Annotated in this window: 43 protein-coding genes (2 of these 43 running past the window's edge); 13 read left to right on the top strand and 30 right to left on the bottom strand. The window is 39.9% G+C overall.

Annotated features, from left to right (window positions below; translation table 11 throughout):
• The 13 genes from CGC57_RS10290 to abc-f form a co-directional block, all read right to left on the bottom strand.
• Window positions 1-139: the 5' portion of an OmpA family protein gene (locus CGC57_RS10290; protein WP_095899043.1), read on the bottom strand. It extends 1,064 nt beyond the left edge of the window; the window shows 139 of its 1,203 coding nt (coding positions 1-139); its start codon is at window positions 137-139; the stop codon falls past the left edge of the window.
• A gap of 234 nt (window positions 140-373) precedes the next feature.
• Window positions 374-3,535: an efflux RND transporter permease subunit gene (locus CGC57_RS10285; RefSeq protein WP_095899042.1), complete on the bottom strand. Its 3,162-nt coding sequence runs from the start codon at window positions 3,533-3,535 to the stop codon at window positions 374-376.
• Between the two features lie 37 nt (window positions 3,536-3,572).
• Window positions 3,573-4,970, bottom strand: coding sequence for an efflux transporter outer membrane subunit (locus CGC57_RS10280; RefSeq protein ID WP_095899041.1), 1,398 nt, complete (start codon window positions 4,968-4,970; stop codon window positions 3,573-3,575).
• A 100-nt stretch (window positions 4,971-5,070) separates the two neighbouring features.
• Window positions 5,071-5,988: a hypothetical protein gene (locus CGC57_RS10275; protein WP_095899040.1), complete on the bottom strand. Its 918-nt coding sequence runs from the start codon at window positions 5,986-5,988 to the stop codon at window positions 5,071-5,073.
• A 119-nt stretch (window positions 5,989-6,107) separates the two neighbouring features.
• Entirely contained in the window at window positions 6,108-7,214 is a 1,107-nt protein-coding gene (locus CGC57_RS10270; RefSeq protein ID WP_095899039.1) for an efflux RND transporter periplasmic adaptor subunit, read from the bottom strand.
• Between the two features lie 396 nt (window positions 7,215-7,610).
• Entirely contained in the window at window positions 7,611-8,486 is an 876-nt protein-coding gene (locus tag CGC57_RS10265; protein WP_095899038.1) for a geranylgeranylglycerol-phosphate geranylgeranyltransferase, read from the bottom strand.
• Between the two features lie 27 nt (window positions 8,487-8,513).
• Window positions 8,514-9,824, bottom strand: a complete 1,311-nt coding sequence (locus CGC57_RS10260; RefSeq protein WP_095899037.1) for a lytic transglycosylase domain-containing protein — start codon at window positions 9,822-9,824, stop codon at window positions 8,514-8,516.
• Between the two features lie 109 nt (window positions 9,825-9,933).
• Window positions 9,934-12,255 (bottom strand): penicillin-binding protein 1A, encoded by a 2,322-nt coding sequence (locus CGC57_RS10255; protein ID WP_095899036.1) that lies wholly within the window; start codon window positions 12,253-12,255, stop codon window positions 9,934-9,936.
• A gap of 97 nt (window positions 12,256-12,352) precedes the next feature.
• On the bottom strand, window positions 12,353-12,832 hold the full coding sequence (locus tag CGC57_RS10250; protein WP_095899035.1) for a gliding motility lipoprotein GldH: 480 nt from the start codon (window positions 12,830-12,832) through the stop codon (window positions 12,353-12,355).
• Window positions 12,819-14,228: a PSP1 domain-containing protein gene (locus tag CGC57_RS10245; RefSeq protein ID WP_198537257.1), complete on the bottom strand. Its 1,410-nt coding sequence runs from the start codon at window positions 14,226-14,228 to the stop codon at window positions 12,819-12,821. Before CGC57_RS10245 ends, CGC57_RS10250 begins: the two co-directional genes overlap by 14 nt.
• Before the next feature lie 224 nt (window positions 14,229-14,452).
• Window positions 14,453-16,114, bottom strand: a complete 1,662-nt coding sequence (locus tag CGC57_RS10240) for an MBOAT family O-acyltransferase (protein ID WP_095899034.1) — start codon at window positions 16,112-16,114, stop codon at window positions 14,453-14,455.
• 8 nt (window positions 16,115-16,122) lie between these two features.
• Window positions 16,123-17,583: an SGNH/GDSL hydrolase family protein gene (locus CGC57_RS10235; protein WP_095899033.1), complete on the bottom strand. Its 1,461-nt coding sequence runs from the start codon at window positions 17,581-17,583 to the stop codon at window positions 16,123-16,125.
• Between the two features lie 3 nt (window positions 17,584-17,586).
• Window positions 17,587-19,476, bottom strand: coding sequence for a ribosomal protection-like ABC-F family protein (gene abc-f / locus CGC57_RS10230; RefSeq protein ID WP_095899032.1), 1,890 nt, complete (start codon window positions 19,474-19,476; stop codon window positions 17,587-17,589).
• A 156-nt stretch (window positions 19,477-19,632) separates the two neighbouring features.
• Here abc-f and CGC57_RS10225 point away from each other — a divergent pair, with 156 nt between their 5' ends.
• On the top strand, window positions 19,633-20,499 hold the full coding sequence (locus CGC57_RS10225) for a lysophospholipid acyltransferase family protein (protein WP_095899031.1): 867 nt from the start codon (window positions 19,633-19,635) through the stop codon (window positions 20,497-20,499).
• Window positions 20,500-20,569: 70 nt separating this feature from the next.
• On the opposite strand, the gene CGC57_RS10220 is transcribed toward CGC57_RS10225, so the two are convergent.
• On the bottom strand, window positions 20,570-23,002 hold the full coding sequence (locus CGC57_RS10220; RefSeq protein ID WP_095899030.1) for a tetratricopeptide repeat protein: 2,433 nt from the start codon (window positions 23,000-23,002) through the stop codon (window positions 20,570-20,572).
• 80 nt (window positions 23,003-23,082) lie between these two features.
• Window positions 23,083-23,868, bottom strand: coding sequence for a DUF3108 domain-containing protein (locus CGC57_RS10215; RefSeq protein WP_095899503.1), 786 nt, complete (start codon window positions 23,866-23,868; stop codon window positions 23,083-23,085).
• A 241-nt stretch (window positions 23,869-24,109) separates the two neighbouring features.
• Between CGC57_RS10215 and CGC57_RS10210 the strand changes: the two genes are divergently transcribed.
• The 8 genes from CGC57_RS10210 to nhaD all read left to right on the top strand — a co-directional run bounded on the left by CGC57_RS10210 (window position 24,110) and on the right by nhaD (window position 37,749).
• Window positions 24,110-26,371, top strand: coding sequence for a GH92 family glycosyl hydrolase (locus CGC57_RS10210; protein WP_095899029.1), 2,262 nt, complete (start codon window positions 24,110-24,112; stop codon window positions 26,369-26,371).
• A 127-nt stretch (window positions 26,372-26,498) separates the two neighbouring features.
• Window positions 26,499-27,746, top strand: coding sequence for an efflux RND transporter periplasmic adaptor subunit (locus tag CGC57_RS10205; protein WP_095899028.1), 1,248 nt, complete (start codon window positions 26,499-26,501; stop codon window positions 27,744-27,746).
• 11 nt (window positions 27,747-27,757) lie between these two features.
• On the top strand, window positions 27,758-29,413 hold the full coding sequence (locus CGC57_RS10200) for a DUF4836 family protein (protein WP_095899027.1): 1,656 nt from the start codon (window positions 27,758-27,760) through the stop codon (window positions 29,411-29,413).
• Entirely contained in the window at window positions 29,403-30,047 is a 645-nt protein-coding gene (locus tag CGC57_RS10195) for an ABC transporter ATP-binding protein (RefSeq protein ID WP_232033991.1), read from the top strand. Before CGC57_RS10200 ends, CGC57_RS10195 begins: the two co-directional genes overlap by 11 nt.
• 54 nt (window positions 30,048-30,101) lie before the next feature.
• Window positions 30,102-31,286: a transporter gene (locus CGC57_RS10190; RefSeq protein ID WP_095899026.1), complete on the top strand. Its 1,185-nt coding sequence runs from the start codon at window positions 30,102-30,104 to the stop codon at window positions 31,284-31,286.
• A gap of 680 nt (window positions 31,287-31,966) precedes the next feature.
• Entirely contained in the window at window positions 31,967-33,364 is a 1,398-nt protein-coding gene (locus CGC57_RS10185; RefSeq protein ID WP_095899025.1) for a sigma-54-dependent transcriptional regulator, read from the top strand.
• Between the two features lie 66 nt (window positions 33,365-33,430).
• On the top strand, window positions 33,431-36,343 hold the full coding sequence (locus CGC57_RS10180) for a serine hydrolase domain-containing protein (RefSeq protein WP_095899024.1): 2,913 nt from the start codon (window positions 33,431-33,433) through the stop codon (window positions 36,341-36,343).
• A gap of 80 nt (window positions 36,344-36,423) precedes the next feature.
• The gene (gene nhaD / locus CGC57_RS10175) at window positions 36,424-37,749 is read left to right on the top strand and encodes a sodium:proton antiporter NhaD (RefSeq protein ID WP_095899023.1); all 1,326 of its coding nucleotides are present in this window, start codon (window positions 36,424-36,426) and stop codon (window positions 37,747-37,749) included.
• Window positions 37,750-37,804: 55 nt separating this feature from the next.
• Here nhaD and CGC57_RS10170 read toward each other — a convergent pair whose 3' ends face one another.
• The 8 genes from CGC57_RS10170 to CGC57_RS10135 form a co-directional block, all read right to left on the bottom strand.
• Window positions 37,805-38,737 carry a peptidylprolyl isomerase gene (locus CGC57_RS10170; protein ID WP_095899022.1) on the bottom strand — a complete coding sequence of 311 codons (933 nt, stop codon included), beginning with the start codon at window positions 38,735-38,737 and terminating at the stop codon, window positions 37,805-37,807.
• A gap of 78 nt (window positions 38,738-38,815) precedes the next feature.
• Window positions 38,816-40,009: an aspartate aminotransferase family protein gene (locus CGC57_RS10165; RefSeq protein WP_095899021.1), complete on the bottom strand. Its 1,194-nt coding sequence runs from the start codon at window positions 40,007-40,009 to the stop codon at window positions 38,816-38,818.
• Window positions 40,009-40,782, bottom strand: coding sequence for a GIN domain-containing protein (locus CGC57_RS10160; RefSeq protein WP_095899020.1), 774 nt, complete (start codon window positions 40,780-40,782; stop codon window positions 40,009-40,011). The genes CGC57_RS10165 and CGC57_RS10160 overlap by 1 nt, the downstream gene beginning before the upstream one ends.
• A 51-nt stretch (window positions 40,783-40,833) precedes the next feature.
• Window positions 40,834-43,269, bottom strand: a complete 2,436-nt coding sequence (locus CGC57_RS10155; protein WP_095899019.1) for an FtsK/SpoIIIE family DNA translocase — start codon at window positions 43,267-43,269, stop codon at window positions 40,834-40,836.
• Window positions 43,270-43,590: 321 nt separating this feature from the next.
• Entirely contained in the window at window positions 43,591-44,091 is a 501-nt protein-coding gene (gene tpx, locus CGC57_RS10150; protein ID WP_002680011.1) for a thiol peroxidase, read from the bottom strand.
• 85 nt (window positions 44,092-44,176) lie between these two features.
• Window positions 44,177-45,871: a single-stranded-DNA-specific exonuclease RecJ gene (gene recJ / locus CGC57_RS10145; RefSeq protein ID WP_095899018.1), complete on the bottom strand. Its 1,695-nt coding sequence runs from the start codon at window positions 45,869-45,871 to the stop codon at window positions 44,177-44,179.
• Window positions 45,872-46,065: 194 nt separating this feature from the next.
• A complete protein-coding gene (locus tag CGC57_RS10140) occupies window positions 46,066-47,004 on the bottom strand; it encodes a hypothetical protein (protein WP_095899017.1) in 939 nt (312 codons plus the stop codon).
• Window positions 47,005-47,165: 161 nt separating this feature from the next.
• Window positions 47,166-48,029 (bottom strand): sigma-70 family RNA polymerase sigma factor, encoded by an 864-nt coding sequence (locus CGC57_RS10135; RefSeq protein WP_002680009.1) that lies wholly within the window; start codon window positions 48,027-48,029, stop codon window positions 47,166-47,168.
• 102 nt (window positions 48,030-48,131) lie between these two features.
• Between CGC57_RS10135 and CGC57_RS10130 the strand changes: the two genes are divergently transcribed.
• Window positions 48,132-49,127, top strand: a complete 996-nt coding sequence (locus CGC57_RS10130; protein WP_095899016.1) for a glycosyltransferase family 2 protein — start codon at window positions 48,132-48,134, stop codon at window positions 49,125-49,127.
• 143 nt (window positions 49,128-49,270) lie between these two features.
• Here CGC57_RS10130 and CGC57_RS10125 read toward each other — a convergent pair whose 3' ends face one another.
• The 7 genes from CGC57_RS10125 to pncB form a co-directional block, all read right to left on the bottom strand.
• Entirely contained in the window at window positions 49,271-49,666 is a 396-nt protein-coding gene (locus CGC57_RS10125; protein WP_002680001.1) for a PepSY-like domain-containing protein, read from the bottom strand.
• Window positions 49,666-50,109, bottom strand: coding sequence for a PepSY-like domain-containing protein (locus tag CGC57_RS10120; RefSeq protein ID WP_095899015.1), 444 nt, complete (start codon window positions 50,107-50,109; stop codon window positions 49,666-49,668). The genes CGC57_RS10125 and CGC57_RS10120 overlap by 1 nt, the downstream gene beginning before the upstream one ends.
• A gap of 67 nt (window positions 50,110-50,176) precedes the next feature.
• Window positions 50,177-50,569, bottom strand: a complete 393-nt coding sequence (locus CGC57_RS10115; protein WP_095899014.1) for a four helix bundle protein — start codon at window positions 50,567-50,569, stop codon at window positions 50,177-50,179.
• 45 nt (window positions 50,570-50,614) lie between these two features.
• On the bottom strand, window positions 50,615-51,286 hold the full coding sequence (locus CGC57_RS10110; RefSeq protein WP_095899013.1) for an ABC transporter ATP-binding protein: 672 nt from the start codon (window positions 51,284-51,286) through the stop codon (window positions 50,615-50,617).
• Window positions 51,287-51,832, bottom strand: coding sequence for a DUF8465 domain-containing protein (locus CGC57_RS10105; protein ID WP_095899012.1), 546 nt, complete (start codon window positions 51,830-51,832; stop codon window positions 51,287-51,289). It lies immediately after the preceding gene.
• Between the two features lie 126 nt (window positions 51,833-51,958).
• Entirely contained in the window at window positions 51,959-52,159 is a 201-nt protein-coding gene (locus CGC57_RS10100; RefSeq protein ID WP_002679869.1) for a hypothetical protein, read from the bottom strand.
• A gap of 67 nt (window positions 52,160-52,226) precedes the next feature.
• Window positions 52,227-53,399, bottom strand: coding sequence for a nicotinate phosphoribosyltransferase (pncB, locus tag CGC57_RS10095; protein WP_095899011.1), 1,173 nt, complete (start codon window positions 53,397-53,399; stop codon window positions 52,227-52,229).
• A 225-nt stretch (window positions 53,400-53,624) separates the two neighbouring features.
• Here pncB and CGC57_RS10090 point away from each other — a divergent pair, with 225 nt between their 5' ends.
• The 3 genes in view from CGC57_RS10090 to CGC57_RS10080 are tightly spaced (at most 20 nt apart) and all read left to right on the top strand, a layout consistent with a single transcriptional unit that may run on beyond the window.
• Entirely contained in the window at window positions 53,625-56,111 is a 2,487-nt protein-coding gene (locus CGC57_RS10090; protein ID WP_095899010.1) for an SLBB domain-containing protein, read from the top strand.
• Between the two features lie 4 nt (window positions 56,112-56,115).
• The gene (locus CGC57_RS10085; protein WP_262482405.1) at window positions 56,116-57,258 is read left to right on the top strand and encodes a Wzz/FepE/Etk N-terminal domain-containing protein; all 1,143 of its coding nucleotides are present in this window, start codon (window positions 56,116-56,118) and stop codon (window positions 57,256-57,258) included.
• A gap of 20 nt (window positions 57,259-57,278) precedes the next feature.
• A protein-coding gene (locus tag CGC57_RS10080; RefSeq protein WP_095899009.1) for an HAD family hydrolase crosses the window boundary here: on the top strand, window positions 57,279-57,671 show its 5' portion. 234 nt of this gene lie beyond the right edge of the window; 393 of the gene's 627 nt are visible here — the first part of the coding sequence; the start codon lies at window positions 57,279-57,281; its stop codon lies beyond the right edge, outside the window.

Below are 57,671 nucleotides of genomic sequence, written 5' to 3'. Positions count from 1 at the left end.
GAGTAGTATCAGAGAAACCACCAAATTTTACACCTACTTGCCAGTTGTCAAAAAATTTGCTCTTACTTAGCATTTCTTGTGCGTTAGCACTTACGAAAGTTGCAACGATAGCTGCAACACTTAAAAGAGTTCTTTTCATAAAAATAAAATTAAAAAAAACTTATTCATGATTAATATGGGGGCAAATGTATAGCTATTTTTTTAAACTACCTCATTTTTGAGCAACAAAAATGCATTGCCTTTTCATTTTTAACTTTTCTTTCACAATTCAATAAGAAAAAACTTGTGTTTTTGTTAATTTTTCAATCTCATAATAGATGTGACGCTATTCCTCTCAAAAGAAGAAAAATCTATAAAAACGAATATACATATATTAATATTCGTCGGTGGGAGTTACAAATATTTCATCTAATTTATGGCGATAACCACTTAAACGTTCTTGCAAATCTTGGAAAATCACAAAGAGTACGGGTATGACTATCAATCCAAAGAAAGTACCTATCAGCTGTCCTACCGCAGCCCCTGTAGCTACTGAGCGGTTACCTTCGGCGCCTACTCCTGAGGCAAATACCAATGGCATCAAACCAACGATAAAGGCAAAGGAGGTCATCAAGATAGGACGCAAACGCGCCATAGCGGCATTGATAGCTGCTTTAGAGAGGCTTTCACCCATACGGCGGCGCTGTACAGCAAATTCTACAATCAGAATTGCGTTCTTCGCCAAAAGTCCCATTAGCATAATAAGAGAGATTTGGAAATAGATATTGTTTTCCAATCCGAAAAGCCACTGTCCTAAATAAGCCCCAAAGATACCAAAAGGCAATGAGAAGAGCACTGATAATGGCAATAAGTAACTTTCATACTGTGCTGAAAGGATAAAATAGGTAAATACCAAGCTGAGCAAGAAAATGAGTATGGTTTGTGAGCCTGCGGTTTGTTCTTCACGTGTTAAACCTGTATAATCAATACTATAGTTAGCGTTGAGGGTTTGGGCTGCTACCTCTTGTACTGCTTTTAGGGCATCACCCGTACTATAGGCAGGGTTGTTCTGAGCCGAAATAGATACCGAAGTAAATAAATTATAACGGCTGAGCGATTGAGGTCCAAAGGTACGTGTGAGCGTTACGAACTCGGTGATAGGCGCCATTGAGCCACTAGCTGTTTTTACGAACAAGTTGTTGAGACTATTGAGGTCTTTACGCGCTTCGGGCAACGATTGTACCATTACGCGGTATTGCTTTCCGTAAAGGGTAAAGTCGGTAGCGTAGAAACCTCCTATATAGTTCTGCAAGGTAGAGAGAATCGTGCTCACTGTAATACCTGATTGCATAGCGCGCTCTACATTGATATCCATTTGGTATTGTGGATAATTCACATTGAACGAAGTTTGCGCGAACTGTATTTCGGGGCGTTGCATCAAAGCACCTAAAAATTGTTGTGCATTTTTGTTCACCTCACTGATATCACTTCCGGATTTATCCAAGAGTACAAACGATACCCCACCACCTATACCAAAACCAGGTACTGACGACGGTTGGAAGAAAATCACATTGGCATCTTTAACATTAGCTACTGCACGAAAGGCATTGTTGATAATAGACTGAATATCTTGACCAGGGAGTTTAGAGCGCTGTTCAAAAGGTTTCAGTTTGAAGAAGCCCATACCATTGTTACTACCTTCGCCCGAAATCATACCACGTCCTGTTACAAAGGTAACATTTTCCACCCCTGGGATATTGGAAAGACTTTCATTTACCTCACGCATAATATTGGCGACACGTTCCATAGAGGCACCAGGAATCATAGATACATCCATCATCACAAACCCTTGATCTTCATTGGGCACAAAGCCCGATTTCATACTTTTATTGGCAAAATAAATACCACCTCCTGCCAAGAGTAAAAGCACTAAGGTTACCCATTTGTGGCGAAGGAAGAAAGTAAAAGTTTGTCCGTATTTATAAGTTGCGGCATTGAAAGCTACATTAAACTTGTGAAAGAACTTGCCAAACCACGATTTTTCTTCGTACTGCTTATCACCGTGAGGTTTGAGGAAGAGCGAGCAAAGTACCGGACTGAGGGTGAGCGCATTGATTGCTGAAATCACGATAGCTACAATAAGGGTTACCCCAAATTGTTTGTAGAACACCCCCGTAGTACCGCCCATAAAGGTTACTGGCACAAACACTGCTGCCATTACCAAAGTGATAGAGATAATCGCCCCTGTAATCTCGTTCATAGCCGAAATGGTAGCAGGTTTAGCTTTCTCGTGAGTTTGCTCCATCTTGGCGTGTACCGCCTCGACGACCACTATGGCATCGTCTACCACTATACCAATAGCCAATACCAAGGCGAAGAGGGTGAGCATATTGATAGAATAACCAAAGAGGTTCAAGAAGAAGAAAGTACCCACGATAGACACTGGCACCGCAATAGCAGGAATGAGTGTAGAACGAAAGTCTTGCAAGAAGATATACACTACCAAGAACACCAACAAGAAAGCCTCCAAGAGGGTAGACACCACTTTAGAAATGGCAGCATCTAAGAATGTATTGGCGTTGTAGTTGATACTATAAGTAATCCCCTCGGGCAAAGAAGGTTTTAGTTCTTCTAAGAGTTTTTCTATATTTTGGATAATTTCGTGAGCATTAGAGCCTGGGGTTTGGGAAATACCCATAGCCACCGCAGGACGACCTTTGCTTTCAGAAAATCCTGTATAGCCGAGGGCATCGAGTTCTACCGTAGCCACATCTTTGAGGCGAAGTACACGTCCGCCATCTAAGGCTTTGAGTACTATATTCTCATATTCAGACACTTGAGTGTATTTTCCTTTGTACTTAATCACATATTCATAGCTGCTACCGCTATTTTGTCCCAAAGTACCTGCAGCCGCTTCTTTACTTTGAGCTGAAATTGCAGCAGTTACCTCTGTAGGGTTGAGACCGTATGCTTGGAGTTTTTGCGGATTGATCCAAACGCGCATAGAATAGGTTTTACCTCCAAAAGCACTGGCATCCCCTACCCCACTGATACGTTTGATTGCAGGAATCACATTGATGCTCAAATAGTTTTGCAAGAACACATCGTCTAACTCTTTATTCTCAGAAAAGAAGCTGAGGAACATCAGGTTACCAGAGCTCTGTTTGCGTACCGTTACCCCCGATTGGGTTACCTCCGATGGCAAAATAGAGTTCGCACGCGACACCGCATTTTGCACGTTTACCGCCGCGATATCACCATTGGTACCTTGTTTGAAATAGACTGTAATATTTGCGGAACCACTATTAGAAGCCGATGAGGTAATATAATCCATATTTTCCACCCCATTGATTTGTTCTTCCAGCGGAATCACCACTGCTTTAAGCACTGTTTCGGCATTGGCACCTGCATAGTTAGCCGATACCTGTACCGTTACAGGGGCAATGTCGGGGTATTGGGAAATAGGTAAGGATACAATCCCTAAAATCCCTAAAATTACTATCAAAATAGAAATTACCGTTGATAGTACCGGTCTGTTTATAAAACTTTTTATCATAAGTTTAAGTTATAGATTCTTCTTTTTAATTTGCTAATTATTTCCAACCACCTCCGAGGGCTTTATACAAGGTAATGCCATACTGCATACGAGTGAATTGTGCGTTGGCTACACTAAGTTCGGCATTGAGGCGGTTTACTTCGGCAGTGATCACCTCTAAATAATTCACCATACCGCTATCAAAGAGTTGTTTAGAGAAATCTGTTGCTTTTTGATAGGCTTCCATCTCTTTAGTTTTGAGTTGGATAAACTCGTCTTGAGAGTTGAATTGGTGCATTGCATCAGAGACTTCCTTGCCTGCGGAAAGAATTGCCTTTTTGAAGTTGAGTAAAGCGGTTTCTTGAGCCGCTTTTTGCACTTCGTACTGAGTGCGTATTTGTCGGCGATTGAGGATAGGTTGCGCCAATCCCGCTATAAAATTAGCAAACATCGATTTGGCTGAAAACCAAGTATCGAGCTCGGTACTGCTAATACCGCCACGAGCGCTGAGGGTGAGGGTAGGATAGAAAGCAACACGGGCTACATTGGTGAGTTCAAAAGCGTTGCGCAAGTTCAGTTCGGCACGTGCCACATCAGGACGATTTTCGAGCAAACTCACAGCATATCCCTGACGGAATTCAGTAGGGAATTGTTGTTCAGCAAGGGTGTTTCGCTCTATGTGATGAGGTTCTTCGCCGAGGAGTACACATATCGTATTCTCTAATGCCCATACGCTATTGTTGATTGTAATAAGTTGTGCTTGTGCGTTATAGACAAGTGCTTCGATTTGCTTGGTCGCTACTTCGGTAGTAGAACCTGCATTTTTGAGTAGTTTGGTAGTTTCCAAACTTTTGGTGCGGAACTCAATGGTTTGTTCGAGTACTTTTTTCTGTTCGTCAAGCATCAACAATTGGTAATAAGCTGTTGCTAAAGTAGCTACCACTTCGGACTGCACTGCTTTCTGAGCTTCGACCGTTGCCAAATAAGAGGCATAAGAGGCACGTTTTTGGGCGGAGAGTTTGCCCCAAATATCGGCTTCCCACGAAGCACTACCTGTGATATCAAATAGATTGTTGTAAGTACGTTCTCCCAGACCTCCCGCTGCATTGATAGAGTTGGTGCTGCGGGTGTAGTTTGCCCCTACTGAGAGGGTAGGGATAAAAGCAGCCTTACTTTGCTTGAGATAGGCTTGTGCTGAAACTACACTTTGCATTGCTATACGCACATCGAGGTTATTGGCAAGCGCCTTGCTGATGTGTTGTTGGAGAGTGGCATCGGTGAAGATGTTGCGCCAAGATACATTGGCACTGCTAAGGCTATCCGTAGGGATATTATCCGTACGGAAAAGTTTTTCATTTACGACATTGGGACGCTCGTAAGTTTTACGACCTGCACAAGCGGTAAGGGTAAGGGCTATAGTTACTATAGCAACTGATTTATAAATGATTTTGTACATATTAGTTGTTAGGGGTTAGGGGTTCAGACGGGGCAGACAAGGCAGACGGGTCTGATGAAAGTGTAAAAGAGAATAAAAATATAGTAATTCGGGTCATCGCTTATTGTTTTTTCTGAGCTTTACGGGCTTGTCGTTTATCGTATTTCTTCTTAGCTTTTTCAGTAACTGCTACCAATACCCCATTGATAGCTCCAGAACCATAAATAGCTGTAGCTGCTGCTGGTGTAAGGTAATGAATCTCTTTTGAAATCTTTTGCCTGCTTGTTTTCTCTCGGAACTCCTTCTTGTCCATAGGCATACCATCCAATACAAAGAGAGGTGTAGCACAATAGTCCTCTGAAATTTGCGCTATTGCTCTCAGAGGAATCCGCTTTATCATCTCTTTCCTATGTGCTTCCTCTGCTTCTTTATAAGTACCTTCAAATGACCCCTCAAAATTAATTTCTTGTTCTTTCTCTTCATCGGTAATCAGTTTGCAAGAAGTACAACAATGCACCATCAGCATATCCCAACGGTGGGCTTTGATTGTGTAATTGCCTAAACTATCGGTATAAGTCTCAGTATTCCTATCTTTATTATATACCCTAATATTAGCTAAAGGTTTGCCTTCTTTATCAGTAACTTTTCCTGAAACCACTATAAGGCGATAGGTTTGATAGAATTCCCAAATCTCTGCATAAAGTTGCTCTTCCTTGTTGAGTTGACTATTAGGCGGATTACTAGCAAGTGCTTTTGCTTTCCGAAAAGTGTCCTTAGTGATGATATATACCGCTCCGTATTTTGCGCTACTACCAAAAAGATTTTTAGCTTCTTCTCTAAAAAGCACCAAGATTTCGGCTATATCTTTGGGTCGAAGTTTTTTAAAATTTAGACTCCATTTAGTAATTTTCTTCCCATCGATAATATAAAGAGGGGGCTCGTTAGGAATTCTCCCTATATCCTTTATGCCTCCGCCTTGGGATTCCTTAACTTGTGCTGTGAGAGGCAGAGAAAAGAGTAATAATAACAAATATTTCATAATAACGAGGGCAAGTTACGAATGACGAATGACGAATGACGAGGGGGTAACTTTGCCAAAGTGTGAAACTTAGGCAAAGTGTAGTGAAGCAAAAGCGGCTTTTCACTCTTCACTTTTGTTTAAAAAATGGGTTGTATTTTCTTTACAAGCTCTTCCATTGAGATAGGTTGGGGTTTGATCACGGTACCGGTATGTACTTTGTTGAGACCTTGTGCGAGGATGGTGTCACCTTTTTTGAGTCCGCTTTCTACAACTGCATAATTATCAGCGCGGTTTTTAAGTGTGATGACGGTTTGTCGCAAGGAGTCTTTTTCGGCTACGCGATATACAAATACTTTTCCTTGTTGTTCAAAAGTAGCGACCTCGGGAATTACAAGTGAATTACTAAAATGTTGGGGTATTTTAATGGTTCCGCTATTGCCATTAGTGAGCAATTTGTTAGGATTAGGGAAAGTAGCGCGGAACTGTATGCTACCTGTAGAGGGGTCAATTTGTCCGGTTACCGCTTGAATTTTACCTTTTTCGGCATATTCTTTTCCGTTAGCTAATACCAAAGAAGCCTCAGGCAGGTTTTTGAGTTTTTCGGCAGTAGTTTTGCCTTCGGTATTAGCTAAAAAGTCGAGGTATTCTTTTTCGTTCATTGAAAAATAAGCATATACCTCTTTCACATCAGAAACAGTAGTGAGTACTGTGTTATTGGCGGTTACTAAAGCACCTTCTCGGAAGTTGATTGCTCCTACTACTCCATTTACAGGTGCTTTCACTACGGCAAAACCGATATTGCTGGTCACCTCGTTGTAGGCAGCTTGAGCGCGTTGCAAGTTGGCTTTGGCTGTTGCTAATTGCACGGGACTCACGATGTTTTTTTCTACCAAGGGCACTAATTTATCTACTTCTACCTTAGCGACCTCTACCGCTGCTTTTGCTGAGGCTGCCGACTGGTTAAGGGTTTGTGTTTCTAACTGAAACAAGGGTTGCCCTTGAGTTACTACCTGACCTTCGTCTACTAATACCTTAGTGATATAACCTGATATTTTGGCTTGTACAGCACTATTCACCACGCCTTCAATATTCACTGGATAAGAGAGTTGAGAAACCGTATTTTGTTCACCTACTACAATCACTGGATAAGCCTCAGGTCCTTTTGATTTTTGTTGGTGTTGATTTCCATTATTACAAGCTACCAATGCGATAGCGGTTGTTGCTGTTAAAAAGATTTTATTCATTATACTTTAATTATTAGTTGTTAGTGTTAGTTTTGGGACAAGTCGGAGAAAGTAGATGAGGTTGGAATTAGAGGGTAAGAATAAGGGTTATTGGCAAAAGTAGTTCAAAAATAGTTATAGGCAAGTGTGGAATGGCGTTAATCTTTTGTTAAAGTTTGGAAAATGAGACCTATATGCTGCTTTAAAACTATGGTGCAAAGGTAAGGTGAAGTAGAGATTTAGGCAAATAATATCGACAGAAAGGCTGATTTTATCGACAAAAAACGCAAAATACGAGGTGTGAACCCCCGAACCCCCGAAGGGGACAATCCTGAGTGATAGCCCCCGAACCCCCGAAGGGGGACAATCCAAAAAAAGACTATTATTATAGCTTTCAATGAAACAATATGCTATTTTTTAACTATTGATTTGCTTTACTAATATTACACTAAAGACTCCCATTATGAGAATCACTCTAAGCATATTGTGTAAAGCTCTGTATTGAGGTTGGGTTTGGCTTTTCCAAAGAAAAACTACAAAAAACAATAAATAGAGCATTGTAAAGTAGAGGAAGTATGTGAGTTTGAATATGGGGAAGCTATGGAGTAGCCAATAGATAGGCAGAAAGCAGAGCAATACAGTGAGGATAATGAGTTTTTTAGCAAAACGTTCGCCATAGACCACGGGGATTGTGGCGTAGTTGTGAGTGAGATCACCTTTGATATTTTGCAAGTCTTTGATGAACTCTTTGGTGAGCATCAACAGAAAAATGAGTAAAGCGTGTGCGAAAATAACTGTTTCAAAATTGCGATAATACACAAATACTGCGAAGAAAGGTATAATGGCTAAACTTGCCGAAGTGAGATTCCCCCAGAGTAGTAACTTCTTGATACGATGTGAATAAAGCCACATAGTGAAAATGTAACCCGAAAAGAAAACTACTGCTCTAAACGACACGTAGCTAGCTACAATCACTGAGAGAAAATTGAGTAAAAAATAAAGTGTGAGCTTGGTATTCTGACTTACCAAATGATTGATCATCGTTTGGGTAGGTTTATTAATCAGGTCTTTATCTTTGTCGTAAAAACCATTGATAATATACCCTCCTGCGATAGCTAAAGCCCCTGCAATGACTAACATTAGCAAGTGAGTATCGGAGAGGACTTCTCGCCAAGATTGTTTAGAAAGTACGAAGATAGACGCTAAGTACTGAGCTACGCACACCATTGCGATATTGTAGCCTCGCACTGCCGAAAAAAGCCCCAATAATTTTAATAAAGCTCTTCTCTTCATTTTGTCTAATTTTTATTGTAAGTTCTATTACTTGTAAATAGAAAGTCGTTGACCTACGCGTACTTTATTGCTTTTCATTCGGTTCCAACGTTTGAGATTATTGATACTCACGCCGTGGCGACTTGCGATTTTACCCAAGTTATCGCCTTTTTTCACCGTGTAAATCGTTTTTTTAGTAGATTTACCTCCTGCATATTGTTCTCCTTTAGCTACTTCTGGAAGTATTTGTTCGCGTTGGGCTTTTTGTTCGTTTAGATAGTTGTAGATAGCTTGTTCATTGGCTACAAATTTACCTATCTCTGAAATAGGCAAGCGCACCGCATAGTTACGTCCTTCTACATAAGGCACTACATCTAACTGATATGAAGGATTAAAAAACTGAATATCTTGTACATCCATACCTGTAATTTCGGCTATATCCTTAAACGGAATTGCTTGTTTTACACGAATGGTATCAGTTTGGAAAAGGTGATTGGCGCGCTTTTGAGGTTTGAAGCCGTGTTCTTTAGCATATTCAAAAATATAGAGTGTTGCCAAGAAGGCAGGGACATATCCCGCTGTTTCACGAGGAAGATAGGGGCGCAAATTCCAATAGTTAGTCTTGCCATTAGAACGGCGTATAGCTTTGGTTACATTACCAGGTCCTGAGTTGTAGGCAGCGAGAGTTAAATCCCAGTCACCAAATATTTTGTAGAGTTCATTTAAGTATTTGGCTGCTGCTTTAGTAGAACGAACGGGGTCGCTGCGTTCATCAACATAGTTATTCACCTCTAAACCATAGCTTTTACCGGTAGCATACATAAATTGCCACAAACCTGTAGCCCCTGCACGCGAACGCGCTTTAGGGTTCAAAGCAGATTCAATAATGGCAAGGTACTTCATTTCAAGAGGGATTTTTTGGTTACTCATTTCCTGCTCGAACATTGGGAAATAGTAATCACTGAGGCTCATCAGGCGTTCCAAGGAAGAACGGCGGTTTTTCAAAAACGATTTGATCACCTGTTCTAATACGGGATTATACTCCACATTAAAAGGTGTTTTCTCGTTGAGCTTGCGCAAGCGTTCTTTGAGTACTTCGGTGGGCAACTCGCTGTAATCTACATCGGTAGGGGTAGCGGCTACATCTTCACTCATCTGAAAGAACAAATCAGAATTTGATAATTCTTTCAGCCATTTTTCATCGTATTTTTTTATATTAGGATTATCGTTGAGTTTGCGCAACCCTTCACGTTTAGGGTTTTTATTTATAGTGTCTTTTTGAGAGTATTGCGCCTGCATAGGCATACTACCTAAAAGCAAACAAGCGAGGGTAGTAAGAGTATATTTTCCAAGTTTCATATTCTTAAATAATGTAAGAGCGTTTTTTAGTTTATTATCGTAAGGGCGACAAAACTACTAAAAATATTACAAAGACGCAAATATTCGCTCAAAAAAGTATTTCGTTTCTCTAAAAATCGATTTCGGGTTCTTCTGTACCCCCTTCTTTTTCTTTATTACAATCTATAGGGATTTCTTTGTTTTGAGGGGCGGGAAATGCTCCTTTAGAAACGTTCAAATCTTTATCGGCATAACATTTTTTCATATAGTAACCGAATATAGGGAGTGCCATAGTAGCCCCTTGACCGTAGGCAGTTGTGCGGAAGTGTATCGCGCGGTCTTCCCCTCCTACCCAAACACCAGTAACAAGGTTAGGTACCATACCTATAAACCAACCATCACTGTTGTTTTGGGTTGTTCCTGTTTTACCTGCAATAGGGTTCGTAAACTGATAAGGATAACCAGTCATCACATTCTTATAAATCGCATTGTAAGTTTCAGCTCCTTTGGTACGCAAGCGCGCCCCTGAACCATAACGTGTAACACCCTCCATCAAGTTTACCACTGCACGTGCTACTTCAGCACTTACTACATCGTGAGTTTCGGGAGTGTTCTCGAATAGTACTGTACCATTCTTATCTTCTATACGAGTTACCAACACTGGTTTTACATATACACCCTCATTAGCAAAGGTGCCATAAGCGCCTACCATTTGGAAGACTGTAGCATCGGCAGTACCTAAGGCTATAGAAGGCATTTCGGGTATATTAGAAGTGATACCGAGTTTTCGCACCAAATTGATAACAGGTATAGGTCCCACTTTGTCCATTAGATTTACGGTAATAGAGTTCACCGAGTTTGCCAAAGCGTATTTGAGGGTCATCATCTTACCGGTGAAATTACCCGTAGAGTTACGCGGACACCACGCTTGTACATTGCCATATTTATTAGCTTCCACACAAGTTAGGATATCAGGAAGTTCCAAACAAGGCGAATAGTGCAACTGGTCGATAGCAGTAGCATATACAAAAGGTTTGAAAGCAGAACCTGTTTGGCGAGCGCCTTGTACCACTTGATCGTATTGGAAGTGCTTGTAGTTGATACCTCCTACCCATGCTTTGATATGTCCTGTTTGAGGTTCCATAGACATCATACCCGTACGCAAATAAGCTTTGTAGTACAATATAGAGTCGCGTGGGGTCATAATAGTATCTTTTTCACCTTTCCAACTGAACACACGCATCTCTACTTTCTTATCAAAGGATTCGCGGATTTCTTTTTCGGAATATCCTAAATATTTAAGATGTATCCAGCGATTAGAATTTTTCATCGCGCGCTCCATCAGGTTTTTATACTCTTCTTTAGAGACTTTTACAAAAGGATAAGTAGCATTTTTCTTAGGGTTATTCTCGGCATCGAAGGCTTTTTGCAGCTGTTTCATATGAGCTTTCACAGCAGCCTCGGCATAAGCCTGCATCTTAGAATCAATAGTGGTATAGACTTTCAATCCATCGAGGTAAAGATTGTGTTTAGTACCATCGGGTTTAGGGTTTTGGTCAATCCACGTTTTCATATAAGAACGCAGATACTCACGGAAGTAGGTTGCCATCCCATCATTATGACTTTCGGGGGTAAACTTAATCTTCAATGGCAATTTTTGCAAAGAATCTTTTTGTTCTTGAGTGATATAGTTGTTCTTAGCCATTTGGGCGAGTACCACGTTGCGGCGATTGGTTACCCCTTCTTTATTTTTTACGGGATTGTAGAGGGCAGAGTTTTTGAACATTCCCACTAACATTGCCCCTTCTTCTATTTTGAGGTTTTTAGGTTCTTTATCGAAGTAAATTTTAGCCGCTGAGCGTATGCCATCGGCATTGTTATTGAAGTCGTAGATATTGAAATACATTGCCAATATCTCTTCTTTAGTATATTGTTTTTCAAGGCGAGTAGCGATCACCCATTCTTTTATCTTTTGAGTATAACGGGCTACCCCTCTAGTCTTTTCTTTGTGAAAAAGCTGTTTAGCCAACTGTTGTGAGATGGTAGATGCCCCACCTTTTTTGCCTAAATACGCCATTGCGCGCAGCGTACCACGCACATCTATCCCTGAATGCTTATAGAAACGTTCGTCTTCGGTAGCGATGAGCGCATCGACTAAGTGCTTAGGTAAGTCTTTGAATTTGATAGGAGTACGATTTTCATCTAAATAGAATTTCCCTAAAGATTTACCATCGGCGGTAACGATTTCGGTAGCTAAATTAGTTTCAGGATTTTCCAAGTGTTGGAAGTCGGGCATTTCGCCCAACAAACCAAAAGATGCTGATACAAAGAGCAATAACACCCCTACTACACCTGCTATAAAAATATACCAAAACCATCTCACCACTGCACTGAGTCCTTTTTTAGACTTGCGGGTGCTACTAGTATTGTTTGTGCTGTTTTCTTTTTTCATAGTTTATTATTTTTTTACCTAAATCAAGTGTTAGCTAAAAGTCTCCCAAGAGTTTACACGAATTTGAGACTAGATAAAACTCTTCTATATTAGGCAATCATTTATTAGTTTCTTCGCGTAGCCCTACTTCGATGATTCCTTTGAGTACTGGCACTCCCTCATTATCACCAATCTTGCGCATTGCTTGTTCTATTTTGATGTTGTACTTACCTTTAGCAGGGAAAGCAAACTGCTCTTTGTACCACAATTTGCTCTCTTTCACTGCCGAATACCCATCACCCAACCATTTGCCTTCGGGGGTTGCCATTTCATATTGCAAAGTATCGACAATTACCTTATCGCTATTAGGCACTTCCATTTTGGCAATCAGGTAGATATTACTAAACTCGTAATGCTCATCGTTGCGCAACATTATAAATAGGTTTTTCTTAGCCAAAGTATCATTTTCCTCTATCAGAAAAGTTACTGGCTCATTTTTAGTCCAACCATTGGGCAAGGATACATATTCGCTGTAGGTTACCCCACTTTGGCAAGACACAAGAAGTACCCATAGTAGTAATAGACTAAGCGTTCTCATTTTTAGGTTTATCGGCATTAGGAGCTTTAGGTTTGTTGTTCTTATTATTAAACTTTTTCTTAGCAGCATTAGGATTGTTATTGCCATTGTTGTTAGCATTATTGCTGTTGTTATTGGCATTGTTGCTGTTATTCTTAGGCTTAGGTTGTTGTTTCTTTTTGTTAGGCTGCCCTGATTGTGCTTGATTAGGCTGATTTTGTTGCCCTTGTGCTTGCGCCTGTTGGGTTTTGTTATCCCTCTGAGGTTTATTGGGGTTACTGTTTTTCTTGTTGTTACGCTTGCTTTTTTTGCGTTTAGGTGTATCGAAACGGGTAATGCTATCTTCCTCTACTGGAGCGAGTTCCATACCATCATAAGCCGAACTATTCTTGCGAGAGGACAAATCGGTAACTATAGCGTACTCTTCTAATTCCTCAATAGGTTCCCCCTCTTTGTTAATCTCTATGATTTCCTTTACGCTATCTACTGACAGTTTGTGCCAAGTGATAGGGTTCTCGTCATAAGTGAACCACATTAAACGCTTGAAAATATCTATTTTTTGGCACGATGCCATACCGCGCTGTGTGTGGAGTTTCACATCGGTACGAGGAAAATCTTGTAAGGCATCGAGATAAGTATCGAGTTCGAAGTTTAAACAGCATTTGAGTTTGCCACACTGCCCTGCGAGTTTTTGAGGGTTGAGGGACAATTGCTGGTAACGCGCTGCAGATGTAGAAACGCTTCTGAAATCGGTGAGCCAAGTAGAGCAGCAAAGTTCACGACCACAAGAGCCTATCCCACCTAAACGAGCAGCCTCTTGACGGAAACCTATTTGTCGCATTTCTATACGCACCGAAAAGGCTTTTGCCATATCCTTGATGAGCTGACGGAAATCTACACGCCCCTCGGCAGTATAGTAGAACGTTGCTTTAGAGCCGTCGCCTTGAAATTCTACATCGGAGATTTTCATCTCTAAGCCCAAGGCAATAGCTAATTCACGCGATTGTTTTTGCACTTCTATCTCTTTAGCTCGTGACTGTTGCCACACATCGATATCGTGCTGATTGGCTTTGCGATACACACGTGGTATCTCGCCCTCCCAATCCACTTTGCGCTTTTTCATTTGCGAACGCACTAATTCACCAGTGAGGGTTACTACCCCTACATCGTGCCCTGAAGGAGCTTCGGTAGCTACTACATCGCCCATTTGGAGGGGCAATTTATCTACATTGCGAAAATACTCCTTACGACTGTTCTTGAAGCGCACTTCTACGCAATCAAAATACTCTTGTCCGCCAAGGAGTTGGGTATTTGCCAGCCAATCAAAAACAGATAGTTTGGCAGTGCCAAAGCTACGGGCTCCGCAGTTTGTATTACAACTATTATTTGTATTGTGTGTGCAAGTATTGCAACTCATTTTTCTATGATTATTACGTTAATAGAGTGGGCGTAACAGCCCTTTCAATCGGCAAAAATACGAATAATTTGGAAATTTGCAAATTTGAGAATTAGCAAATTAGATAAAAATAGAGAGAATATTATAGGGAGAAACTCAGGAAATCTTGAAAGATTTCTGAGGGTCTCGGAGGGAGTAGACAGACGAAAAAAGCTGATTATTGATTCCTAAATCCTAATTCTCGATTAAAACTGAAAATAGATAAATGGCTGTATATCGGTAGAATAGGCTTGATAACATATCAACACTACCACTAAAGCGATGGCTGTTTTTACCACGTAATGACTCTCGGAAAAGACGTGCTCGGTATAGTTTTTCCAACTTTGTGGTAACCAATGGGTGATATAGCCTATGAGAATAATCCCTAAACTGATATTGTTGTACTTCATCACTTGCATAGCCGAACCCCAGTCCATATTATGAGCGACTTGGTCAAACCATTGATTCACGCTCTCCATATCATTACTGCGGAAAAACACTCGGGTGAAAGTAATAAAAGCAAAGGTAAAGGCTATTTTCCAAACACGTGCTACCCACAAGTTGCTGTTCTCATACGGACTAACCTTACGCCAATACTTATAAGCTACCACCCCCAAACCATTGAGTCCGCCCCAGATGACAAACTTCCACGACGCACCGTGCCACAAGCCCCCAATGAGCATTGTGAGCATAATGTTGATATTGGTAGTGAGGTAACGTTCAAAAGGTTTATAAAAGAAAGCAACTGCAGAACCCGCTACTAATAGTAGCCCTGTGATAAGGGTGAATGCTAGATTGTTGATAGCTACTACCAAAATCACTACAAAAAGCAAAGAGAAGACGAAAGTACCTATGGTACTATTGCGGTTACCTCCTAATGGAATGTACAAATAGTCTTTTAGCCAAGTGGAAAGGGAGATATGCCAACGTTTCCAGAAATCGCCGCAGTTCAGTGCTTTATAAGGCGAATTGAAGTTTACGGGCAATTGAAAACCCATTAGCAGTGCCACCCCTATGGCTATATCAGTATAACCAGAGAAATCGCCATAGATTTGCAACGAATAGCCTATGAGAGCCAGTACATTAGCAAAGCCCGTGTGCATAGAAGGGGCATCGAATACTTTGTCTAAGAAGTGCAAAGCGATGAAATCGGCAAAAATCATCTTTTTGATAAGCCCTTTGAGAATGAAAAATATTGCCTTGTTAAACTCTTCTTTAGAAACAACTGTTTTTTTAAGAATTTGAGGCACAAACTCTTCGGCACGCACGATAGGTCCTGCTACAAGTTGAGGGAAGAAACTCACATAGAAACCAAAATCGAGTATAGATTTGAGCGGTGTTACTTTGTTGCGATAGACATCTACTGTATAACTAATCGTTTGGAAAGTATAGAAAGAAATCCCTACGGGCAGAATTATTTTATCGACAGTGAAATACCCCTGATTGCTAAAACCATTTGCCCAATAAGCCAAATAGTTAAAAGTTTGATGATGGGTATGGAATAGCGCGTTGTAAGTATCGGTAAAGAAATAAGCGTATTTGAAATATGCTAACACAAACAAATTCAAGCAAACGCTCACGGTTACAGCTATTTTGCGATGGCGTTCTTCAGTTTGGCGATAGATGTAATGCCCCAGATAAAAATCGGTAACAGTACTGAACACCAATAGCAATACAAAGAGACCGCTTGCCTTGTAATAGAAATAAAAACTAGCGAGTAGCAAAAACAGATTGCGCAGGTGTCGGCGTTTGTAAATTAGAGCAAAAATGGCATATACCAAGACGAAGAATATCCAGAAGTCTATCCGCACAAAGGTAAGCGGATGTTCAGGATTAAAAGTAAAGAAATTGTTGAAAAAGTCTGTCATAAAATCTGTTATTCTACCGCCGCGAGGTCGTTATGTAGACATTGATAAAACACTTCTGAAATAAGTTTAGTTCCTTTAGGGCTAAAATGGACATAATCGGCAGCAGCCATACCTTCTTTAACCCACGTAATCATAGAGTTTTCACCTCCCATAGCTTCATACATACTGAAATACGCTATATCGTTTTTCATACACTCTTCTTTCATCAAATCGTTGAGTTTAGGGACGTAAGGATAAGTGATACGTTTGCCATTGCGCGAGGTGGTCATATCGCCATTACCTATGAGCATAAACATCGCATTAGGATTGGCGCGTTTTACCCATTTCATATTGAAAATGAGCCCTTCAACATAGTCTTTCAGCTGCTGGTCAGTTTTCATATAAGGAATTGTATTGCCCCCGAACTCAAAAATAAAGAGATCGGGTTTACGAACAGCAGACATTTGGCGGTAATTCTCATAGTTCATACGGGTGAAAATACGCCCTGCTTCACCGCGCATTGCCACGTTATCGGCACGCACTCCTGAAGCAGCATCAAGCGTAATTCCATAGAAATCAGGACTTACACGCGCTTCTAATTCTACGCGTAATTCTTCGGGGGTAGTAGCGAAATTCAGTTGATAGTTATGGTATTTACCATCGGCGATAAGGGTATCAATTTTAATTACATTTTTTCCTTGATATACCTTAATTGCAGTTCGGCTGACGGCATTGCCATAGTGCAAGCCAAATTTAGTGTAGTTTTGTAGGCGTGCGTAGGATTTTTTAGAAGGTTTAATTGTAAAGGATGCCTTTGTAGGTTTCAACAAAGCTGTATCTTTCACATAAGGTGTAAAGCGCGAATAAGTAGCATAAAGTCCGTAGCTATTGTGTTTCACAGTTTTGCGCTGTTTACGATCGAAGAAAGCATAACGCATCCAGTTAGGTGAAGCAACAATATCTATACTATTTTGGCTATACACTACTTTGATAGGAACGAAACCAGGTCCGCCCCCACCATAGGAAAGTTGCAAGCGGTTGCGCATATAAGCTGTAATGCGGTCGCCTTCTATTTGAGAGTCGCCATAGTGTACAATTTGGCACACTCCCTGAGTGAGCTTGGCTTTGAGGCGCTTGATATAATCAATTTTATTACCAGGGTAATAGATTTTACCCTCTACATTGGTATCTAAGGTATGCAGCGAATCTTTTTCGATAGTATCGTTAGTTGCTAAGTTTTTTGTTTTCTCATCAACGATAGTACCTGAAGTTTCTTTGATAAGCTCATCGAGTTTGTTGTTCTCTTTTTCATCAGCTTTGAAGAGTTCTCCTAAAATATCGGGAGTAGGATAGCGCAACATCCCATCACCAAAGGCAATGCCTTCACGCACCATACCATTGGCAGTGGTGTGATAACGACTGAAAAAGGTCATTGCAAAAAGGGCAGCGAGTAGCCCCACGATAAAGAGTAAGATTTTCTTAGGTTGCATAGATTAACTCATTAAAGATTCCCATTCGGTCATTAAATCCTCCAACTGTTGTTTTTTCTGTTCGTACTGTTTGTAGAACGCATCGGTTTGTACACCTTGTCCCATTTGTTCGTTCATCACCTTGAGTTCCTGTTCAAGCTGGGTGATGTTGCGTTCTATTTTATTGAGTTTGTTTTGAGCTGCTTTCTGTTGTTTTTGTTCTTCGAAAGATAGTTTTTCAGGAGTTTGAGCAGCTTTAGTAGCAGGAGTAGTCGTTTCTTTAGGTTGTTCTATTTCGCGGAAATTAGTGACAGCGCGTTGCTCTAAATAGAAATCGATGTCGCCCAAATATTCTTTAAGGTGTTGGTTTTTAAATTCGTACACTTTATCAGTGAGTCCTTGCAAGAAATCGCGGTCGTGCGACACGATGATGAGTGTTCCTTCGAATTGCTGAAGTGCTTTTTTGAGCACATTTTTGCTCTTGATATCCAAGTGGTTCGTAGGCTCGTCCATCACCAAAACATTGAAATCCGACAGCAACATTTTAGCCAATGCCAAGCGATTGCGCTCACCCCCTGAAAGCACTTTCACTTTCTTATCTACCTCATCGCCACGGAAAAGGAAAGAGCCGAGAATATCGCGGATTTTCATACGATTGCTATCGTTAGCAGCGTTGAACATCGTATCGAGCACAGTGAGTTCGCCATCTAAATAGTCGGCTTGATTTTGGGCAAAATACCCCAATTGCACATTGTGACCTAACTTGATAGTTCCTTCGTACGGAATTTCGCTTACAATCATCTTGGCGAGGGTAGTTTTCCCTTGTCCGTTTTGCCCTACAAACGCTACTTTACTGCCGCGTTCTACAAGCAAACTCACGTGGCTAAGCACTTGTTTTTCACCGTAGTTTTTAGACACATTGTCTATTTCGAGCACCACCTTCCCTGGAGTTACCGATACGGGAAAGCGCACATTCATCACAGCGTTATCTTCCTCATCTACCTCTATGCGTTCTATCTTGTCAAGTTTTTTCATCAGCGATTGCGCCATAGAAGCCTTAGTAGCTTTTGCACGGAATTTTTCAATCAGCTTTTCAGTTTGCTGAATTTTCTTTTCTTGGTTTTTTTGTGAAGCGAGTTGTTGCTCACGTATTTCTTGGCGCAATGCCAAAAATTGAGTGTAGGGTTTAGGGTAATCGTATATTTTGCCTACTGAAATCTCGATAGTGCGATTGGTAACATTATCGAGAAACATCCTATCGTGAGAGACGATTACCACTGCCCCACTATAAGTTGTGAGAAATTGTTCCAACCATATAATCGACTCGATATCCAAGTGGTTCGTAGGCTCGTCCAGCAACAACACATCGTTGTTCTGCAAGAGCAGTTTTGCTAACTCTATGCGCATACGCCAACCTCCTGAAAAGCTATCGGTGAGTTTATCAAAATCACTACGCTGGAAACCAAGACCTTGTAATACTTTTTCGGTTTCACCTTGGTACTGATAGCCCCCGATGAGATCAAAACGATGTGTATAATCGCTTAGCTTATCGAGCAAATCGTGGTATTCTTGACTCTCGTAATCGGTGCGAGTTTCTATTTGATGATGGATATCGTCTAACTGGCGTTCTAATGCTTTGATCTCGGTAAATGCCTGATAGGCTTCTTCTAAGATAGTGCGCCCTTTTACAAAATCGATATCCTGTTTAAGGAAACCGATGCGCACATCTTTATCGGTAGCGATTCCCCCAGTATCGGGTTTTAGTTCGCGTGAAAGCAGTTTGAGCATTGTAGATTTACCTGCTCCATTCTTACCGATAAGCCCCACACGGTCGCCTGCATTGAGCATAAAAGCAACATCCTCAAAGAGGTATTCACCTTGAAAAGAAACAGATAGATTGTGAACGTTCAGCATAGAGAATAATTAGCAATTGATAATTGACTACTGACAATTAATAATTTAAAAACGGGGGCAAAAGTACGAATAATTTGTGAATTAGCAAATTAGCAAATTAGCAAATTGGCTATTTGACAAATTATTTTTACCTTTGCGGCTTGAATTTGAACTCAAATGAATTTATTTATCTATATTATCGCTTTTCCTCTTATCTGGCTAATCTCACGGTTGCCTTTTTGGATGCTCTATGGCGTATCGGACTTTTTGTACTTCGTGCTATATACTCTATTGAAATACAGAGTAAAAGTGGTACGCAAAAACTTACGCACTGCCTTCCCCTTTAAAACTGAAACTGAACTTTTAGACATCGAACGCAAATTCTACCACCATTTTTGCGATACCCTCTTAGAAATGGTAAAATCGTACGGAATGAGTGAAAAAGAAATGAAAAAACGTATGGTTTTCCCTAACTTGGAAGTTTTGAAGAAATACGAAAATGAGGAACGCAACATCTTGTTTATGTGTAGCCATTACGCAAGTTACGAATGGTTACTTTCATTGGCTTACTTCCTTAAACACAAATCGTACGCTCTGTATACCCCGCTGAGCAATCCTTATTTTGACAAACTTTTACAGAAAATACGTACTAAACATCACAGCTTTTTGCTACCGCGCTATACCGCTCACCGAGAGATGAAAAAACACAAAGATGCTCACGATGTATATTGTTATGGATTTGCTTCCGACCAGATTCCAAACAACAAAAAGAACTACTTACGTCCGTTTTTAGGTTTGAATGTACCTGTTTTCACTGGGGCAGAACGCTTGGGTAAGGCTTTGAATACGGTGATTGTGTTTGCTAAAATAGAAAAACTAAAACGCGGGTATTATCAAACAACTTTTGAAGTTTTAGCTGAAGTACCTAACGATTATGTAGATTTTCAAATCACAGATATGTTCTTTGAACGTATAACCCGACAAATTTATGACCGCCCTGAGTTCTACTTATGGACACACAATAGATTTAAAAGGATGAGGTAAGACAAGATGAATAATAATAAAAAAGCTGCCCAGAGTTGGACAGCTTTTTTATTTGTAGTGTTGTGAATATTTATTTTTTAGCTACTGCAACTTTTAGCATATCGCAGGCTTGTTTTTCACCACTATCGCAGGCTTGATCAAACCAATCGATAGCACGAGCATCGGATTGCTGGATACCTTCGCCGTGATAATAGCAATTACCCAAGCGGAATTGTGCAGGCGCATAACCTTGGCGGGCTGCGCGTTTATAATAGTCGGCAGCTTTTTCGTTAGAGCGTTCTAAACCACTACCATTATAATAACAATTTCCTAATTTGTATTGTCCTTCAGCGTATTCGCGATGAGCAGCTTTTTGGTATTGAGTTACCGCTTGACCGAAATCTTGTTTACTTTCATAGTAAGCACCGAGTTCAGTGAGTGCAGCTACATTGTTTTGTTCGGCAGCTTTAGAGAGCCAAAGTACCCCTTTGTGTTCATTGAGGCGTTTCATAGGGGTTTTAGGGGCAGGGGCATTGTGTGCTACTCTATGTTGAGCAACAGTGCGGTTGTTCACCGCAGGCACCTTTGCAGGAGTATTTTCTGTTATTGTAGGGCGTGCTGAAGGGCGCACTCTGGTACGTGTTGTAGGAGTAGCGGTAGCAGCTGCAGTAGTAACTGTAGCTGTTTTTCCTTTTGCAGGGGCAGGGGTTTTAGGTTCTGGAGCTGGTTTTTCTTTAGGAGCAGGAGCTACATCAGGCACTAAAGTCATATAGTGTTTGCCCAAATTGTACTGAGTTTCAGCATCGCCTTTTTTAGCAACACGTTCACTCCAGTACACTGCTTTTTCTTCATCTTTTTGAGGGTTTTTCGCCTCAAAATAATATTCAATCAAGCGTTTTTGTGCTTGGGTATTATCTTGTTGTTTGGCGAGTTTTTCGTATAGAGCAAAAGCTTTGTCGTTTTGTTTTTTCACTCCTTTGCCATAGAAATAACCATCGGCAACGGTGAGGATAACTTCAGGAGTTTCTTTTAAATCGTTTGCTTCTACTTTTTTGAGCAACCAATCAAAAGCTCCTTTGTGTGACAAATCAGCAGCTTTCATCGCCCATTTAGCTGCTTCACGTGGTGATTTTTTCACTCCTTTACCATCAGCATAGCATTGAGAGAGAGTGAAAAGCACATCAGCATAAGCATCGGCTTGCCCTTGATAGAAATAATCTAACATTTGATTTTCAGGGGTAGGAGTAAGTTTTGCAGCTTTATTGTAATACTCAAAAGCACGAGCATAAGATTGATTTGTATATTTTCCTGTGAAGTTCAAATCACCTAATTTTTTAAGTGCAAGTAGGTGGTTTTGAGCGGCTGCTTTTTCAAGGTATTCAAAGGCTTTTTTCACATCTTGCTGTGGTTCTTCAAGCAAGAGAGTTCCTAAGTTATATTGAGCGGTTACATCGCCTGCATCAGCTGCTTTTCGGAAGAGTTCTACTGCCTGAGCTACTGATTGGCGTGTGCCATTGCCTGTAGCATAACATACAGCTAAATTATTTTCGGTTATAGGAGAAGGATTAGCATTCACTGCTTTGAGAATCCAGTTGAAAGCATCGCGTTGAGAAGCTGCTCCGCCAATACCATTATAGAGGCATACTGCCAATTGTCTTTGAGCATCTACATTGCCTTTATTAGCTGCTTGAGTGTAGTAATCAAGTGCTTTTTTAGGAAATTTACCTATGAGTGGACTATTGCCATAGAAGTAGAAATTAGCTAAATGATAGAGTGCTGTAGCATTACCTTTGGCTGCTGCCTTCTCAAACCATTCTATCGCTTTACTTTCAGATTGTTCTACCCCTTTACCATTGAGGTAAGACTCTCCTATCATTGCTTGTGCCTCGGCATCACCTTTTTCAGCAACTTGCATCAAGCGTTGTATTCCATCGGGGTTAGAAGGATTGGTTTCGTACACCCAAGTAGCAAGGAGAAAATCAGCATCTTTACTTCCTTTTTTAGCAGCTTTTTCAGCCCAAAACTTAGCTTTGTTCACATCTTTAGTCACACCATCGCCAGCGTAATAGGCTTTGGCAAGATCAAGCAAAGTTTCAGCTTTTTCATTATCGGCATTCTTTTCAATCCAAGCGTAGTACTTTTCGGTAGACTGAGCAACGCCACGACCATCGCGATAACAGAGAGCGAGTTCTTGTTCGGCTTTTTGGTTACCATTTTCGGCAGCTTTAGCAAGCCATTCAGCACCTTTTTCTTCGGATTTAGGCATCCCTTTACCATCGAGATGAAGGTGGGCAAGCTGGTATTGTGCTTGAGCATCACCTGTTTCAGCTACTTTTTCAAGCCAAAGGGCAGCATCTTGAAAAGAGCGCTTTACCCCTTTACCTTTTAGGTAAGCCTCAGCTAATTCCGATTGGGCTTTTACATCGCCTTTTTCGGCAAGTTTTATCAACTTTTTTACACTTGTATCTTGCCCGTACACTAGAGAAGCAAGAAGAACGGAGACTGCTAAAAACAAGTTTTTCATAGTATAATTTGTTTATTTTAGTTTATATTGTTTGAGGGTACAAATATACGTAAAAAAAATAAACTATACACATAAAATACTTATTTTTTTTTCAATTCAGTTTCATTTTTGAGATTGTTAAACCCATCAAGTTCAGCTACCAAAGAGCCTACACGTAAGGCTGCACGTAGTTTTACAGGTACTTTATTCTTATCGTCGGTAATCCACATTGTAATACTTTCTTCTTCTTTAAACACACGACCATCTTGCACTAACGGGCAAAATTTAAGCGTATTTACGGTACCAAAATGAGTTTTTACTTTCTCACGACCAAGGAGTTTGAGTTTGAATTTATACACTTCATCGTCATCGAAAATCATATCCAAAGTGATTTGTCCGCCCACTTTCATATTTTCGATATCGGGGTGATGACGGAGTGCATAGAAAGCTGAAATGACATCGTGAAGCCCTGGTTGGAAAGAAATTTCGGTATCTTTACCATTTTCCACATTGTGAATTTTCACTTTGCTATCGGTGTGATTAAAGTACATTTTTAGGTGCTTAGTATAGCCCCCTTCATAGATATTGCGGATAAAAAGACGCGGTTTGCCATCGGTAATACCAAAATAACTCTCATAAGTATCATCTACTTTAAAAAATACGCGTGCCAAGCCGGTAGTAGCCCCTTTTCCAACAGCATGATACACTTTTTCGCCTCCATACATCTCTTCTTTGAGCGACATTGTAGCAATACTTGCATTGAAAACACCATATTTCACCTTAAAACGCAACCATTCACCTCCTTTGAAAGGTAAATCTGAAGTTTGTGCCGACAATGGTGCCAGCAAACAAGAGAAAAGAGCGATGAATAACGATTTATTTTTCATAAGTTTCTTTTTTATATCCCCTATCCCCAAAGGGAAAATCTGCGGAAATGAACCTTTTTGTTCAAAATATTGCAATATGTAATTGGGGCTTTTATATTTAATTTCGGGAAAATCAGCAATTAACGTGCCAGTTTTTGGATAAGAAGCAAGAGAGTATAGATAAGATTTGAGTTTAAGTAAGTTATAAAACTTGTTAATTGAAAATTTATTACTACCTTTGCCTTCAAATAAAAAACACCTTATGAAACGATTATTTTCAACCATCTTTTTAGGGAGTTTGTTTGCTTGCTCCTCTCCTACTTCAGAAAACAAACCACCTCAACAACAAGACGATATCCCTATTGTACCCGAAACTTCTTATACTCAGTACGTAAACCCTCTGATGGGTACCGATTCTAAATTTAGTCTTTCTAACGGCAATACTTATCCCGCAATAGCTGTGCCTTGGGGTATGCATTTTTGGACACCCCAAACAAACAAAATGGGCGATGGCTGGGCATATCAATATCACGCTGATAAACTTGTAGGTTTTAAGCAAACTCACCAACCGAGTCCGTGGATTAACGACTATGGGGCTTTTGCATTGATGCCTGTAGTAGGCGACTTGAAAATTAAAGAAGAAGAGCGAGCTTCGTGGTTTTCGCACAAAGCAGAAACAGCTCAACCCCATTACTATAAAGTGTATTTAGCTGATTATGACACATCAGTAGAGATTACACCTACTTCGCGAGCCGCACAGTTTCGTATTACCTTTCCCGAAAGCGACAAGGCTTATTTGCTTCTCGATGCTTATTTCAAAGGCTCGATGGTGCAGGTATTGCCTAAAGAACGCAAGATTATAGGTTATGCGCGCAACAACAACGGGGGTGTACCCGAAAACTTTCACAACTACTTTGTGCTTACTTTCGACAAAGATTTTGAGAGCGTACAAACGTGGGGCAACGGCTTTAAACTATCTAAAAACACTGAAAGTAAGGGTGAACATATAGGAGCTGTGATAGGTTTCCACACCAAAAAAGGCGAACAGGTAACTGTGAAAGTAGCATCGTCATTCATTTCACCTGAACAAGCCTTATTGAACCTCCAAACAGAACTGGGCAACGACACTTTTGAGCAAACAAAACAAAAGGCTCTCGCTCTTTGGGAAACTGAACTCAGCAAAATACAAGTGGAAGACGAGAACATAGACCATTTGCGCACTTTCTACTCTTGTTTGTACCGCACTCTGCTTTTCCCACGCACTTTCTACGAATACAACAAAATAGGTGAAATGGTGCATTATAGTCCGTATAACGGCAAGGTAGAAAAAGGCTATATGTTCACCGACAATGGTTTTTGGGATACTTTCCGCGCGGTATTTCCGCTGTTTAACCTATTGTACCCCGAAATGAACCAACAGATGATGAAGGGATTGGTGAACGCTTATAAGGAATCAGGCTGGTTACCCGAGTGGGCTAGCCCAGGACATAGGGATTGTATGATAGGCTCTAACTCTGCTTCTATCATTGCCGACGCTTACCTAAAAGGAAATATAGAATCCGCTGATGCCGAAATTCTTTTAGAGGCAATGCTAAAAAACGCTACTCAAAACGATGGCAGACCCGTAAAATCGGTAGGGCGTGAGGGGGTAGATTACTACAACACTTTAGGTTATGTGCCTTATGATGTGAAGATTAACGAAAATGTAGCCCGTACCCTTGAGTACGCTTATGCCGACTATTGCATTGCGCGTATGGCAGAAAAAATGGGCAAAGCCGATATAGCCAAACAGTACTACGAGCAGTCTAAACGCTATAAAAATGTTTTTGACCCCGAAACTAAGTGGATGCGAGGCAAAAATAAGGACGGCAAATTCCAATCGCCATTCAATCCGTTGAAATGGGGCGATGCGTTTACCGAAGGAAATAGTTTGCACTACACTTGGTCGGTATTTCAGGATTTTGAAGGACTCATACAACTAATGGGAGGCAAAGAAGCTTTTGAGAAAAAGATAGATGAAGTGTTTGAAATGCCACCATTGTTTGACGATTCGTACTACGGATTTACCATACACGAAATACGCGAGATGCAAATTATGGATATGGGCAACTACGCTCACGGCAACCAGCCTATTCAACATCTTATCTACCTATATAACTACGCTGGCAAACCTCATAAAGCACAAGCCAAACTGCGTGAGGTAATGGAAAAACTCTACGCCCCTACCCCCGACGGTTATTGCGGCGATGAAGATAACGGACAAACCTCGGCTTGGTATGTGTTCTCAACTTTAGGTTTTTACCCTGTAACTCCTGCTAACGATACTTATATTTTAGGAAATCCTTTATTCAAAACTGTAACTTTACAACTACCTGAAGATAAGAAGTTTTTAATTAAAACCGTAGCTCGCAACAGCACTGATAACTTGGTAGAATACGTTCAACTCAACGGCAAGAAAATAGAAGGTTTTAAAGTTCCTTTTGAAGCGTTTAGAGAGAATGGAAAAATGACGTTTTTTAGGTAAATCACGATAGATAAATTACGAATTACGAGGGAAGAACTAAAAATAGTATTATACTTATTTTTGTCATTCGTAATTCGTAATTCGTATTTTTTTATTATCTTTGCCTTTGAAAAACAACTTGATTGTTATGAAAAGAAAAACTATATTCATTATTTTATCCGTTGTCTTGCTTTTAATCGTACTAATTGTCGGAAAAAAAGCAGGCTGGTTTGGTGGTAACAGCGATGTCTTAACTGTTGAAACAGAAAAAATTACCCCTACAACTATTGTCCAAAAAGTATCCGCTACAGGAAAAATACAGCCTGAATTGGAAATCAAACTATCTTCAGAAGTATCAGGAGAAATTATAGAACTCCCTGTAAAAGAAGGGCAAATGGTCAAAAAAGGCGATCTTTTGGTACGTATCAATCCTGATATTTACCAATCGGTAGTAAAACGCAGTGCAGCGAGTTTAGAAACCGTACGTGCGAGCTTACAACAATCAGCCGCAACACTCAAAGAAGCTGAAGAGAGTTACAAACGCAACAAAGTATTGTACGAAAAGGGTGTTATCTCTAAATCCGATTGGGACAAAGCTGTATCTGCCTATGAGGTTGCCAAAGCCTCTCGCGAGTCGGCTCGTTTCAATGTACAAAGTGCGATGGCAAGTGTATCGGAAGCCCAAGATAACCTCAAAAAAACAATTATCTACTCACCTACTGATGGCACTATTTCTAAACTCAGTGTAGAGTTAGGCGAGCGCGTAGTAGGTACGATGCAAATGACGGGAACTGAGATTATGCGTGTGGCAAACCTTCACAATATGGAGGTAGAAGTAGATGTGAATGAGAATGATATTGTGAAAATAAGCGTAGGCGACTCAGTGAATGTAGAAGTTGATGCTTACCTCAAGCGCGTGTTCAAAGGTAGGGTTACCAATATTGCGAACACCGCCAACACTACCACGAGTGTAGACCAAGTAACGAACTTCAAAGTAAAAATACATATAGAAGAAACTTCTTACAAAGACCTTTTAGAAGGCAAACCTGCAGGCTATTCTCCTTTCCGCCCAGGAATGACTGCTACTGTTGATATACTCACTAAAACCAAAAAAGATATAGTAGCAGTGCCTATCAGTGCTATTATTGTAAAGAAAAAATCGGAAATCGACCCTAAAACACCTAAAGAAGAAGCCGATAAAAAACAAGAAGCGGTATTCGTGTTCAAAAACGGTAAAGCCGAACTTCGCGCTGTAAATACAGGCATTCAGGACAATGTACATATCGAAATTCTTTCAGGTGTCGCCAAAGACGAAACTATCATCACAGGACCTTATAACGTTGTGAGTAAAAGTTTAAAAAATGGAGATACCGTTCAACTAACAAATAACAAATAACAGTTAATACTATGAAAAAGTTTATTTTATTATTAGGTGTATTAGCCTTAGGATTTACTTCCTGTTCTAAGAAAAGTGAGAACTTAAAAGTAATTCCTAAAGATGCTATGGTAGTCGTTTCATTCGACTTGCAATCGCTTTACCAAAAAGCCGATGTAGAGGAATTACAACAACTCAAGAGTTTCCAAAAACTCAAAGAGAAAATCAGCAACGACAACAAGGAAATGGGTAAAATTTTTAATGAAATTCTAAAAGACCCTAAGTCTTCAGGAGTTGACTTTAAAAAGAACGCTTTCTTTTTTGTATGCGACAGTAAAAAATACGGAGGTGATAGCCGCAACCCTTATATAGGTGTAACTGCAGTACTAAGCGATGACGCTAAATTTAAAGACTTGCTAAACAGAGTCTCTCAAGCTACAGAAACTCAGTTGGACATCAAAAAAGAAGGTGCTTTAAACATCGTTTATTTTAATGAAGGAGCATCCCTCAGTTGGGACAACAAGAAAATGCTCTTCCTTGTAAATGATAATTATAGTACAAGAGTTGATGTAGTGCTTAAAAAACTATATGAACAAAGTAAATCAGAGCAAATTACTGATATCAAAGGCTTTTCTGATTTCTTAGACGGACAGAAGGATATCAATGTATGGTTGAATCTTGGAGGCTTTATGCAGGACGACAGTATGTTCCTCAATGGAATGGTAGCTTCTTTATACAAAAGTCTCTTCAATATGCAAAAAGACTCTTATTTCTACGGTTTTGTAGATTTCGGTAAGGATGATATCAAACTCACTACTTATAGTATTTACAACAAAGAGACAGCTAAACTCTTAAAAAAATACGACTTGTACGATATCTCGTTTGATAAAGATATCTTGAAAAACTTCCCTGAAAAATCACCTATAGCCATAGGAGGTGCTGTAAATGTGAAAAACTACTACGAGTTCTTAAAAGCTCAATTTGGAAAAGAGCTCAATGAGGACGACCTCGTGAAACTCCTCAACACTCAGGGGCTTACTAAGGACAATGTGCTCAATTTCTTTGGTGGTAGCTTTGTGTTAGCTATTGAAGGTTTTGAAAATCAAAAATATATCAGCTATGATTTAGTAGAAGATGAGCAAAGTGAAGATGGCTATGAATACAAAGAAGTAGAAAAAGAGAGAATGTTTCCTATTTTTGGACTTTCATTCAATATAGGCGACAAAACACTCCTCGACAAAGGGGTAACACTTGCTAGTTTAGCGTTAGAAAATGGTTATTACAAGCTCCCTCTCCAAAAAGACCTCACATTTTATTTTGCTTATAACAATAAGGCTTTCTACGGTAGTAATTCTCCTAAAGGTGTAGAAGCATTCCTAAAAGGTGGTGTGAGCAACAACGCAGTGAAATCCGATTTTGGCAAACATGTGAGCAAAGATCTCACCTATCTCTATATGAGTTTAGAACCTAAGGATTATCCACAAGAGTATGTTGATATAATTAGAGAAAAAAACAGCCGTGAAGGCAGTTTAGCTTTCGATTTATTTACCCAACATTCCACTAATATAGAGTGCAAACGCATCGACAACTCTTCAGCTGAAATTATTTATCACCTTAAAGGGATTGAAAAGAACAGTTTGAATACTTTCTTCAAGTCGATAGACAAAGTAATAAACTATGAAAATTAAGCTACAACATTTAAAACCTACATATATGTCGGGCGACGAAATTCCGTCGTCCGATATCTATTTACAGCCAGAAGTAATTTTTGAACAAGGGCAGTATTACCTCATTAGGGCACAATCGGGACAAGGCAAAACCTCACTTTTGAATTTCATCTATGGTGCGAGTTTTAGTTACGATGGCAAAATCACCTATGACGATGCGTTTTCTAAAAAAGACGTTCTTCGCTATCGCATTGATAAACTGAGTTATGTATATCAAGATTTAAGGCTCTTCCCTACCCTCACTGCTTTTGAGAATATCATCTTGAAAAACAAACTCACCCACTACAAAACTGAAGACCAAATAAACAGCCTCATAGAGCGTGTAGGTCTCTCCCACAAACGCGACACTTTGGTACAAACACTTTCTTTAGGGCAACGCCAGCGCATCGCCCTCTTGCGCGCCTTGTGTCAGCCTTTTGAGTTACTGTTGTTAGATGAGCCTTTTAGTCATTTAGACGATAGCAACACCACTATTTTAAGAGAAATCATAGGGGAAGAACTACAAGCCCGCAACGCCAGCCTACTCCTCACTTCTTTGGAAGACAACAACTTTTTCCACTATAACAAAAAACTCAATTTAGGTTTTAGAAATTAAATACATCAATTGTTATTCTGTTAATTGCTAATTGTTAATTGTTAATTGTAAAAAATGTTATACAAACTACAAAAAAACACACTTGTTAAATCACAAGTCATAGGTTATGCCCTCACACTTTGTATAGGAGTGTGTATACTGCTCACCGTCTGTCAGTTATATTTTGATGTAAAGCCATTATTACAGCATCAAACCGATGTATTTGCAAGTAAATACGCAGTAGTGAGCAAAAATATATCCATTTTCAAGACTCTTGATAAAGAAGGTATTTACTTTGATAAAAACGAGATGGAAAAACTCAAACAAGAGCCGTTTGTAAAGAGTGTTTCACACTTCACCCCAGCCTCCTTCAAAATAGGTGCTTATACTGATAAAGACGATAATATTCCCCTCTTCTACACCGATCTCTTTTTTGAAAGCATCCCCGATAAATACCTCGATGTTCAACCCGATGACTGGCAATGGACTGAAGGCAGTAGGTTTGTGCCTGTTATCATCCCCGAGAGCTATCTAAACCTCTATAACTTTGGCTTTGCCGAAAGCCAAGGGCTACCCGTATTTTCTAAAAATACCATTTCGCAAGTGCGTTTCAATTTAGAAGTGAGCGGCAATGGTAAAAACGATAACTACGCCAGCAGAATTGTAGGTTTTTCTAACAAAATCAACTCTATTTTGGTACCCCAAAGTTTTTTAGATTGGGCAAACAAAAAGTATGGCAAAACCGAAATGAGCAACACCAGCCGATTGTTAGTAGAGTTTGAAAACCCCTCCGATGAACGCGTGTTGCAATATTTTAACACTCACAATCTCTCCATTAATAAAGACGAATTAGAACTCAGCAAAATGAGTTTCTTTTTCCATTCTGCCTTGCTCTTTGTAGTAGGCATCGCACTGATTATCATAGTACTATCGGTTGCTTTCATCTTGCTCAGCGTAAATCTAATCATTCAAAAACACAAAGAACAAATAGTAAATCTATATTATATAGGCTACCAACCCCATCAAATTGCGCGATTCTATCAATGGGTCATCAGCATAGTTACAGTAATAGCCGTTGCAGGAGCAATAGCACTCAGTCTATACATACGCAAACTCTATACTGAAAAACTCAACACCCTTTTTGAGTTCAACAGCGAACAAAGCATACTATTTATAGCCGCCATCACAATTTTATTAATATTAGGGGTATTATACAACCTTTTAGTACTGCGAAATATCCAAAAAACTGTAAAACTGTAAACAGAAATTACACACTTATTACACACTTTAATTGTGTAATTATACGCTTTTCAACAAAGTATCAACATAGTTATTAACAGATTATCAACATTATATTTCATTGAAATAAAAGCAATTAACGAGTTTATAAACATACTTTTCAAGTTTGGCACGATATTTTCAATGTAAAAAGCGTAAGTGAATAGAAGAAATCACTTATGATGCATACATAATTAAATAATGAATGATTTGTTCATAAGTACAAAAATTGGTTAAAAATTAAATTACTGAGAAAAATTGCTAAAAGAAACATTGTTAGATAAGAATCATTAAAACAAGATTATTGCAAAAAAATTAAATTTCATTTCATTTTACTAAAATCGTTGGGAAACGACATCTTTTTTAAGAAACATTGCTAAAATTTTAATTGTTAAACAAAATCATTTATTGAACTATTGTAAAAAAAATAGTCTTTTAAACTGCCGAAGAGATTTTGCCAGTTTAAAAATACTAACAAATTTGGGAGTTAGTAGTAGTATTTATATTATATGCATTGGAAAAGACTTCCTGAAAGGGAAGTCTTTTTTTGATTAATATACAATTATTCGAAAAAAGTTTGTACATTTGCACGCTTTTTGTGTAGTATTTAAAAATAGAGAAAAAGCAAATATTAATTTTTTTATATTTAAAAATATACGAATATGAAGAATCCTATTCTTTTAGTAGAAGATGACGTAGTATTTTCCAAGATGCTAAGTCGATTCTTGGAACGCAATGGATATGATGTAATAGGGTGTTATACATTAGAAGAAGCACAAAAAAACCTAAACGCATCACTAAGTATGGTTTTCACCGATTTGAGACTTCCTGATGGAGATGGTATCAACTTTTTGAAAGCGGTAAAAGAAAACTTTCCTAATCTTCCCGTAGTGGTAATGACCAGCTACGCCGAAGTTTCTACTGCTGTAGAAGCGATGAAGTTAGGCGCTTTCGATTATATCTCTAAGCCTTTCCAGCAAGAAGATGTACTCAACGTTATCAAAAACGCCCAAAGTAGCATCCGTACTGCTCAACAAGATGTAGCAGTGAAGAAAACTACTACCTCATCTCCTGCCGATAACAGCGCACCAGCTAAGGTTACAAAAGCCCCTGAAACTGACGCTAACAATCCTTATATCGAAGGTATTAGCCCTGCCTCTAAACGCTTGAGCAAGTTCATCAACTTGGTAGCCCCTACCGATATGTCCGTACTTATTATGGGAGAAAGCGGTACAGGTAAAGAGGTGGTAGCCAAATCTATTCACCTAAAAAGCGAACGCCGAAACAAACCATTTATCGCGGTAGACTGTGGGGCTATCCCTAAAGAAATCGCTTCAAGTGAGTTCTTCGGTCACGTAAAAGGTTCGTTCACAGGTGCTATCAGTGATAAAAAAGGACATTTTGAAGAAGCTAACGGCGGTACTATCTTCCTCGATGAAGTAGGTAACCTCAGCTATGAAAACCAAATACAATTGTTGCGTGCCCTCCAAGAGCGCCGTATCAAACCTATTGGTAGTTCTAAGGAAATAGATGTAGATATTCGCGTTCTTGCAGCTACTAACGAAGATTTACTTGCAGCTGTAAACAAAGGTGAGTTTCGCGAAGATCTCTATCACCGTTTGAACGAATTCTCTATAAAAGTACCTTCTCTCAACGAACGCAAAGACGATTTGATGATATTTGCTTCACATTTCTTGGAAAAAGCTAATGAAAAACTCCACAAGAACGTACAAGGATTTACTGAAAAAGCAGTACAAAAAATGCTTTTATACACTTGGAGTGGAAACTTACGCGAGTTATCAAATACTGTGAAACGTGCTGCCCTACTCACTCAAGGCGATTACATTACTGAAAACGAATTGCCAGAGCCAGTGATTGTAGAAACACGCCATTTCCCTACCGAACGCTTTTCATTCTCTACCAAAGAAAATGAACGTGAGCTTATCATTGGGGCTTTACACGAAACCCATAACAACAAAACAGAAGCAGCTAAATTATTGGGCTTTACACGTAAAACACTTTACAACAAACTCAAAGCCTACAATATCGATGAGTTTTAGATAGATAAAAGGTAAGAGTTAAGAAGTAAGAAACTTACTCTTACCTCTTAACTCTTACCTAATAAAATGAAAAAAACTTATATTTTTATATCTTTATTTATTGTATCTTTCTTTACTTCAGTAGCTCAATCTCCGCTGCGCTCTCCCGATGCTCAAGCCCAAGAAAAATGGGTAAACGATACTTACAACCAGATGTCTCTAGACGAAAAAATAGGGCAACTCTTTATGGTATCGGTCTACTCAAGCCATATAGGCACTAAAAGGGCTGAAGAAATTAAAGACTTCATCAAAAAATACTACATTGGGGGAATTATCTTCTCTAAAGGAGGACCTAAACGTCAGGCTAAACTCACCAATGAGTACCAATCTCTCTCTAAAATACCTCTTTTTATGGCAATGGATGCCGAGTGGGGGCTCGCTATGCGCCTCGACTCTACCTATGCTTATCCGTGGAATATGACCCTCGGTGCTATTAAAAACAATGCACTGATAGAGCGCACTGGCAAACGCATCGGGATGCACTGTAAGCAGTTAGGAATGCAATTCAACTTTGCCCCTGATATTGATATCAACACGAACCCCGATAACCCTATTATTGGCAATCGCTCTTTTGGAGAGGATAAACTAAATGTCGCTCAAAAAGGACTTGCTTTTACCCGCGGAATGCAATCGGTAGGGGTATTAGGCAGCGCAAAACACTTCCCTGGGCACGGCGATACTTCTAAAGATTCACACAAAACCCTTCCTACTATCTCATTTACAGCCAATCGATTAGATGAGATGGAACTCTATCCGTTTAGAGTGCTCGCCAAAGAAGTAGCTAGTGTGATGATAGGTCACCTAAACGTTCCTGCATTAGAACCTAAAGCTGGCTTACCTTCTTCACTTTCTTCAGTTATCATCACCGATTTGCTCAAAAAGAAAATGGGGTATGAAGGATTGATTTTCACCGATGCGCTGGGCATGAAAGGTGTATCAGAATATCTGCCCGTAGGCGAAGTGGAAGTAGAAGCTTTCTTGGCTGGAAACGACATTTTGCTGATGCCTGCTAATGTAGCCAAAGGCTTTGAAGCAATGAAAAAAGCCTACCAAAACAAACGCATCAGTGAGGAACGTTTGGCGCACTCAGTAAAAAAAATACTGATGGCTAAATACAAAGTAGGGCTCACTTCCTTCACTCCTTTAGACGAAACAAAAATCAATGAGGGCTTGCACACCCTCGAAGATGATTTGCTCACCGAAGAACTCTTTGAAAACGCCCTTACTATAGGACAAAACAAGGAAAACATTCTCCCCCTAAAAGATCTCGATAAACGCAAAATTGCCTACGTAAAATTTGGCAACGATAGCGGTTGGGCATTCTATTCTTCCTTGCGCAAATACGCCGAGGTAACCCTTATAGAACCTCAAAACGAAACTCAACTCTACAATGCGATAGAGAATTTTGAGACTATTATCATCGGGTTACACAAACCTGATAAAACTCCTTGGGACGCTTATAAATTTAGTGATAACGAGCTAAAATGGTTAGAGCATATCGCCAAAAAGAAAAAAGTGATACTAACTGTTTTCACTCGTCCGTATGCAATGCTCAACGTAAAGAATATCGCACATATCAAAGCGATAGTATTTGCTTACCAAAACCACAAAGTAGCTCAAGAAAAAGCCGCTCAACTTATCTTTGGCGCTATCGACGGCAAAGGTGTATTGCCTGTAACTGCTCACCCTGAATTGCCTGTAGGCACTTCTATCAGCACCCAAAAAATAGGGCGATTGGCTTTTGGATTACCCGAAAGTGTAGGACTCAATTCGGTTAAACTTAAAGAAATTGATAGTATTGCCTTAGATGCTATCAACCAAAAAATGACCCCTGGCATCCAAATATTAGTAGCCAAAAAGGGCAAAACAGTATATCGAAAGAACTTTGGCACTTTAGACTATAATCCTGCCAATAGAGTTACCGATAACACCATCTACGACCTTGCTTCACTCACCAAAATATTGGCTACTCTCCCCGAATTGATGCGTCTATACACCAAAGGTGATTTCAAACCAGTGGATACCTTTGAAGATTTGCTACCTAAACTCAAGCACACTAACAAAGCGGGAATGACGATGAAAGATGTGCTCTCTCATTACGCTCAATTTCAGGCGTGGATTCCTTTTTTTAAAAGAACCTTAGACTCTGTACAAAAGCCAAGTACTGCATTTTATAGCAGTGTGAAAAGCGATGAATTCCCCACCGAAGTAGCCAAAGATATGTATCTCATAGAAGGATATACTGATACTATTTACAAACGTATAGACGAAAGTGAACTCATCAAAGATAAAAAGTACTTGTACAGTGATTTGCCGTATTACTACTTCAAAAAATTTATAGAGAAGAAAGAAAAAAAGCCCTTACAAGAGTTGGTGCAAAAACATTTCTACAGAGGTTTAGGGGCTTACCAACTCACTTATTTGCCCCTACATAAGTTCTCTCCTGTAAATATTGCCCCTTCTGAAGATGAAAAAGGCTTTCGCAACCAAGTGCTTCGCGGTTATGTACACGACCAAGGTGCTGCTATGTTAGGAGGTGTAGGCGGACACGCGGGACTTTTTGGCACTGCGGACGATGTAGCCAAAATGATGCAAATGTATCTCCAAAAAGGTTATTACGGAGGCACGTGGTTTCTGCAACCTCAAGCGGTCGCCCTTTTCAACACTTGTAACTACTGCAGCGAAGGCAACCGCCGTGGTTTAGGGTTTGATAAACCTCAATTAGGTCGCTCAGGACCTACTTGTGGATGTGTACCTATGGACAGTTTTGGGCATACTGGATTTACGGGTACTTTCGCTTGGGCTGACCCTACTAACGAGATTGTAATTGTTTTTCTCTCTAACCGCACCTATCCCTCTTCGGAAAACAAACTACTGATTAACAAATTAGTAAGACAAAAAATACAAAATGTAGTATATCAAGCTATCATTTCACAATAAAAATTAAACAAAAAGATTTGGCATATAATAGAAAGTTTTAGTATATTTGCCACATTAATTTTAAAAATAATATTTATTGTATGGAACCTTGGATTATTGCCATTTTCTTCATTGGCTATCTCTGCATTACCACAGAACACCAAATAAAGGTGGACAAAACAATTTCAGCTTTAGCTATGGCTGTTATCTGTTGGACGCTCTTAAAAGTTTCTAACATTGATGTAATGGAAGTTATGAACGGTGTATTAGTACCGGCTAACCCTGCCGATAATGCTACTGCTATCGACAAAGCTTTACAACATCACTTAGCTGAAACAGCTGAAATTCTCTTCTTCTTAATCGGTGCGATGACCATCGTAGAAATCATCGATATGCACCGTGGGTTTGAAATCATCAAACGATTGATTCGTACCCAAAGTAAGGTAAAACTCCTATGGATTATAGGAATTATCGGTTTCTTCCTCTCTGCGATTATTGATAACCTAACTACTACTATTATCCTCATTACTATTCTGCGCAAGCTCATCCCAGACCAAAAAGAACGTATATGGTATGCTTCTCTCATTGTAATTGCTGCCAATGCAGGAGGTGCTTGGTCACCTATCGGCGACGTAACTACTACTATGCTTTGGGTGAAAGGCAAAGTAACCGCTGCTAAATTAGTAGAGTACGTATTTATTCCTTCTGTTGTATGTTTGGTTGTACCTTTGCTCATTGCATCATTTTTACCAGTGTTCAAAGGGAAAATTGATACTTCTAACAGTGAAGAAGGTATTACTTACAAAAGCAGTATGCCCGTGCTTTCTATAGGATTTATAGCTATTATTTTTGTTCCTATTTTCAAATCAATCACTCATTTACCTCCTTATATAGGAATGCTCTTTGCTTTGGCTACAATGTGGTTTATTTCTGAAAAATTGAAACCTATCAGCGAACTTTCGCCTACTGATAACGACAAATTCAGTATTCACCGTGCAATGAGCCGTATCGAGTTTTCTAGTATCTTATTCTTCTTAGGTATTTTGTTGGCAGTAGCATCATTGCAAACTATTGGAACACTTTTCAATTTTGCACAAACATTAAATCAAACTATTCCAAACACAAACGTAGTAATTTTGCTTTTAGGTTTTGCTTCAGCTATTATAGACAACGTACCATTGGTAGCTGCTAGTATGGGTATGTTCCAAGAACCTATTGATAGTGGTCTTTGGCATTTCATCGCCTACGCTGCTGGTACAGGAGGTAGCTTACTTATCATCGGATCGGCTGCGGGAGTTGTAGCTATGGGTATGGAGAAGATTAGTTTCTTCTGGTACGTAAAAAATATCTCATGGATAGCCCTCTTAGGATTCGTTTTAGGATACCTCACATTGGTATCTTTTGAAGCACTACACGTTTTTGGATAGAGATAACAAGTAACAGATAAAATAATAAAGCCAGCTAAAAGCTGGCTTTATTATTTTATCCTACTGAAACTAATTCAACATCAAAGATGAGAGGCGCATTGGGCGGAATAACCCCTCCAGCACCTCGGCTGCCATAAGCAAGCTCTGAAGGAATAACCAAGCGGGCTTTGTCACCTTCGCTGAGGAGCAAAATTCCTTCGTCCCAACCTTCAATCACTTGCCCTACCCCTACGGTAAATTGCAAAGGTTCTCTACGGCGATGAGAGCTATCGAACACAGATTTATCTAACAACATACCGGTATAGTGTACCGCTACTTTTTGTCCGGCTACTGCTTTTTTACCATTACCTTTATGGGTAATTTGGTAGTACAAACCACTGTCGGTTTTATCAAAGCCTACTACTTCTTTAGCTAAAGCCTCTTCGGCTTTGCGTTTTTCTTCGGCTAAACGAGCTGCTTTTGCTGCTTTTAAATCTTCAAAAGCCTTGAGAGCGTCCCATTTTTCAGCCTCTGCTCCTACTCTTAGAATTTCCACTTTTTCAATTTTATCACCTTGTGCAATAGCATCTACCACCTCTTGTCCTTCTACTACTTCACCAAAAACAGTATGCTTATTGTCTAACCAAGGTGTTGCTAAATGCGTGATAAAAAACTGACTTCCATTGGTGCCAGGACCTGCATTTGCCATAGAAATGACCCCCGCTTTGTTGTGTTTCAATTCTGGGTGGAACTCATCATCAAAACGATAACCAGGGTCACCAGTACCTGTGCCTAACGGACAACCGCCTTGTATCATAAAATTAGGAATGACACGGTGAAAGGTGAGTCCGTTGTAATAAGGAGTGCCTAATGGTTTTTGTGAATTTTCCATTTTTCCTTCGGCAAGAGCCACGAAGTTCCCTACCGTAGCAGGAGTTTTGTCGTAAGTAAGACGCAGTAAAATAACGCCTTTATTAGTAGTTATTTTAGCATAAATTCCGTTTTCCATTTTAGTGTTATTTGTTTTATTTGATAATTAATTTAATGAGAGTGCGAGTCTTTATCAACTTTAATGCACTTTTATCTGTTACTTGTTACCTGTTACTTGGTTCAACGCTTCCAAGATAATATCACAACCTTCTTTGATTTCTTCATCGGTGAGGGTAAGTGGCGGAGAAAGTCGTACGGCGCGGTGTTCAAATAAAAGCCAATAGACTATCAATCCTTTATCCTGACAGTAATTCACTACAAAATCGGCGATTTCGGCAGTTTTCACGATCACGGCTAACATCAAACCGCGACCGTTGATACTTTCGATAAGCGGATGTTGCAAATACTTGCGGAAGAGTTTTTCTTTCTCTAAAGTTTGAGCCATCAGGTCGGTAGTGAGGAGCTGGTTGAGGGTTGCCAACGAGGCAGCTGCTATCACGGGATTGCCTCCAAAAGTAGTGATATGTCCCATTTTAGGACTATTTGCCAACAGCTGCATACGCTCATACGACGACACGAATGCCCCTACCGGCATACCGCTTGCCATCCCCTTGCCTATTGCGATAATATCGGGGGTAAAGCCATAGTTTTGGAAACCAAAGAGCTTGCCCGTGCGCCCGAAACCTGGTTGTATCTCATCAATAATAAGGAGCGCGCCTACTTCTTCACAACGGCGTTTTACCTTGATGAGATAGTCGTTTTGGGGTTCGATAAATCCAGCTCCTCCTTGGATGCTTTCGAGCACTACCCCTGCGGTACGTTCGGTGATTTTGAGGATATCGGCTTCGTTGTTGAACTCTATAAAATCTACATCAGGGATGAGCGGACGATAAGCGCGTTTGCGTTCTTCATAGCCCATTAGGCTCATCGAACCCTGAGTATTGCCGTGATAAGCGTTTTTGGCAGCGATGAGTTGGGTGCGCCCCGTAGCGCGTTTGGCTAATTTCACCGAGCCCTCAATAGCTTCTGTACCAGAGTTTACCAAATAGGTGGTATTGAGTTCAGGCGGCAATTGCTCGGCAAGGAGCTTGCAGAAATCTACCGCAGGCTTTTGTACGTACTCGCCATATACCATCACGTGCATATAGGTAGCGCACTGCTCTTGGATAGCCTTCACTACCGCAGGGTGACAATGCCCTAAAGTGCAAGCCGATACTCCTGCCACAAAATCTAAATAACGCCTGCCGTCGGTAGTGTAGATATAACTACCTTCGGCGCGTTCCACCTCCAACAATCGCGGATAAGGAGAGGTGGGAGCTTGATATTTTAAAAAATCTTGTTGTTGATTCATTATTTTTCTTCTTTAATGACCTTAATCATTGAGTTTGTTTCTATTTGGTTAGTAGCATTACCTTTGTAATAAAGTTCAAAAATACCGCTTGGTTTTCCTTGTATAGTACCATCAATTCTCAATTTTGCTTTTACAATACCCGAAGTATTAAAGATAGCATTTTGTATTTTTAAGTCGTAAGTTTCTAATCGGATGATTCTGTTAGAAACGAAGTTAAGATTTTCTACCTTTCCACTAATAGGCAATTTAGCAAGTGACCCTGCATTGAAAGTGAGATTTCGGCAATTGAGTTGTAAATTTCCTTCCTTACAACTACCTATTTCTAAGTCCAAATCGTTGACATTCAATTTTAAATCAATCTCCGAAAGAAAGTCGAGAAGCATTTTGTAGGAAGGCATATTAATAGGTTCTTCTGAACGAATTTTGCCACTTTGCATTTTCAATTCAGTTGTTCCTTTAATTGGGATTTTGAGTTTTATGCCTCCTGTTTGCACAAAATTCACGCCTTTAGGTGTTTCCAAAAATATTTTCAAAGTACCATCTTCAACAGTAGCTTTGATGATAGGGTGAATTGCATTATCAGCATCGATGTAGATATGGTCGTTTTTTTCATTTACCAATGTAACCTCCCACCTACTATCGATATCTATTTTAGTGTACTTGGGCAGTTCTGTTCTTAGTACACTTCTTTCGCCAGAAGCTTGGAATACGTTTTGGGCTGTTGATAAGGCTGTTGCAAATAGCAAGCCTATTGATAGGATTATATTTTTCATTGTTTAATTATTTATTTCACTTAAGGGGGACTAACTGAAGAAGACTTTTCACTATTCACTTCCTCCTAAGAGGCGGTCTAAACTTGTGATGTCCTGCACGAGCACTTGGCGGGCTTTACTGCCTTCAAAAGGTCCTACTACACCGGCGTGTTCTAACTGGTCGATGAGGCGACCTGCGCGGTTGTAGCCCAATTTGAGTTTGCGTTGCAAGAGCGATGCTGAGCCTTGTTGTGCATTTACTACCACTTCAGCCGCTTCACGGAACATAGGGTCACGTTCAGAAGGGTCGAAATCTAAATCCATACTTTCACCCTCAGCACCTACGTATTCAGGTAGCAAGTAGGCATCGGGGTAGGCGCGTTGCGCTCCGATAAAATCAGTGATGTGTTTGATTTCGGGGGTATCCACAAAAGCACATTGTATGCGCACGGGTTCATTACCTTGTGAGTAGAGCATATCCCCCCTACCGATGAGCTGTTCAGCCCCAGAACCGTCCAAGATAATTTTAGAGTCGATTTTTGAACTCACCTTAAAGGCAACACGTGTAGGGAAGTTGGCTTTGATAATACCCGTAATTACGTTAGTAGATGGACGTTGGGTAGCGATAATCAAGTGAATACCAATAGCACGGGCAAGCTGTGCCAAACGAGCGATAGGGAGTTCCACCTCTTTACCTGCCGTCATTATCAAATCGGCAAACTCATCTACCACTAGTACGATGTAAGGCAAGAAACGATGCCCCTCGTTAGGGTTGAGTTGTCGTGCTTTGAACTTAGCGTTGTACTCTTTGATGTTCCGCACTTGAGCATTTTTGAGCAGCTCGTAACGGTTGTCCATCTCTATACAGAGGGAGTTGAGCGTGCTCACCACTTTTTTGTTATCGGTGATAATAGCCTCTTCACTATCGGGTAGTTTGGCGAGGAAGTGGCGTTCAATTGTCTCGAATATAGAAAGTTCTACTTTTTTAGGGTCGACAAGTACAAATTTCACCTCAGCAGGGTGTTTTTTGTAGAGCAATGAACTCAGTACCACATTGATACCTACCGATTTACCTTGTCCTGTAGCTCCAGCCATTAGCAAGTGTGGCATCTTGGTAAGATCGGCGACAAAAGTTTCGTTGCTAATAGTTTTACCAAAGGCGATAGGAAGTTCCATTTCGGCATTTTGGAATTTCTGCGCCATAATCATCGAGCGCATATACACAGTGGTAGGTTTTTTATTAGGTACCTCAATACCAATGGTTCCTTTGCCAGGGATAGGAGCGATGATACGAATACCGAGAGCAGCAAGCGAGAGGGCAATATCGTCCTCCAAACTTTTGATTTTAGCAATACGTGTACCTGCCACAGGCACAATCTCATAGAGCGTAACGGTAGGCCCTACAGTCGCTTTGATTTTGGAAATTTCGATTTTGTAATCGGCTAAAGTTTTGATAATGGTATCGTTGTTTTCCTTTAGCTCTTCTTCGTTGATAATGATACCTTTATCTCTGGGTTCGTTCAACAATTCAATTGTAGGAAAACGATAATCGCTGAGATCTAAACGAGGGTCGTATTCACCATAGTTTTCGACTAATTGTTTCGCTAAATCCTCAGGGTCTATTACTGAAGGCGGTACAATAGGGGCAATGGTAAGTGGAGGGGCTTCTTCTTCAGGTACATTGGTAATTTCCAATTCGCCTTTGCCATCGAGGAATGGAATTTCTTTTTTATGAGTAAAAGGGTCGATTTTTTCATCTTCTACTTGCGGAATAACGATTTCTATATCTTGCTGATCGTCATCGCTAACTATTGTGTCGATAGGGGTAGTAGGAGGAGTTTCGTTGATATTATTCAGGTCGTCATCGTGTTCGCTGTGATGATCATCGTTGTGTTCACGTTTCAGTTTAGCGAAAATATTTTGGAAGAAAGACATTATTTTTTCGGGAGTGAGCTGCCATTTAGTAATGGCGTATACCAAGGCTATGAAAAAAAGTATTAAAAAAGTACCTATTTTGCCGAAATAATCTTGCAGAAAATGATTCACTTCATAGCCTGAAACTCCTGAAAGGATGGTAGATTTTCCTTGCAGAAAACCCAAAAAAGTAGCGAGGAGTACCATTAGCAAAGTACCCCAATACCAGCGGTTGAGCAGTGCTATTTTGATATTGAACAAATATTTGAGTCCGGAGAGGAAAATGAGCCATACGGCGATGAAAGTAGCGATACCAAAACCTTTGTACATCAGGAGATAGCTAAGGTAAGCCCCTATTTTGCTACCTAAGTTATCAGCTATTTCTTCACGATTGGTAAGGTCTGCCCACAAACTTTGGTCGGCTTGCCAGGAAAAGAAAAAAGATGTAAAAGCAAAAATTAAAAAGAGTGCGAGAAGCACTAAAAATCCTCCAAATATCAAGCGGCGTTGTTGAGATTTAACAGCTTTAGCTTCTTTCTTTTTTGCGGAATTTTTATCGTTATCTTTATCCTTATCTTGTTTTTTTTTAGCCATTTCTTTTAGGGTTTAGGAGGTCAGGGGACAGGTGTTAGGCTTTAGGCATCTAGGTGACCTCATTGAGGGGGCAAAGGTAAGAATAATTTGGCGATTTGGCAATAAAAAAGGTAACAAGCAGTGATTTGATAATAGAGAAGGTGTCCAAAAAGTTTTATTTATGTGGGCGTTTGCAGCACATACCCAGCTATCATTGGCTTTCACTCTAAAAGCAATTGATTACCAATACAACAAACTTTGCCAAAGTTTCAGACTTTGGCAAAGTTTGTGATGCAAAAAGAATTTTGAGACTTTCTGGACAGCCTTTTTGTGACACAATTATTAATTGTTAATTGCTTCGAGTGCTTTAGCGTAGTTAGGTTCGTTTGTTGTTTCGGGTACTTGCTCGGTATATACTACTTTGCCTTGTTCGTCAAGCACTACTATACAACGAGATAGCAATCCTTTTAGCGGACTATCAGTGAAAACGATAGGATAGTGAGCTGCAAAATCACCGCGGAAATCGGAGAGCATTGTAAGATTATCAATACCTTCGGCTGCACAGAAACGTGTGAGCGCAAAAGGCAAATCTTTTGATATACAAAGAATTGCTACGTTGTTGAGCTTTGAAGCCTCAACGTGAAATTTGCGCACAGATGCAGCACATACGCCTGTATCTACACTGGGAAAAATGTTTAGAATTACTTTTTTACCTCTGAAATCAGAGAGTTTTACTTCAGCTAAATCGTTTTTAACAGCTGAAAATTCAGGGGCTGCAACGCCTACTTTTGGAAGTTCACCAGCGGTGTGTGCTGGTTGTTCGTGAAATGTAATGTTTGCCATTTTTTTAGTTAAAAGTTAAAAGTGAATAGTGAATAGTGTAGCTGCAAAAATAATACCAAAATATATTAATTAGCAAATTATCAAATTATCTTATGTCTCTGATTTGCAACTGCAAACTTACTTTGCCATTCCACACATTTTCTTCTACCGAATAGACAATGCTAAAGGGTTTGCCAGAGGTGATGAGGGGAAGTTTATGAGCCAAACCAAAGCCTATGGCATCAAAATAGGCTGTGTTGCCTACCTCTCGTAAACAGAGTTTTAGGTGCTCGTTAGTTTTGCCTATGTGTTTTGCAAAGCCTGTATCGACTACATTTTCGGCATAGAAGAGCGGTGGCAGGTTTTGAGGTCCAAAAGGCTCGAACTGCTTGAGAATATTATAGAATTTTTGAGTGAGTTTGCTCAAAGGAAGTGCGGTATCTATAGAGAGTTTTGGGGTGCGCAATTCGGGGTTGATGGTTTGTTTAACCACAGTTTCAAAGGCTTCTTTGAAGAGTGGATATTGCTCGGGGAGGAGCGTGAGTCCGGCAGCGTATTTATGTCCGCCAAACTGTTCCAAATATTGGCTGCACTGCTCCAAAGCCTCATAGATATCAAACCCTTGTACCGAGCGCGCTGAGGCGGCATACTTGTCGCCACTCTTGGTAAATACTATCGTGGGGCGGTAGTAATGTTCAATAAGTCGAGAAGCAACAATACCTATCACGCCTTTGTGCCATTCTTCATTCAGCACTACCGAGGTATAGCGATTTTGCTCGCCATTACTCTCTATCTGCCCTAGTGCTTGTTCTGCAATATAGCTATCTAATTCCTTTCGGTGGGTGTTGAGTTCATCAATTTCTTGGGCTTTGAGTAGTGCTTTTTCAGCATCAGGTTCAGTAAGGAGCGCTACTGCATATTTACCGTGCTCTATACGTCCGGCGGCATTGATGCGCGGTGCAGCTTTAAACACTACATCGCTTACTGTAATCGCCCCTTGATGTTCACCAAAGAGCACTTTTACTCCTGCTGAGGGCTGCTGGTTAATCACTTTCAAACCAAAGTACATCAGCGTGCGGTTCTCACCATTCATTGGCACAATATCGGCAGCAGTGGCAACGGCTACCAAATCTAAAAGAGGCATCAGTTCGCTGAACGGGCGTTGCAAATACTCGTGATATGCTTGTGCCAATTTAAAGCCTAAACCACAGCCACAGAGTTCTTTATACGGATAAGGGCAATCAGCTTGTTGGGGGTCAAGTACTGCCACGGCATCGGGCACTTGGTCTGATGGGCGATGGTGGTCGGCAATGATACAATCAATCCCTTTTTCTTTGGCATATTGCACTTTATCAATAGCTTTGATACCACAATCCAAAGCGATAATAAGGGTACAACCTTGCGTTTTGGCATAGTCTATTCCTTGAAAAGAAATGCCATAGCCCTCGCTATAACGGTCGGGTACATAAGTGAACAATTTAGAAGTGAAAGTGCTGAGATAGCGTTCCATTAGAGAAACCGCACTAGTGCCGTCGACATCGTAATCGCCATAGATAAGGATAGTTTCATTATTTTTTAAGGCGTGGTCTAAACGAGTAACAGCTTCTTTCATTCCTTTCATCAGAAAAGGATTATGCAATTGAGATAGGGTAGGACGGAAGAAATCTTTAGCTTGCTGAAAAGTGGTGATATTTCGTTGGGCTAAGAGTATTGCCAAGGGCTCGCTGATGTTGAGCTCTTGTTGTAGCTGTATTACAATGGCTTGCGGTGGCAGCGGTTTAAAGTTCCAAGTGTAGTTCATTCTATTTAGGTAAGAGGTAAGAGATAAGAAAAAACTTTGCCAAAATCTATTACATTCTAATATTCAAATATATTCGTATTATTTTTTGATAGATAACACTCCATCAGCATTTAATGATAGTAAAATATTCTCTTGATGATCAACTGCTTTAAGAGTGGTTTTAGTGTTCGTAAGTTAAAGCTATTCTTTATTTTTTAAAAGTCATTATATCCGCTAATTCCATTAGGAGTATTAATAAACCACACTTCCCCTTTATTCTCTAAAGATTCCCCCGCTGAGACTATTCCATAATGTTTAATCTTGTAATTATGCTGAAGAATACTTCTATCATTTGGATCTTTAGTATCTCTCCCCATATAAGCATCATAATTAGGATATAATGTATTTCCATAAGTATATTCTTGTTTATACAAGCTAAGAACCTCAGCTACTGAAAAAGGGGTATTAGCTACTATCTCTCCAAAATTAGGAGTTTTAAGAGGTACAGCTACTGCTTCTCTACCTGAAACGCCTCCATCAGCGGCATATATTCCTTTAGTAACATAAACAGTAGTTTGAGGGGCTAATTCAGGTTTTATCAGGTATAATACTGAAGTAGCCTTATATACAGGAGCTGCACCGCTAGGATATTTAACGACTTTTGTTTTATCTATTTGATTTTTGTTTACAATATCACTACTATTAGCAATCTCATCAGCAGGTAAAAACTCTAATTTTTGATTGCCTATAACTGCATATTCAATAGCTACTGATGATAAATTTTTGATTGATAGATAGTCAGCACCTTCAGGGGTATAGTTTCTTTTTAGTTTTCTTTGGTAATCGTGGAATTTTTTATCCCGAATATATACAATACTATCATAATTTACTTGCACAGACTCTCCCCCTATAATGAAAGGTGTTGTCTTGCGTTCTGTTTTTACGATATTTTTAGTATTTCTGCTGATAAAAACTGAATAACTCACTTCTACTTCAGCAGGTGAATTATCTACTGAATTGACTACTATATAATTATGTTTAAGAGAGTTTGTCTTTATGTTTTCAATTACTTCTTCTTCTGTTTTAGTACATTTTAATTGAAAACTGATAAAGACACTAAACACTAAAAATACTTTTACAATAAACTTTTTCATAGGATTTATTTAACTCAAAATTACTATGGAGCAAAGATACAACTTTTATTGTTAAAAAAAAATAAGTACAATCACAATAAAAAAACTTTGCCAAAGGAACGAGCCGCAGGGGCAGGAAACTTTGGCAAAGTGTAGATTGTACAATCTTAATTTATAATTGACTATCCTAAGTAAGTTTTTAAAATTTTACTGCGGGAAGTGTGTTTGAGACGGCGAATCGCTTTTTCTTTGATTTGACGTACACGCTCACGGGTGAGATCAAAAGTTTCACCTATTTCCTCAAGGGTCATAGCGTGCTGGTCGCCCAAACCAAAATACAAACGGATTACATCGGCTTCACGAGGGGTAAGGGTTTCGAGTGCACGCTCAATTTCGGTACGCAACGAATCTAAAATAAGCGACTTATCGGGGTTAGGCGATTCGTTACTGCGAATCACATCGTAAAGATTAGAATCTTCTCCTTCTACCAAAGGCGCATCCATAGAGATATGACGCCCTGCATTTTTCATTGATTCTTTTACATCGTTTACGGACATATCTAACTCACGTGCAATTTCTTCGGCTGAAGGCACACGCTCGTTCGCTTGCTCGAGGTAAGCGTACATTTTGTTGATTTTGTTGATAGAACCAATTTTGTTCAGCGGCAAACGCACAATACGCGATTGCTCGGCTAAGGCTTGCAAAATAGACTGACGAATCCACCATACGGCATAAGAAATAAACTTAAACCCACGAGTTTCGTCGAATCGCTGTGCGGCTTTGATGAGCCCTAAGTTCCCTTCGTTGATAAGGTCAGGAAGAGTAAGACCTTGATTTTGGTATTGCTTAGCTACCGATACTACGAAGCGCAAATTTGCTTTGGTTAGTTTTTCTAAAGCAGCTACATCGCCTGCTTTGATACGTTGTGCTAATTCTACCTCTTCATCGGCAGTGATCAAATCTACACGCCCAATCTCTTGTAAGTACTTATCAAGAGACGCGGTTTCACGGTTGGTTACCTGTTTGGTAATTTTTAGTTGTCTCATTCAGAAAAAATCCTTAATTTTGTCGATTCTTATACGCCCTATTATACGTATAGCTTTACACAGATGTTACAAAACTTTTGAATTTTAACATTATATTAACAGATGAAATATAGTTTTATCATTCCTATATACAACCGTCCGGACGAGTTAGATGAACTACTAAATAGCCTTGTATCACAAACTTACGAAGATACTTTTGAGGTAGTAGTAATTGAAGATGGCTCTACTATCCCCTCAAAAGAGGTATGTGAGAAATATAAAAATGATTTATCAATCACTTATCTTCCTAAACCCAACACAGGTCCTGGTGACTCTCGCAATTACGGTATGCGACACGCTCAACACGATTATTTTTTGATTTTAGATTCTGATTGCATTTTGCCTCCTCACTATTTAGAAGCTGTAGACGATTATCTGCAAGCTCATTATGTGGATTGCTTTGGAGGACCTGATACCGCTACCGATGATTTTACTGATATACAAAAAGCTATCAACTACACGATGACGTCCTTGCTCACTACTGGGGGGATTCGCGGTAGCCAAAAACGCATTCAACGATTTGAACCTCGCAGTTTTAATATGGGACTGTCACGCAAGGCTTTTGAGGCGACAAGTGGTTTTGGGAAAATACACCCTGGTGAAGACCCCGATTTAGTGATACGCCTCTGGAAACAAGGTTTTGATACTGCCTTTATCCCTACTGCTTTTGTGTTCCACAAACGCCGTATTTCTTGGGCTAAGTTCCGTACCCAAGTGAGTAAATTCGGACAGACACGGGCGATTCTCAACCATTGGCATCCAGAGTCTCGCAAACTTACTTTTTGGTTACCTACCTGCTTTACCTTAGGGCTTTGTGGCGCTCTCCTACTCCTCATTTTTGGGCGTATAGAACCCTTGCTTGTGTATGTGTGTTATTTTATACTGATAGCTTGGGACAGTGCTCGAGAAAACCGCAGTGTAAAAATAGGACTGCTCTCGGTTTGGGCGCTTTTGGTGCAGTTTTTTAGCTATGGCTGGGGCTTTCTCAAAGCTACTCTTAAAATTGCTTTTTCTAAAAAACCGATGGAGCAGTTGTTTCCACATTTATTTTTCAAATAGGTGCGAGTGCGAGCCGCACAGGCAAATGCGAGCCGCACAGGCAAATGCGAGCTGAAATTTTAGTAAAGTGTAGTAACGTAGCAATATGATATTCAATAAAAAAAGACCTCTTTGCGGAGGTCTTTTTATTTGTAGTAAAGTTATTAATAATTCCCGATAGGGTCACCATTGTGATTGAAAAACAAATCGGTGTGAGAGCCTATGATGTCTACTTTATAACCTATATTGGTTTTTCTAATCCCTTCGATGATATAGCCCTGCTGGGTAACGTAATCGGCTATTTTTTTAGGGAAGAAGGTAGTAGGGATACTATTGCCGTCTTCACCATCTACTTTTAGCCAGTCGCCATTAGCTGTAAATTCCAGCTCGGTGCGGTCTCTAAGTTCTACTGAATAGCCGTTGATATCATCTTCTCTTTCAACTTCTTTAACAGAAGTATGAGGAAAGTGAATGCTAATAAAATCACGTGCAGGCTGCGGCAATCGTGCGCACGAGCTGAGTGCAAGGGCTGCAAAGGCAGCAAAAAAGAGTTGTTTCATTAGTCGTCTATTCTTAAAAATTGTCCGTTAGCATTGAATTCTAAATCAAGTCCATTAGCGAGTTCTACCTCATAACCATAGCGTTTCTTTTGGATTTTGTAAATCTCTGATTGAGGGTAAGTTTTCTTTACATACTGAGCAATACCATTAGGGATAAGTTTTGCAGGTACAGCCTGAGTGCGAGTTTTTATTTCTTCCCAGTCGCCATTGGCATAAAATTCAATTTGAGTACCATCGTTGAAATACACTTTGTAATTTTGATCGTGGATATCGTCGTCTTTCCATACTGATGCGATATCTCCTACTTTAAAGTGTTGTTTTACGAAAGCCTGTGCTTTAGCAGGCAATTGTTCGAAAGTGATAGGTAAATCTCTAGCTGATAAATTTTGTACTGCTACTACAGTCAATAAAAAAGTGGCGATAATTGATACTAATTTTTTCATCGTTTAATCTGTTTTTAAGTTTAACGCTGCAAAGATATGACCTAATTTGGGAAAGAAACTGGAATAATTACGAATTACAAATTACGAATGACGAATTTTGCTGTTGTTTATAATTTGCTCTTGCTGTTTTTATGCTACTTACTAACATTTTAATAAGTTCAATCGTATTGTCATTTATACTATTGTATTCAGTTTGTGTAATGTATTGAGTTTCCTTTAATAGTTCCAACCAATAGAGCGTTTCATTAGCTTCTTTTTCAGCTATTTTCAACTTATGGATAAAATCAGGAGTACTCTCAGATCTTTCTGCCTCACAAATCATAGCACCTATAGCGGTGCCACTACGTAAAACTTGGTCGGATAGTGTAAATTCTTTTTTATTCTCCCTTAAGTATTTAGAAAGATTTACAATCCTTACAGCAAAAGTAAGGCTCTTTTTCCTTAAAACATTCTCTTTCATAATAAAAGTAATTTTTGATTAATATTATTTGTTCCTCGTCATTCGTCATTTGTCTCTCGTCATTATACGACCATCTACCATTACGAGTTTTCTATCTGCCATAGTAGCCAATTCTTCGTTATGGGTAACGATTACAAATGTTTGTCGGAATTCATTGCGCAGTTGGAAGAAGAGTTGGTGCAGTTTTTCAGCACTTTCGGAATCGAGGTTGCCGCTGGGTTCATCAGCAAATACTACTGAAGGGTAGTTCACCAAGGCGCGCGCTACCGACACTCGCTGTTGTTCGCCTCCTGAAAGAGCATTAGGCTTATGGTCGGCACGCGAGGTGAGGTGCAAAAATTCTAAGAGCTCCATAGCGCGCTTTTCAGCTTCTTTTTTGCCTATTCCTCTAATGAGTGCAGGAATACAAATATTCTCCAAAGCAGTGAACTCAGGCAACAACTGGTGAAATTGGAAGATAAACCCAATATGTTCATTGCGGAATTTTGCCAAGGCTTTGGAGGATAACGACAATATATCAGTGCCATTAATTACTAACGATGATGGTTTATTGGCATCGGGGCTGTCTAAAGTACCTAAAATATGTAACAAGGTGGTTTTCCCAGCCCCTGAAGCTCCTACTATCGATACAATTTCGCCTTTGGCAACATTCACCGATACGCCTTTAAGCACTTCTAAATCTTTATAAGTTTTATAAATATTGGTAGCTTGAATCATTTATTTTGCATTTTGATAGATATATACTTCGGTAGCGCCTACGCCGTATTTGGCGTATTCGGCATCGTAGAAAGTAACATTGGAGTAACGCCCTAAAAGGAATTCTAATTCGGTGCGCAGCACTCCCTCTCCCACGCCGTGAATGAACACTACCCGCTGGATGCGCTGTGCAATAGCAAACTCTAACTGCCGGCGGGCGGTTTCGAGTTGTAGGGTAAGCATATCGTAATTGGTCATATTTCTTGTAGAATCAACCAATTGCTCGATGTGCAAATCTACCTCCATTGGAGGGATGTTGCGCTCTTTTTTAGTGAGGGGCGATTTGTTCTTTCGCTTGCTCAGTACATCTTTGCGCAAACTCTCTTCATCTATATTTGTGAAAGCTCCTTTTAGAGGTGCTTCTTCTTCAATAACTATTATTTCCTCAGGACGAAAAGTGAGCTCAAAGCCTTCAGTAGTAAGCACTGTTACCTGCTGAGGCGTAAGGCGCACTATATGTCCTTTGATGGTATCGTCTAATACTTCTATGTAATCTCCTATGTTCACAATGCGAGGTGCGAGGTGCGAGCCGCACGGGCAGTTTATTTGTTAAAGTTTAAATGAGTTTAATTTGTAAATTTCTTAATTGTCCCATTTTAGACACATAAAACGTCATTCGTCATTCGTCATTTGTTATTCGTCTTCTGGGTTTCTTATTTTCGTTGCTGGGTCTTGAAAATCTTCCTCGTTTTTAGAGGGTAGGTTACGCGAAATGCGGTAAATACCTATCATCAATAGGCTTATACCGCCAATGAGTAACGCTTGGTCGTATTTGGGGAATAGATAACGTGACAGCGCTACCAATACCCCTAAAATCATTAGTATGTAATTCATTTTTTTATCAGGTTTTAGGTTTCAGGTATCAGGTGTCAGCCTAAAATCTGACCCCTGCCCCTAAAATCTATTTAATTGCTAATATTCCTTTTGCGAGTTCAATCATTTTTGGGTCGCCAGTGTGCTTATTAGGCTCATCGGAGAGTTTTACAGTAGGCACCCACTCGTTGTCGCTGGTGAGTACTTCGGTGAGTTTCATCACTATGTTCATCGGGCGCAACCCTACATCATTCGTAAGGTCGGTACCTATACCAAATGAAATGCCTATTTTCCCTTTACAAGCCTCAGTAATAGCTTGTACTTTTTGAGGGTTAAGTCCGTCGGAGAAAATAATGTATTTAGAGAGTGGGTCTATCCCCATTTTTTTGTAGTGAGCAATTGTTTTTTCAGCAAAAACTATAGGGTCGCCACTATCGTGACGCACACCGTCGAACAACTTGCTAAATTTCTTGTCGAACTGCTTGAAAAACACATCGGTAGTATAGGTGTCGGAAAGGGCTACCCCAAGGTCGCCGCGATACACGTCTACCCAGTGTTCCAAGGATAGAGCATTAGCCATTTTGTAGCTGTACTCGGCTGCGTGGAACATAAACCATTCGTGAGCGTGAGTACCTATGGGTTTTACCTTGTATTTCATCGCAAAATGCACATTGCTGGAGCCTATAAAGGTTTGGTTATAACCGTCCATTAAGGTATGCATCACAATGTCGTGTACGTGATACGAATGGCGACGACGGGTGCCAAATTCGGCAAATACAACGCCTAATTCTTTGTATAACAATTCTTTTTCACGGGTGTTAGCAATCACCTGCTCATCTGTCCAAGCCGTCGCTTTTGTAAGTTTGTAGAAAAGCTCGCTAATTACCGAAAGCAGAGGCACTTCCCAAAGAATCGTGCGATACCAATAGCCCTCAACAGTTACCTGCAAGTCGGTGCCGTGTTGTTCGATATGCACTTCCGAAGGGTCATAGCGATAGCCTTCTAAAAAGTCTAAATACAGCGGACTCAAATAGGGGCAGTTGTCTTTCAAAAACTGTTTTTCGGCTTTAGTGAGTTTCAATTTGGACATATTGTTCACCTCTTCACGCATAGCATCGGCAAAACCTTCGGGGAACTCGTGTTTGCCGCGGTTGATAAAGGTATAACGCGCTTTGTTTTTAGGGAATAATTGCACTACACCACATTGCATAGTGAATTTGTAGAAATCGTTGTCTAATAATGAATTTAAGATTGCAGACATATATTCTCAATTAAATAATTAACAATTAATAATTAACTGTTTATCAATGAATGAAGAGCAAATCCTCGTTCATTGAAAAAGTTTTATTTTGGGCAAAGATATGATTTTTTTTTAAATTAGAATGAATTGCTAGGAATATAATAGCTCAAACAGAAAAAAATACTAACACACTCATTGGCTAATTAACAAATTATTCTTAATTTTGCCCCCAAAACAGATTTTAGAATGTCGAGACTTAAATTACTTCTTTTATTTTTATTTATCATAACGGCTCCTGCGATAGCGCAAATAGGTAATAATCAGCAATATAACAATGTTGATATCACCACTGTAAACATCGATAATCTTACCGATGGACAAATCAAAACCTATTGGGATCGCGCTCAAGCACAAGGTTATACCTTAGACCAATTTCTTGCTTTAGCACGTTCACGCGGTATGCAAGAAACACAAGTGATGAAATTGCGCCAGCGCATTATGCAACTCGACAGCTATTCTGGCACTGAAAAATCTAATGCTAAAAATAAAAATAAGGATACCAATAACAAAATGCGCCGTCCAGCTGAGGGCGATGACATTTTTGGTTATACCGGTAGAGAGAAAAAAGATTCTCTCAATCGCAAAAAGGAAAAAGACTCTATCTTTGGGATGAGTTTCTTCAAAAATCCTAAAATTTCCTTTACTCCTAACCTGAATATGCCTACCCCCGAAAACTACCAAGTAGGTCCTGGTGACGAACTCCTTGTGGAAGTATGGGGAGCTACCGAGGGGTCTTTCAAACAAAAAGTAGATGCTGAGGGTAATATTTTCCTCAATGGTGTGGGACGCATACACGTATCAGGACTTTCGTTTAGTGAGGTAAAAGCAAAGATAAATTCTTATCTAAAACGCATCTATTCAGGCATTTCAGCTCCCGATGGCAGTTATGCTAAAATCTATACGGGCGTAACTATCACCCAAGTGCGCACCGTAAAAGTGAATATCATAGGCGAGGTAGTAGTGCCTGGCACTTATTCACTTAGCTCACTTTCTACCGTACTAAACGCTTTATATGCCTGCGGAGGTCCCTCAGAAAGCGGTTCATTTCGCGATATCAACGTATTTAGGGGAGGCAAAAAAGTCGCTACTTTCGATGTATATAACTTCCTGATTAATGGTTCAGAAAAAGGTAATATCGGCTTGCAAGACCAAGATGTAATCATCGTATCACCCTACAAAAACCGCGTGTGGGTAGAGGGCAAAGTAAAACGCAAAGGATTGTACGAAATGCTCGACGACGAAACTCTTGCTAACCTTGTTACTTTCTTTGGAGGTTTTACTTCCGATGCTTTTACAAATACCCTTGTGTTAGAACGCATTAAGGACGCTAAACGCGAAGTACAAGAAATTGCCTTTAGCGAAATTGGGAAGATGAAAATGCAAAATGGCGATCGCCTGAAAGTGCATTCTATCACCAATGAATACCGCAACCGCTTGAGTATAGGAGGGGCTGTTTATCAACCTGGTATTTATGAGTTTAAAGAAGGAATGACCGCTCACGACCTGCTTGAAAGAGCTAATGGCGTGAAAAAAGATGCTTCTCTCAATCGCGGACTTATCTTCCGTACCGAAAACCGCGTAGATTACCAAACGCTTAGCTTTTCAGTCAAAGACCTCATCGAGAAGAAAAACGACATCCCTTTGAAGGATAACGATAGTATCCATATTTTCTACAAAGATTCTCTCCAATACAAACGCTTCGTAAAAGTAGAAGGCGCTGTAAATTCTCCTAAAGAATTGCCTTTTATGGAGAATATGAAAGTGGAAGATGTGATTGCCTTGGCAGGTGGTCTCTCTAATGGTGCTGACCCTTCAACAATTGAAGTATTTAGAGAAATAAACGACGGTAGTTTTCAGAGACTCAGCACAGCTTTCAAAGTATCGTCTAACAATGAGCTTTTACCTGAAGAAGGTACCAATACACTCACCCTGCAACCTAACGACATTGTTTCGGTGCGCTATATCAAAGGTTTCACTCCTCTACAAACCGTCTCGGTAATGGGAGAAGTTGTTTACCCTGGGGTTTATAGTATCCAAAGCAAGAACGATCGCATTTCCGATCTATTGGAGCGTGTGGGAGGGTTTACTCCTTTTGCCTATAAAGAAGGGGCAACTTTGATTCGCAAAAAAACTGATGAGGGCGAAATTCAGCAAGAAGATTTTCTAAAAGAATTGGTAGAGTTAGAAAGCAATAGTAATGAAACTGCTAAATCACTGAAAAAAGCTAGCAAAAAAACTTCAGAATACCGTATAGGGATAGACATTCATAAAATTTTGAAAAAGAAACACAGCAAGCACGACCTAATCCTCAGTGAAGGTGATGTGTTGCTCATTCCTTCTGAAAAACAAACCGTTGAAGTGCGTGGTGAGGTGTTAGCTCCTTCATTGGTGCGTTATCAAAAAGGATTTTCACTCAGAGACTATATTGATAGAGCGGGAGGTTTTGGCAATCAAGCTAAAAAGCGTGCTATTTACGTGCTTTACGCTAATGGCGATGTTCGTGCTACGCATAATTCTCTTTTCTTTAGAAACTATCCTAAATTAGAACCAGGTGCGATCATTATTGTACCCTCTAGACCTGAACGCCAACGTCTTAGCACTGGTGAGAGTATAGGTATTATTTCGGCAATTACCACTATGGGAGTGCTTATTTACAATGTACTAAAAAAATAGAACTATGGCATTAAACGAAAATCAAGAAATAAGAGCTTCAGAAGATGTTATCAATCATTTAGGAGAAAATAAATTGGTTCCTGTAGTCGACTCTGCAGAAGAAGGAACTGCTGAGGACGAAATAGATTTGATGCAGCTTATCCGCAAAGTATGGGGGGCTCGCAAATCGATTTTGCTATTCACCTTGCTCTTTTTTGTTATAGGGATTCTCATCGCGTTATTCTCGGCTAAAGAATATACCGCTACCACCATTATGGTGCCACAAACTACTGATAACAAATCAACAAGTGGATTAGGTGGATTGGCAGCAATGGCAGGTATCAGTTTAGGAGGAGGCTCCGAAACACTCCCGCTCACTACTTACTCTAAAATCATTGAAAGCGTACCTTTTAAACAGAAATTAGCACAAACAAAACTCACATTCTCTGACATCCCCAAACCGGTAACTTACGAAGAATATTGCAAGAACTATACTAAACCCAGCTTAATGGGACGTGTGATGGGTATTTTTAGTTTTTCTAAAGGTACTCCCACTGCAGCTCCTGTAACCCAAGATAGTACTGATATTACCCGACTCTCCGATCAAGAGAGGGGAATACTCAACAGCTTAGACAGCCGTATTAAACTGAATATGAGTGAAAAAGACGGCTACTTTACACTCTCATTTGTGATGGGGGAAGCACTTCCCGCTGCTCAAATGCTCGAAAGTGCCCAAAAAGTACTACAAGAAACCGTTACCGATTTCAAATTGCAAAAAGCTAAAGAAGAATTCGACTTTGTACAAAAACGCTTTGTAGAAGCCGAAAAAGATTTTAAAAACAAACAATACGCTGTGGCAGGTTTCCAAGACCGCAACCGCGACCTCTTTAGCAACCTTCCTCAAACTCGTTTGCAACAACTACAAGCAGAGTACAATTTAGCTTTCAACGTATATACAGAACTCGCTAAACAGCTGGAAGCCAAACGCATCAAGATGAAAGAAGACCAGCCTATCTTTGCTGTTATCGAACCTGTGACTGTACCTAACGAACGTTCTAAACCTAAACGAATGATGATTATCGCTATCTGGACATTCTTAGGAATGGTCATAGGTATTGGAAATGTCTTCTTGAAAGACTTTAGACGACAACTCAAATCTAATTCCTAATTTCTAATTTCTAATTCCTAATGAATTACATTATCTTTGATATGGACGGGGTACTACTAGATAGTGAACCAATGCACCAAGAGATTATTTATGAGACTTTTCAGCTGGAAGGCATTCCGTTTGATAAGGCGTATATACAAACCCTCACGGGGATGTCGGCTTTTCCAATGTGGGAAAAGGTAAAACGCGATGCTCAACGTTCAGAAAGTGTAGAAGAACTCATAAAATTTCACCGCGATTATTTTTTCAAACGATTACCCGAAGTAAAAGTACCTTTAGTACCTCACGTAAAGGATGTGTTAGAGAAATTCAAAAATGAAGGAAAACACTTATCATTAGCATCTTCATCTGGACGCAAACTCATTGATATTTTTACTCAACAAACAAATATAGCACACTATTTTGAAGTGATA

Origin of the sequence: Capnocytophaga sputigena, from assembly GCF_002302495.1 — a bacterium.
In the GTDB taxonomy this organism is placed as follows: Bacteria; Bacteroidota; Bacteroidia; order Flavobacteriales; family Flavobacteriaceae; genus Capnocytophaga; species Capnocytophaga sputigena.
Note: the sequence above shows the minus strand (reverse complement) of the source record. Positions and strands in the feature narration are given on the sequence as shown.

Bases quoted from the DNA above. Each gene is read 5' to 3' on its own strand.
- CGC57_RS10180 (WP_095899024.1), top strand. From the start codon at position 33,431: ATGAAAAAAACTTATATTTTTATATCTTTATTTATTGTATCTTTCTTT.
- CGC57_RS10205 (WP_095899028.1), top strand. From the start codon at position 26,499: ATGAAAAGAAAAACTATATTCATTATTTTATCCGTTGTCTTGCTTTTA.
- CGC57_RS10260 (WP_095899037.1), bottom strand. From the start codon at position 9,824: ATGAAACTTGGAAAATATACTCTTACTACCCTCGCTTGTTTGCTTTTA.
- CGC57_RS10215 (WP_095899503.1), bottom strand. From the start codon at position 23,868: ATGAAAAATAAATCGTTATTCATCGCTCTTTTCTCTTGTTTGCTGGCA.
- CGC57_RS10100 (WP_002679869.1), bottom strand. From the start codon at position 52,159: ATGAATTACATACTAATGATTTTAGGGGTATTGGTAGCGCTGTCACGT.
- CGC57_RS10185 (WP_095899025.1), top strand. From the start codon at position 31,967: ATGAAGAATCCTATTCTTTTAGTAGAAGATGACGTAGTATTTTCCAAG.
- CGC57_RS10240 (WP_095899034.1), bottom strand. From the start codon at position 16,114: ATGACAGACTTTTTCAACAATTTCTTTACTTTTAATCCTGAACATCCG.
- CGC57_RS10225 (WP_095899031.1), top strand. From the start codon at position 19,633: ATGAATTTATTTATCTATATTATCGCTTTTCCTCTTATCTGGCTAATC.
- CGC57_RS10210 (WP_095899029.1), top strand. From the start codon at position 24,110: ATGAAACGATTATTTTCAACCATCTTTTTAGGGAGTTTGTTTGCTTGC.
- CGC57_RS10280 (WP_095899041.1), bottom strand. From the start codon at position 4,970: ATGTACAAAATCATTTATAAATCAGTTGCTATAGTAACTATAGCCCTT.
- CGC57_RS10170 (WP_095899022.1), bottom strand. From the start codon at position 38,737: ATGGAAAACGGAATTTATGCTAAAATAACTACTAATAAAGGCGTTATT.
- CGC57_RS10285 (WP_095899042.1), bottom strand. From the start codon at position 3,535: ATGATAAAAAGTTTTATAAACAGACCGGTACTATCAACGGTAATTTCT.
- CGC57_RS10125 (WP_002680001.1), bottom strand. From the start codon at position 49,666: ATGAAACAACTCTTTTTTGCTGCCTTTGCAGCCCTTGCACTCAGCTCG.
- CGC57_RS10165 (WP_095899021.1), bottom strand. From the start codon at position 40,009: ATGAATCAACAACAAGATTTTTTAAAATATCAAGCTCCCACCTCTCCT.
- CGC57_RS10255 (WP_095899036.1), bottom strand. From the start codon at position 12,255: ATGAAAAAAGAAAACAGCACAAACAATACTAGTAGCACCCGCAAGTCT.
- CGC57_RS10245 (WP_198537257.1), bottom strand. From the start codon at position 14,228: ATGAGTTGCAATACTTGCACACACAATACAAATAATAGTTGTAATACA.
- CGC57_RS10275 (WP_095899040.1), bottom strand. From the start codon at position 5,988: ATGAAATATTTGTTATTATTACTCTTTTCTCTGCCTCTCACAGCACAA.
- recJ (WP_095899018.1), bottom strand. From the start codon at position 45,871: ATGAACTACACTTGGAACTTTAAACCGCTGCCACCGCAAGCCATTGTA.
- CGC57_RS10135 (WP_002680009.1), bottom strand. From the start codon at position 48,029: ATGAGACAACTAAAAATTACCAAACAGGTAACCAACCGTGAAACCGCG.
- CGC57_RS10270 (WP_095899039.1), bottom strand. From the start codon at position 7,214: ATGAATAAAATCTTTTTAACAGCAACAACCGCTATCGCATTGGTAGCT.
- CGC57_RS10120 (WP_095899015.1), bottom strand. From the start codon at position 50,109: ATGAAAAAATTAGTATCAATTATCGCCACTTTTTTATTGACTGTAGTA.
- CGC57_RS10160 (WP_095899020.1), bottom strand. From the start codon at position 40,782: ATGAAAAATATAATCCTATCAATAGGCTTGCTATTTGCAACAGCCTTA.
- CGC57_RS10195 (WP_232033991.1), top strand. From the start codon at position 29,403: ATGAAAATTAAGCTACAACATTTAAAACCTACATATATGTCGGGCGAC.
- CGC57_RS10090 (WP_095899010.1), top strand. From the start codon at position 53,625: ATGTCGAGACTTAAATTACTTCTTTTATTTTTATTTATCATAACGGCT.
- CGC57_RS10140 (WP_095899017.1), bottom strand. From the start codon at position 47,004: ATGAAAAAGTTTATTGTAAAAGTATTTTTAGTGTTTAGTGTCTTTATC.
- CGC57_RS10220 (WP_095899030.1), bottom strand. From the start codon at position 23,002: ATGAAAAACTTGTTTTTAGCAGTCTCCGTTCTTCTTGCTTCTCTAGTG.
- CGC57_RS10190 (WP_095899026.1), top strand. From the start codon at position 30,102: ATGTTATACAAACTACAAAAAAACACACTTGTTAAATCACAAGTCATA.
- CGC57_RS10265 (WP_095899038.1), bottom strand. From the start codon at position 8,486: ATGAAGAGAAGAGCTTTATTAAAATTATTGGGGCTTTTTTCGGCAGTG.
- pncB (WP_095899011.1), bottom strand. From the start codon at position 53,399: ATGTCTGCAATCTTAAATTCATTATTAGACAACGATTTCTACAAATTC.
- nhaD (WP_095899023.1), top strand. From the start codon at position 36,424: ATGGAACCTTGGATTATTGCCATTTTCTTCATTGGCTATCTCTGCATT.
- CGC57_RS10110 (WP_095899013.1), bottom strand. From the start codon at position 51,286: ATGATTCAAGCTACCAATATTTATAAAACTTATAAAGATTTAGAAGTG.
- CGC57_RS10235 (WP_095899033.1), bottom strand. From the start codon at position 17,583: ATGCAACCTAAGAAAATCTTACTCTTTATCGTGGGGCTACTCGCTGCC.
- CGC57_RS10250 (WP_095899035.1), bottom strand. From the start codon at position 12,832: ATGAGAACGCTTAGTCTATTACTACTATGGGTACTTCTTGTGTCTTGC.
- tpx (WP_002680011.1), bottom strand. From the start codon at position 44,091: ATGGCAAACATTACATTTCACGAACAACCAGCACACACCGCTGGTGAA.
- CGC57_RS10200 (WP_095899027.1), top strand. From the start codon at position 27,758: ATGAAAAAGTTTATTTTATTATTAGGTGTATTAGCCTTAGGATTTACT.
- CGC57_RS10115 (WP_095899014.1), bottom strand. From the start codon at position 50,569: ATGAAAGAGAATGTTTTAAGGAAAAAGAGCCTTACTTTTGCTGTAAGG.
- CGC57_RS10130 (WP_095899016.1), top strand. From the start codon at position 48,132: ATGAAATATAGTTTTATCATTCCTATATACAACCGTCCGGACGAGTTA.
- CGC57_RS10085 (WP_262482405.1), top strand. From the start codon at position 56,116: ATGGCATTAAACGAAAATCAAGAAATAAGAGCTTCAGAAGATGTTATC.
- CGC57_RS10155 (WP_095899019.1), bottom strand. From the start codon at position 43,269: ATGGCTAAAAAAAAACAAGATAAGGATAAAGATAACGATAAAAATTCC.
- abc-f (WP_095899032.1), bottom strand. From the start codon at position 19,476: ATGCTGAACGTTCACAATCTATCTGTTTCTTTTCAAGGTGAATACCTC.